General features: G+C 63.2%; 52 protein-coding genes and 2 tRNA genes (1 of these 54 cut by a window edge). 32 read left to right on the forward strand and 22 right to left on the reverse strand.

Features of this window, described 5'->3' with window-relative positions:
- Positions 1-17 precede the first annotated feature (17 nt).
- Positions 18-93, reverse strand: a tRNA-Ala gene (locus tag AT959_RS07820).
- A 64-nt stretch (positions 94-157) separates the two neighbouring features.
- Positions 158-1,552 (reverse strand): glutamate--tRNA ligase, encoded by a 1,395-nt coding sequence (gene gltX, locus AT959_RS07825; RefSeq protein WP_066882379.1) that lies wholly within the window; start codon positions 1,550-1,552, stop codon positions 158-160.
- A gap of 97 nt (positions 1,553-1,649) precedes the next feature.
- Between gltX and AT959_RS07830 the strand changes: the two genes are divergently transcribed.
- Positions 1,650-1,724, forward strand: a tRNA-Val gene (locus tag AT959_RS07830).
- Between the two features lie 134 nt (positions 1,725-1,858).
- Here AT959_RS07830 and AT959_RS07835 read toward each other — a convergent pair.
- From AT959_RS07835 to AT959_RS07860, 6 genes are all read right to left on the reverse strand, one after another.
- On the reverse strand, positions 1,859-2,935 hold the full coding sequence (locus AT959_RS07835; RefSeq protein ID WP_066882381.1) for a lipocalin-like domain-containing protein: 1,077 nt from the start codon (positions 2,933-2,935) through the stop codon (positions 1,859-1,861).
- Positions 2,935-5,439, reverse strand: coding sequence for an ABC transporter permease (locus AT959_RS07840; protein WP_338032502.1), 2,505 nt, complete (start codon positions 5,437-5,439; stop codon positions 2,935-2,937). The genes AT959_RS07835 and AT959_RS07840 overlap by 1 nt, the downstream gene beginning before the upstream one ends.
- 5 nt (positions 5,440-5,444) lie before the next feature.
- Positions 5,445-6,098, reverse strand: coding sequence for an ABC transporter ATP-binding protein (locus AT959_RS07845; RefSeq protein WP_066882384.1), 654 nt, complete (start codon positions 6,096-6,098; stop codon positions 5,445-5,447).
- A 54-nt stretch (positions 6,099-6,152) separates the two neighbouring features.
- Positions 6,153-6,638, reverse strand: a complete 486-nt coding sequence (locus AT959_RS07850; protein ID WP_083518286.1) for a CBS domain-containing protein — start codon at positions 6,636-6,638, stop codon at positions 6,153-6,155.
- 55 nt (positions 6,639-6,693) lie between these two features.
- Positions 6,694-7,248: a hypothetical protein gene (locus AT959_RS07855; RefSeq protein ID WP_066882386.1), complete on the reverse strand. Its 555-nt coding sequence runs from the start codon at positions 7,246-7,248 to the stop codon at positions 6,694-6,696.
- A 239-nt stretch (positions 7,249-7,487) separates the two neighbouring features.
- The gene (locus AT959_RS07860) at positions 7,488-7,820 is read right to left on the reverse strand and encodes an ElaB/YgaM/YqjD family protein (RefSeq protein WP_066882388.1); all 333 of its coding nucleotides are present in this window, start codon (positions 7,818-7,820) and stop codon (positions 7,488-7,490) included.
- Positions 7,821-8,044: 224 nt separating this feature from the next.
- Here AT959_RS07860 and AT959_RS22125 point away from each other — a divergent pair, with 224 nt between their 5' ends.
- Together AT959_RS22125 and AT959_RS07865 are read left to right on the forward strand one after the other, a co-directional pair.
- Positions 8,045-8,317 (forward strand): DUF1328 domain-containing protein, encoded by a 273-nt coding sequence (locus AT959_RS22125; RefSeq protein ID WP_476695850.1) that lies wholly within the window; start codon positions 8,045-8,047, stop codon positions 8,315-8,317.
- Positions 8,318-8,432: 115 nt separating this feature from the next.
- Positions 8,433-8,765: an EF-hand domain-containing protein gene (locus tag AT959_RS07865; protein ID WP_157651249.1), complete on the forward strand. Its 333-nt coding sequence runs from the start codon at positions 8,433-8,435 to the stop codon at positions 8,763-8,765.
- Positions 8,766-8,784: 19 nt separating this feature from the next.
- On the opposite strand, the gene AT959_RS07870 is transcribed toward AT959_RS07865, so the two are convergent.
- On the reverse strand, positions 8,785-10,131 hold the full coding sequence (locus tag AT959_RS07870) for a cation:proton antiporter (RefSeq protein WP_066882392.1): 1,347 nt from the start codon (positions 10,129-10,131) through the stop codon (positions 8,785-8,787).
- Between the two features lie 243 nt (positions 10,132-10,374).
- Here AT959_RS07870 and AT959_RS07875 point away from each other — a divergent pair, with 243 nt between their 5' ends.
- From AT959_RS07875 to AT959_RS07925, 11 genes are all read left to right on the forward strand, one after another.
- Positions 10,375-10,584: a hypothetical protein gene (locus AT959_RS07875; protein ID WP_066882394.1), complete on the forward strand. Its 210-nt coding sequence runs from the start codon at positions 10,375-10,377 to the stop codon at positions 10,582-10,584.
- A gap of 85 nt (positions 10,585-10,669) precedes the next feature.
- Positions 10,670-11,029 (forward strand): hypothetical protein, encoded by a 360-nt coding sequence (locus AT959_RS07880; RefSeq protein WP_157651250.1) that lies wholly within the window; start codon positions 10,670-10,672, stop codon positions 11,027-11,029.
- 133 nt (positions 11,030-11,162) lie between these two features.
- Positions 11,163-11,546 carry a dihydroneopterin aldolase gene (locus AT959_RS20470; RefSeq protein WP_157651251.1) on the forward strand — a complete coding sequence of 128 codons (384 nt, stop codon included), beginning with the start codon at positions 11,163-11,165 and terminating at the stop codon, positions 11,544-11,546.
- Positions 11,525-12,055 carry a dihydrofolate reductase gene (locus AT959_RS07890; protein WP_083518290.1) on the forward strand — a complete coding sequence of 177 codons (531 nt, stop codon included), beginning with the start codon at positions 11,525-11,527 and terminating at the stop codon, positions 12,053-12,055. Before AT959_RS20470 ends, AT959_RS07890 begins: the two co-directional genes overlap by 22 nt.
- Before the next feature lie 149 nt (positions 12,056-12,204).
- Positions 12,205-14,463 carry a putative bifunctional diguanylate cyclase/phosphodiesterase gene (locus AT959_RS07895; protein ID WP_240481779.1) on the forward strand — a complete coding sequence of 753 codons (2,259 nt, stop codon included), beginning with the start codon at positions 12,205-12,207 and terminating at the stop codon, positions 14,461-14,463.
- Between the two features lie 72 nt (positions 14,464-14,535).
- Positions 14,536-15,219, forward strand: a complete 684-nt coding sequence (locus tag AT959_RS07900; RefSeq protein ID WP_066882402.1) for a TetR/AcrR family transcriptional regulator — start codon at positions 14,536-14,538, stop codon at positions 15,217-15,219.
- A 41-nt stretch (positions 15,220-15,260) separates the two neighbouring features.
- Positions 15,261-17,615, forward strand: a complete 2,355-nt coding sequence (locus tag AT959_RS07905; protein WP_066882404.1) for an acyl-CoA dehydrogenase — start codon at positions 15,261-15,263, stop codon at positions 17,613-17,615.
- The gene (locus AT959_RS07910; RefSeq protein ID WP_088178955.1) at positions 17,597-18,907 is read left to right on the forward strand and encodes an acetyl-CoA C-acetyltransferase; all 1,311 of its coding nucleotides are present in this window, start codon (positions 17,597-17,599) and stop codon (positions 18,905-18,907) included. Before AT959_RS07905 ends, AT959_RS07910 begins: the two co-directional genes overlap by 19 nt.
- A 2-nt stretch (positions 18,908-18,909) precedes the next feature.
- Positions 18,910-19,854, forward strand: a complete 945-nt coding sequence (locus AT959_RS07915; RefSeq protein WP_066882406.1) for a DegV family protein — start codon at positions 18,910-18,912, stop codon at positions 19,852-19,854.
- 12 nt (positions 19,855-19,866) lie between these two features.
- Positions 19,867-21,777 (forward strand): 3-hydroxyacyl-CoA dehydrogenase NAD-binding domain-containing protein, encoded by a 1,911-nt coding sequence (locus AT959_RS07920; RefSeq protein WP_066883016.1) that lies wholly within the window; start codon positions 19,867-19,869, stop codon positions 21,775-21,777.
- Between the two features lie 138 nt (positions 21,778-21,915).
- The gene (locus AT959_RS07925) at positions 21,916-23,196 is read left to right on the forward strand and encodes an OmpP1/FadL family transporter (RefSeq protein ID WP_066882408.1); all 1,281 of its coding nucleotides are present in this window, start codon (positions 21,916-21,918) and stop codon (positions 23,194-23,196) included.
- Between the two features lie 50 nt (positions 23,197-23,246).
- On the opposite strand, the gene AT959_RS07930 is transcribed toward AT959_RS07925, so the two are convergent.
- The 5 genes from AT959_RS07930 to AT959_RS07950 are packed head-to-tail and all read right to left on the reverse strand — an operon-like array spanning position 23,247 to position 26,733.
- Positions 23,247-24,587: an ATP-binding protein gene (locus tag AT959_RS07930; RefSeq protein WP_066882411.1), complete on the reverse strand. Its 1,341-nt coding sequence runs from the start codon at positions 24,585-24,587 to the stop codon at positions 23,247-23,249.
- On the reverse strand, positions 24,584-25,240 hold the full coding sequence (locus AT959_RS07935) for a response regulator (RefSeq protein ID WP_066882413.1): 657 nt from the start codon (positions 25,238-25,240) through the stop codon (positions 24,584-24,586). The genes AT959_RS07930 and AT959_RS07935 overlap by 4 nt, the downstream gene beginning before the upstream one ends.
- Positions 25,241-25,253: 13 nt before the next feature.
- Positions 25,254-25,859, reverse strand: a complete 606-nt coding sequence (locus AT959_RS07940) for a cytochrome b/b6 domain-containing protein (protein ID WP_066882414.1) — start codon at positions 25,857-25,859, stop codon at positions 25,254-25,256.
- 3 nt (positions 25,860-25,862) lie between these two features.
- Complete coding sequence (locus AT959_RS07945) at positions 25,863-26,324, reverse strand: diheme cytochrome c (RefSeq protein ID WP_066882416.1); 462 nt, start codon at positions 26,322-26,324, stop codon at positions 25,863-25,865.
- Between the two features lies 1 nt (position 26,325).
- Positions 26,326-26,733: a DUF1924 domain-containing protein gene (locus tag AT959_RS07950; RefSeq protein ID WP_240481780.1), complete on the reverse strand. Its 408-nt coding sequence runs from the start codon at positions 26,731-26,733 to the stop codon at positions 26,326-26,328.
- 160 nt (positions 26,734-26,893) lie between these two features.
- On the opposite strand from AT959_RS07950, the gene AT959_RS07955 reads away from it, so the two are divergent.
- The gene (locus AT959_RS07955; protein WP_066882418.1) at positions 26,894-27,301 is read left to right on the forward strand and encodes an FKBP-type peptidyl-prolyl cis-trans isomerase; all 408 of its coding nucleotides are present in this window, start codon (positions 26,894-26,896) and stop codon (positions 27,299-27,301) included.
- Positions 27,302-27,366: 65 nt separating this feature from the next.
- On the opposite strand, the gene AT959_RS07960 is transcribed toward AT959_RS07955, so the two are convergent.
- The 6 genes from AT959_RS07960 to AT959_RS07985 all read right to left on the reverse strand — a co-directional run bounded on the left by AT959_RS07960 (position 27,367) and on the right by AT959_RS07985 (position 38,529).
- Positions 27,367-30,453 carry a response regulator gene (locus tag AT959_RS07960; RefSeq protein WP_066882420.1) on the reverse strand — a complete coding sequence of 1,029 codons (3,087 nt, stop codon included), beginning with the start codon at positions 30,451-30,453 and terminating at the stop codon, positions 27,367-27,369.
- 6 nt (positions 30,454-30,459) lie between these two features.
- Complete coding sequence (locus AT959_RS07965; protein ID WP_083518292.1) at positions 30,460-32,634, reverse strand: DctP family TRAP transporter solute-binding subunit; 2,175 nt, start codon at positions 32,632-32,634, stop codon at positions 30,460-30,462.
- A 163-nt stretch (positions 32,635-32,797) separates the two neighbouring features.
- Entirely contained in the window at positions 32,798-34,075 is a 1,278-nt protein-coding gene (locus AT959_RS07970) for a TolC family protein (RefSeq protein ID WP_066882424.1), read from the reverse strand.
- 5 nt (positions 34,076-34,080) lie between these two features.
- On the reverse strand, positions 34,081-34,383 hold the full coding sequence (locus tag AT959_RS07975; protein WP_066882426.1) for a DUF3240 family protein: 303 nt from the start codon (positions 34,381-34,383) through the stop codon (positions 34,081-34,083).
- Complete coding sequence (locus AT959_RS07980; RefSeq protein WP_066882428.1) at positions 34,376-37,462, reverse strand: efflux RND transporter permease subunit; 3,087 nt, start codon at positions 37,460-37,462, stop codon at positions 34,376-34,378. The genes AT959_RS07975 and AT959_RS07980 overlap by 8 nt, the downstream gene beginning before the upstream one ends.
- Complete coding sequence (locus AT959_RS07985; RefSeq protein ID WP_066882430.1) at positions 37,462-38,529, reverse strand: efflux RND transporter periplasmic adaptor subunit; 1,068 nt, start codon at positions 38,527-38,529, stop codon at positions 37,462-37,464. The genes AT959_RS07980 and AT959_RS07985 overlap by 1 nt, the downstream gene beginning before the upstream one ends.
- A 341-nt stretch (positions 38,530-38,870) precedes the next feature.
- On the opposite strand from AT959_RS07985, the gene zorA reads away from it, so the two are divergent.
- The 10 genes from zorA (at position 38,871) to AT959_RS08035 (ending at position 51,072) form a co-directional block, all read left to right on the forward strand.
- A complete protein-coding gene (zorA, locus tag AT959_RS07990; protein WP_157651253.1) occupies positions 38,871-40,445 on the forward strand; it encodes an anti-phage ZorAB system protein ZorA in 1,575 nt (524 codons plus the stop codon).
- Positions 40,442-41,164, forward strand: a complete 723-nt coding sequence (locus AT959_RS07995) for a flagellar motor protein MotB (protein WP_205629866.1) — start codon at positions 40,442-40,444, stop codon at positions 41,162-41,164. Before zorA ends, AT959_RS07995 begins: the two co-directional genes overlap by 4 nt.
- Positions 41,161-41,667: a hypothetical protein gene (locus tag AT959_RS08000; RefSeq protein WP_066882434.1), complete on the forward strand. Its 507-nt coding sequence runs from the start codon at positions 41,161-41,163 to the stop codon at positions 41,665-41,667. Before AT959_RS07995 ends, AT959_RS08000 begins: the two co-directional genes overlap by 4 nt.
- Before the next feature lie 219 nt (positions 41,668-41,886).
- The gene (locus tag AT959_RS08005) at positions 41,887-44,286 is read left to right on the forward strand and encodes a 3-hydroxyacyl-CoA dehydrogenase/enoyl-CoA hydratase family protein (RefSeq protein WP_066882436.1); all 2,400 of its coding nucleotides are present in this window, start codon (positions 41,887-41,889) and stop codon (positions 44,284-44,286) included.
- 22 nt (positions 44,287-44,308) lie between these two features.
- Entirely contained in the window at positions 44,309-45,508 is a 1,200-nt protein-coding gene (locus AT959_RS08010) for an acetyl-CoA C-acyltransferase (protein WP_066882438.1), read from the forward strand.
- A gap of 22 nt (positions 45,509-45,530) precedes the next feature.
- Positions 45,531-46,043 (forward strand): DUF4442 domain-containing protein, encoded by a 513-nt coding sequence (locus AT959_RS08015; RefSeq protein WP_066882440.1) that lies wholly within the window; start codon positions 45,531-45,533, stop codon positions 46,041-46,043.
- Positions 46,040-46,615, forward strand: coding sequence for a chalcone isomerase family protein (locus AT959_RS08020; RefSeq protein WP_066882442.1), 576 nt, complete (start codon positions 46,040-46,042; stop codon positions 46,613-46,615). The genes AT959_RS08015 and AT959_RS08020 overlap by 4 nt, the downstream gene beginning before the upstream one ends.
- Positions 46,616-46,634: 19 nt before the next feature.
- Positions 46,635-48,296 (forward strand): long-chain-fatty-acid--CoA ligase, encoded by a 1,662-nt coding sequence (locus tag AT959_RS08025; RefSeq protein WP_066882444.1) that lies wholly within the window; start codon positions 46,635-46,637, stop codon positions 48,294-48,296.
- Positions 48,297-49,244, forward strand: a complete 948-nt coding sequence (locus AT959_RS08030) for an NAD(P)H-dependent flavin oxidoreductase (RefSeq protein WP_066882446.1) — start codon at positions 48,297-48,299, stop codon at positions 49,242-49,244. It begins immediately after the preceding gene.
- A gap of 34 nt (positions 49,245-49,278) precedes the next feature.
- Complete coding sequence (locus AT959_RS08035) at positions 49,279-51,072, forward strand: acyl-CoA dehydrogenase C-terminal domain-containing protein (RefSeq protein WP_066882448.1); 1,794 nt, start codon at positions 49,279-49,281, stop codon at positions 51,070-51,072.
- Positions 51,073-51,315: 243 nt separating this feature from the next.
- Here the strand turns inward: AT959_RS08035 and AT959_RS08040 are convergent, their stop codons facing one another.
- Positions 51,316-51,651 carry a hypothetical protein gene (locus AT959_RS08040; protein WP_066882450.1) on the reverse strand — a complete coding sequence of 112 codons (336 nt, stop codon included), beginning with the start codon at positions 51,649-51,651 and terminating at the stop codon, positions 51,316-51,318.
- Between the two features lie 265 nt (positions 51,652-51,916).
- Positions 51,917-52,315, reverse strand: coding sequence for an acetyl-CoA sensor PanZ family protein (locus tag AT959_RS08045; RefSeq protein ID WP_066882451.1), 399 nt, complete (start codon positions 52,313-52,315; stop codon positions 51,917-51,919).
- A 49-nt stretch (positions 52,316-52,364) separates the two neighbouring features.
- Between AT959_RS08045 and AT959_RS21790 the strand changes: the two genes are divergently transcribed.
- The 7 genes from AT959_RS21790 to AT959_RS08080 form a co-directional block, all read left to right on the forward strand.
- Positions 52,365-52,718, forward strand: a complete 354-nt coding sequence (locus AT959_RS21790; RefSeq protein ID WP_240481782.1) for a heavy-metal-associated domain-containing protein — start codon at positions 52,365-52,367, stop codon at positions 52,716-52,718.
- 134 nt (positions 52,719-52,852) lie between these two features.
- Entirely contained in the window at positions 52,853-53,335 is a 483-nt protein-coding gene (locus AT959_RS08055; protein ID WP_240481783.1) for a hypothetical protein, read from the forward strand.
- 86 nt (positions 53,336-53,421) lie between these two features.
- Positions 53,422-53,772, forward strand: coding sequence for a hypothetical protein (locus AT959_RS08060; protein WP_066882455.1), 351 nt, complete (start codon positions 53,422-53,424; stop codon positions 53,770-53,772).
- 6 nt (positions 53,773-53,778) lie between these two features.
- A complete protein-coding gene (locus tag AT959_RS08065; RefSeq protein WP_066882457.1) occupies positions 53,779-54,423 on the forward strand; it encodes an SOS response-associated peptidase in 645 nt (214 codons plus the stop codon).
- Between the two features lie 69 nt (positions 54,424-54,492).
- Positions 54,493-55,173, forward strand: a complete 681-nt coding sequence (locus tag AT959_RS08070) for a lipid-binding SYLF domain-containing protein (protein WP_205629867.1) — start codon at positions 54,493-54,495, stop codon at positions 55,171-55,173.
- 76 nt (positions 55,174-55,249) lie between these two features.
- Positions 55,250-56,020: a DUF2092 domain-containing protein gene (locus AT959_RS08075; protein WP_083518293.1), complete on the forward strand. Its 771-nt coding sequence runs from the start codon at positions 55,250-55,252 to the stop codon at positions 56,018-56,020.
- On the forward strand, positions 56,017-56,226 hold the 5' portion of the coding sequence (locus AT959_RS08080) for a hypothetical protein (RefSeq protein WP_066882461.1). 339 nt of this gene lie beyond the right edge of the window; 210 of the gene's 549 nt are visible here — the first part of the coding sequence; its start codon is at positions 56,017-56,019; the stop codon falls past the right edge of the window. The genes AT959_RS08075 and AT959_RS08080 overlap by 4 nt, the downstream gene beginning before the upstream one ends.

Consider the following 56,226-nt stretch of genomic DNA (forward strand, 5'->3'; position numbering starts at 1 on the left):
GTTTTCTTTCGCGCTTTTGGTGGAGGTACGCGGGATCGAACCGCGGACCTCTTGCATGCCATGCAAGCGCTCTCCCAGCTGAGCTATACCCCCGCCGCGAAAGAAGGCCGCATTATAGGGACCGTCCCGGTCCCTGTAAAGTAACTTGCGGGGTTTTTTAGATATTTTGTTGCAGCGTAGCCAGGACCTTGTCGCGGCCAATCAGGGCAATCACCGCATCGACAGATGGCGTCTGCGCCTGCCCGGTCAGGATGACGCGCAAGGGCATCGCCAGTTTGGGCATCTTCAGGCCATGCTTGGTCACGCTTTCCTTGATCAGCGCATTGATGGCGGGCGCTTCCCAGGCAACGCTGGCGATCCCGGCCGCAAAATCGGCCAGCGCCGGGCGGGCATCGTCGCTCAGGTGCTGGGCGAGGAGTTCCGGGTTGGGCGTGACGTGGGCGTAGAACACTTCGACAGCATCGGCCAGCACGTTCAGCGTATTGCTGCGGTCAACATACAGGGTGACGGCTTTTTCAAGATCGGGGCCAGCATCCGTGTCGATGCCGCGGGCGGCCAGGCGAGCCTTGATCTTGGCCGCCAGTTCGGCCGGCGGTAGTTGCTTCATGTAATGCTGGTTCAGCCACAGCAGCTTTTCGGTATTGAACTGGGCGGCCGATGCCGTGATGTGATCAAGGTCGAACCATTCGACAAACTGTTCACGCGAAAAGACTTCGTCATCACCATGCGACCAGCCGAGGCGGGCCAGATAGTTGATGACGGCTTCAGTCAGGAAGCCATCTTCGTCGTATTGCATGACCGAAACGGCGCCGTGGCGCTTCGAGAGCTTGGCACCATCGTCACCGAGGATCATCGAGAGGTGGGCGTAGGTCGGAATCTCGGCGCCCAGCGCCTGCAAGATGTTGATCTGGCGCGGCGTGTTATTGACATGGTCGTCGCCGCGAATGACGTGGGTGATGCCCATGTCCCAGTCGTCCACGCAAACGCAGAAGTTGTAGGTCGGCGTGCCGTCGGCGCGAGCGATGATCAGGTCGTCCAGCTCCGTGTTGGCGAATTCGATGCGGCCCTTGACCTGGTCGTCCCAGGCGACGACGCCGTCCTTCGGATTCTTGAAACGGACAACCGGCGGTACGTCAGCCGGCGGGGGCGGCAGGGTTTTGCCCGCCTCCGGGCGCCAGCGGCCGTCATAACGCGGCTTTTCCTTGCGGGCTTCCTGTTCGGCGCGCAGGGCATCCAGCTCCTCGCGGCTGGTGTAGCAGTAATAAGCTGTGCCATTGGCCAGCATCTGCTGGATCATTTCCTTGTAACGATCCATGCGCTGCATCTGATAGAAGGGGCCTTCGTCATGCTCCAGGCCCAGCCACTGCATACCGTCAAGAATGGCCTGTACGGCTTCCGGTGTCGAGCGTGCGACATCGGTATCCTCAATGCGCAAAATGAAGGTGCCGCCATGGCGGCGGGCAAATGCCCAGGAGAACAGCGCGGTACGGGCGCCACCAATGTGAAGATAACCGGTGGGGCTCGGGGCGAAGCGGGTGCGAACAGGTTTCATGGGCACGGAATCTATACGGAAACAAAGTCCGCTATTCTATCCGACCCGCGTTTGACTCGTCGCCCGAGTTGTGGTCAAATGCGCCCCTCTTGAATTTGGGCGGTTAGCTCAGTGGTAGAGCACTGCCTTCACACGGCAGGGGTCACTGGTTCGAACCCAGTACCGCCCACCAAATCAGGAAAACAGAAACCCGTTCAGCTAAAGGCTCAGCGGGTTTTTTGTTGTCTATAGCAGTGATGGTCAAGGATATATCTAGCAACTTTTTCACGCCTACCAAGCGAGCCCCCTGGCTTTGCCGGGGGGTACTTACCCGAGACGCATTTTCTCCCCATAACCGGTCATTTCCAGGTAGCCGCGCCCGACCTCCCGGTCATCTTCCAGCAGGCGCACCGCGCCCTCCCAGTAAATCGCTCCGGTCGACCGCCGACTGTCCAGTTCCTGGTCGTCCATCAACACCTGCAGCCGGAAAAGCCGTTGCTCAAGGCGGACACGCCATTCCACAGGGTAAGCAATGCCGGTGCGCGGCGAGCGCCACTGGCGCAAGGCTTCAAAAGCCACGGCTTCGGGCGGGAAGCTGCGGGTGCTGCCGTCGGCCTGGCGGAAAGTGGCAGCCGACCACAAGGCCGTATCGGCCGCGCCGCGCAGACGAAAAGCCATCAGCGCGCTGCCGTCGGCCAGATTGATGCCGATCCAGTCCCAGCCCTGAGCGCCTGGCGCCAGCGCTTCACTCGACCATTCGTGATCGAGCCAGGCCTGCCCGCTGACCGGCCGGGTTTTGCCGGCCAGCATCACCATCCCATCCACCTTCAGTTGCGGCCGGCTGTAGTAATAGCTGGTGTGGCGTAGATCGGCTGCCTTGGTGCTGAAGCCGGCCCGACCGTTGAGCATGGGCGGGCCGCTAGTCACTAGGTCCAGGGCATAGGCGAATTCGGCGCTGCGCACCTCGGCCCGGTAGTTGTCGCCCTGCTGCTCGAAACGCCAGTCGTTCACCCAGACCTTAGTCTGGTCAGTGGCGAAACCGGCCCGGCCAAAGCCCAGCCGGGCCGAACGTTCGTCATGGCGCAGGTGGCCGAGCGCCGGGTCGGCGAGGGCGGCGTGAGCGAGGATCAACTGGCGCGGCGCAAAGGCGCTGGCATTTTCTTCGCCGATCCCCGTCCGGACGCGGAAAAAGGTGATTTGAAAACCCAGCGGGCTGCCCTCAGGCAGATTCAGCCAGCCCGTCGCATACCACCATTCGGTGCGGAAATCCGGGTGCGCGCCGTGGTCGGCCGGGAACGCCAATCGGTAGCCCGGCAGGACCGGGGCAAACTCGACCGCAGCTGCCGCGTCAAGACCGAAGGCGCCCAGGCCGGCCAGCGCGACGAGAAAGTCGCGACGCTGCATCACCAGTCCTCGCGCACGGCCAGTACCGCATCCTGGCGCATCGCCTGACGACCGGCGAGCACCGCCGCCAGCGCGGCGAGGGCGACCAGGCCGAGCGCGAACAGCGCCAGCGAGGCCCAGGGTACATGCAGGTCCATGCTCCAGTGGAAGCTCTGCCGATTGACCACTTCGATCAGCACGAGGCCGATGGCGCCGCCCGCCAGCAAGCCGGTGGCGACGCCGACGCCGGCCGCCAATGCGCCTTCCTGGGCCAGCATCCAGCCGATCTGGCGGCGGCTCAGGCCAAGGTGGCGGAGCATGCCGAACTCGCGGCGGCGGGCTGCGGCCAGCGCGGCGAAACTGGCCGCGACGCCGGCCAGACCGATGGCGATGGCAACCGCTTCGAGCAGATACGTCACCGCGAACGTCCGGTCGAAAATTTTCAGGGTGAGCGCCCGGATCTCGCCCGGCCGGGAGATTTCCAGCACGCCGGGGCCGGCCATCGCGGTCAGCGCCGCGGCCACCTGCTCGGTATTGGCATCCGCAGCGAGATAGATGCCAGCATCGTTGGCCAGACGATCCCCAGTCAGGCGGCGGTAGTCGGCCAGATCGATCATGATGGCGCCGGTCTGCCGGGCATAGTCGCGCCAGATCCCGGCGACGTGCAGCTCGACCAGCTGGCCGGCGAGCGGCAAGGCCACAGTCTGGCCGACGCGCCAGCCATAGAGGTCGAGCATCGCTTCGGAAATCCAGATTGCCGGTTGTTCACCCAGCCGCACCGGACCGACCAGCGGCAGGTTGCTGCCGTCGGCGAGGATCGTCCGGGCAATCAGGGCGACCGGTGCTTTTCCCGCCGCCAGCCGCAGATTCGCGTGGCGCGTGAAGTTGCTGCGGTCAACGCCGTTTACAGTCGAAATTTGTACCTGCAGGGCTTCATCGAGATAAGCACTGCTCTGCGTTTGGCCGGCCCGCAGATAGATATCGGCCGGCAAAAGCTGGTGCAGCCATTGATCGACCGAGTCGCGGAAGGAGGCGACCATGATCGCCATCGCCGCTGCCAGCGCGACACTGGTTAGCACCCCCGCCGCCGCGACCACGGCATGCCCCGGCGCCGCAACGAGCCGGGCCGCCGCCAGCCGGGCCGGCACCGGGCCGCGCTCCGGCAACAGCCGGGCGATGCCGGCCGCGACTAGCGGCAGCAGCAAAACGCTGCCGGCCAGCAGACAGGCTACGGCCAGATAACCGCCCAGCGGCAGCCCGTCAATCGGGGGGATGGCGCAGGCGGCCAGACTGGCGGCGAGCAGGCCCAAGCCGAGCATGGGATGGCCGCGGCCGCCGAGCAGGGTCGTCTCGCCGCCGGCCTTCAAGGCCTGCGCCGGCGAGACCGTCGCTGCCTCACGGGCCGGCAGCCAGGCGCCGGCCACCCCGGCCAGCAGGCCGAGCGCGACATAGACGGCGCTGGCCAGCGGCTGAAATTGCAGGGTCGGCTGCAGGCCGGAAAAATAGCCGGCCCCGAGGTCGCCGCCGAGCATGGTCAGCGCCCCCCAGGCCAAAGCTTGCCCGAGGATGACCCCGACGATGCCCCCGGCCAGCCCGACTATGGCACCCTCGGCGAGCAGCCAGGTAAACAGCGTGCGGCGCGCCAGACCGAGGGCGCGGAGAAAGGCGAACTCGGTGCGCCGGCGGACGACCGACAGCGCCTGCGCCGAAAAAACCAGGAAGCCGCCGGTCAGCAGCGCAATCGCGGCGAGCAGGGTCAGATTGACCCGATAGGCCCGCGACAGATTGCCGGCCTGCTCGGCGCTGGCTTCCGGCACCTCGATCAGCACGCCGGCCGGCAGCATGGCCTGCAGGGCCGGGCGCGCCGCGGCGGGTGCCACATCGTCGGCCAGCTTCAGATCGATCCGGCTGAGCCGGCCGAGCTTGCCGAAATGCGCCTGCGCGGCGGCGATGTCCATCACGGCCAGGCGCCGGTTGTCGGCCGCACCGGGGATGTCGCCGGCAATCCTGAAACGCCGGCGCTGCGTCCCGGCCTGCAGCTCGATCTCGTCGCCGGGCTGGCGGCCGAGGGCGGTTTGCGCCGCACGACTGAGAAATACGTTGTCTTCGGCCAGGCTCGCCAGGCGGTCTGCGGTCGACGCCGGTTTGGGCAATAAAACCGGCGTCACCCGGGCCAGCGCGAAGATGTCGATGCCGAGCACTTGCAGCGTTTCTTCCGACTCTGACCCTGCCCACTTGACCTGGAGTTCGAGGACCGGGCTCGCCTCGGCTACCTCGGGACGGCCGGCGAGCTGGGCGTAGATATTTTCGTCAAAGCCGCCGCGTGGCCCGACCACCTGCAAATCGGCTGCGCCGGCCATGGTGCGAAGACCGCGCTCGAACTCGCGCAAGGCCGCTTCATGCACTGCCTGCACCGCCATTCCCAAAGCCACGCCGAGAACAATCGCAGTAAAGGAAAAAAGCGTCGCCAGCCGGCGCCGGGCCAAGGAGCCGAGAAAAACCGGCGCGAGTTTCACACGTATCACGCGTGTCACGCCTGCAACCCGCTGCTCGTCAGGTGCAAAACTCGATCCGCCGTCGCCGCCGCTGCTGGCGAATGGGTGACCAGAATGCCGATGGCGCCGACCTGGCGCACCCGCTCGGCGAGCAAGGCCAGCACCTTGGCGCCATTGGCCGGGTCGAGATTGCCCGTCGGTTCGTCGGCCAGCACCAGGCTGGGCTGGTGCACCAGGGCGCGGGCGATTGCGACCCGTTGCATTTCGCCGCCCGACAGCTCGCGCGGCCAACTCGCCGCCCGCTCGCCCAGACCGACCGCTTCCAGCAACTGCTGCGCCGGCCGATCGGCAGCGGCGCCGTGCAAGCCTTGCAACCAGAGCGGCAACGCGACATTCTGGCGGACGGTCAGATGCGGCAGCACATGAAAAGCCTGAAAGACGAAACCCAGCTTGTCGCGCCGCAAGCGGGTCAGCGCATCTTCATCCAGTTGTGCGTAGGCGACGCCATCCAGTGCCAGTCGACCGCAGTCGGGCCGGTCCAGTCCAGCGATCAGGTTGAGCAGGGTGGATTTGCCGACGCCCGACTCGCCGACGATGGCGACGTATTCGCCGGCCTGCAAACGCAGCGAGACATCCCGCAGCACGCTGCGGCGATTGAACTGGCGAGAAAGGCCTTCGATTTCAAGCATGGACCATTTTGCCAGATCCGTTCGGCATGAGCGGGCAGGCGGTCCAGGCTTTGCTCAATAAGCAGCATTGAAAACGGTCATTCGCTCACGTTCGAGTTCACCGATGACCTTCTCGTGATGGGCCACCGCCTCGCGCAGCACATCCATGATGGAGATCACGCGGACCAGGCGATCGCCGTCCAGTACCGGCAAATGCCGGATATGGTGCTGGTTCATCAGGCGCATGCAGTCGCCGAATTTGGCGCCAAGGTAGGTGGTGACGACTTCACGACTCATGATCTCGCCGACGGTGGTGTTCTCCGAGCGGCGTCCGGCAAGAATCACCTTGCGCGCGTAGTCGCGTTCCGACATCACGCCGACCAGGCGTTCTCCATCGAGCACGACGACCACCCCGAGGTCGTTTTCAGCCAGAACCCTGAGCGCCGACAGCACAGTGTCGCCGGGCTGGACGGACTTGATTTCGGCGGGGCTGGATTCGACGAACTGTCGAATGGGGTGGTGGGCGAACAAGTGCTCGGTATTCGTATCTGTCTCAAACATCATCATTCTCCTCTCAAATCCGGCCGTCGACCGTAGCGGTCACTGCCGTCGTCGATCAACGCTTCACTGACCGTTCTCCGAGCGGGGCGACCGGGCGCGACTGGCGGCGGTGCGCGATGGCAACGGCAGCGTACAGCCCGGCGGCAATCCAGCAGACCGTCTTGATTGGCGTGAAGGCGGCGAATACCGCAGCCACCTCGGCCATGCCGGTGCCCAGGGCGAGTTGGTGAGCCAGCCAGAGGAAAAAACCCAGCAAGGCGGCAAACACCGCCCACTGGCCGAAGAAACGTCCGGTGGACTCCCTGTCGCTGTGCGGTTCCTGCCACGGCAGCGTCGCCGCCAGCGCCATGCCGAGGCGCTGGCTGCCCCCCCAGAGCAGGCCGGCGAACATGCCGAGCCAGAAGGCGACCTCAACCAGGTAGGGCCAGAAGTTCCTGGCGAATTCGCCGCCGGGATACTCGATGCCCTTGGGCAGGGCAGCGATCAGAAGGCCGAATGCGAGGGCGCAGATGGCGCCGAGTCCGACGGAATTCTGCAAGCCTCTAGCCCAGAAACGGAATTCACTCTCGATGTCTTCGTTGATCGGCCAATTGGCAGGATTGATATTCATGGTGACCTCCTCGGGAAGCCGGGGCACGGGATGTTCCACGCTTCCCATACAAACGCCGTGCCGCACAGCCCGCCCACATTCTGGTGGCAGGCGGTACGGCCGACCCGGTAGCAATCAGCAACGGTCGGTCAGCATTTTCACCGCCCGAGCAGCCAGGCCATGAGCGTTGGCTTGTCCTGTCTGGCGAGATCCGGCGATGGTTGTCCTGCGGTCAACCGTCAGAAATTGCGAAAATTCAATCACAGCTTTTCGTGGCTGCCCGGCGATTTGCGCGAGCTGACCAGCTGGCTCATCAGGAAGCCGGCGGCCAGCGCGATGCCGGCTGACTTGAGCGGATGTTCGCGGACATAGTTGCTGCTGGCGCCAACCAGGCGCTGTTCAGTGTCTTTCAGCCGGTTGGCGGTTCTTTCCAGACTTTGTGCTACCCGGCTGGAGGTGTCGCTGATGCTGTCCACCAGGTGATGGGCACCGGATGCGGCGCGCGAGACTACCGGCTGTACCGCTTCAGAAATCCGGTCGATGGCCTGATGCGCACCGTTGCTTTTGGGGGTGTCAATTCCGAGGCTTTTCATGATTTTTCCTTCCAAAAGAAAGTCAAGCATGGGGTCGCGCCGGAGGTGTCGTGCGCGAGTGGGCGAATTGAACTGACCACAGGTTTGAGAGTCTCATTTCATGTTCCCGGTTCCCCGGTTTCGGCGGCGCGGTCAGCCCGACTATCGGTTAGCGAAGCGGCTTGCATGCTTTATCGCCGGGCAAAGCCTCGTTGCCTGTAATGCCTACCGGAAGAACGGTATTTTTGACCGATGCCGGCGCCTTGGCGGTGTGCACGCTCGCCGACCGGGGTGTCGCCGCGTGGAGCGTTGGTCGGCAAACGCTCGGTCTTCTCAGGCTGGAAGGAGAACCATCCATGCTGCATTACGCTGTCGTCTTTTTCGTCATCGCGCTGATTGCCGCTTTCTTCGGTTTCGGCGGTATCGCCGCAAGCGCCGTCGGGATCGCCACGATCCTCTTCTACGTCTTCCTGGGCCTGGCGGTGGTTACGCTCATCAGCGGACTGTTACGAAAGTAGCGATGCGGTCATCAAGGCTCCCTTCCGCCTATGCTGGATGCAGCGGGTGCCGGCGATTCCGGCTTTCCGTGCTCCGCCGGAATTCTGGAAAAAGCAGGGATGGATGGAGATGATCATGAAAAACACGACCTTGATTTTGTGCCGAAATATGGCGTTGACCGCAGGCGTCGTGCTCACTGCGCTCGTCTCGAATGGCGTCCACGGCCAGTTGTCGGCGACGACTCCACCGGAAATCGTCAAGCCAGTCCCGCTCAGCGAGTTGAAAAATGCCGATGCGGTATTCAATGAGCTTGATCTTGCCGGCCGAGGTTATGTGACGCGAGAGGACACCAAGGAACTGATCGGCTTTGGCGAGGCTTTCCTGGCCGTCGATGCCAAGGGCAGCGGTAAGCTGACCCGGGAGCAGTTTCGTAAGGCGTGGGCGCTCTACAAGTCGGCCAATAATTGAAGCCGTACCCGCTGTCGTCTCATTCGCGTGGTTCCTGACGCCGGTTGACGGTAGCGGGAAGTTGGCTTTTTCGAAGTTGCCGCCGGGTGTAGAGGTTCATCAGCGGCGTGACCGATATCCCATGCACGACAATGGAAACGGCTACGGTAGCCAGGGTGAGGCTGATGGCCTGCTCGGCAATCGGGCCGGAAAGTCCATGATGCAGGGCGAACATCAGGTAGTAGATCGAGCCGATACCGCGGATGCCGAACCAGGAGATCAGCAGGCGTTGATCCCGCGATACCGTGGCGCCGAGCAAGCCGAGCCATACCGAGACCGGGCGCAAGACTAGGAACAGCAGAAACAGGAAGCCGACGGTCGTCCAATCGAAACGAATGAAGGGCAGCATGGCGCCGACGACGAGAACGATGACCAGTTCGGCGATACGCTCCATTTGCTCGTTGAAGCCGCGCACAGCCTGCATCATGTAGGCGCCGGCCAGTTCCGGGTCGGTCGCGATGGCAAGACTGGCTTCCTTGCCCTGCAAGACGACTGGAGCCGGAACCTGGACGCCCCGCGACTTCCCTTTGCTACGCTGCAGGGCGAGGCCGGCGGCAAATACCGCGAGAAAGCCGGAAGCGTAGGCAAGCTGCGCCGCACCGTAGGCGAGTGCGACGAGGCCCATGGCGAGGAATTCGTCGAGCCCGACCGCTTCCTGGTGATGCGTGCGCAAATACACCACCAGTTTGCCGATAATCGCCCCGAGCAGGCTGCCAATGGCGAGGCCGCCGGCCAGCGCCCACAGCAGATCGAGCGTCAGCCAGCGCCAGCCACCCGGCCCGAGATCGTGCAGGCCGAGCAGGCCGAGGCCGAGAAAGACAAAGGGGAAGGCAGCGCCGTCGTTGAGGCCGCCTTCGCCGGAGAGACTGAAGCGCAGGCGGTCGCGGTCGCCGGGATCGTCCACCTGGACATCCGAAGCCAGCACCGGGTCGGTCGGCGCCAGAATGCCGCCGAGCAGGATGGCGGCACCGAGCGGCAAAGCGAGGAAGAAAACGCCGCTCGCCGCAATCAGCGCGACCGTCAGCGCCATCGAGACGAAAGCCAGACGCAGCGGCAAATACCATTGGCGGTTCGATAAAGGCAGGCCGAGCTTCAGGCCGACCGAGAAAAGCGAGATGAGCAGGGCCACTTCGCTGACTCTTTCAAGAATCGCGGCATAGCTCTGCGGGTCGGGTGGCGTCGGTCCCCAATCGGCGGAGCCGAGGCCATAGCCGACGGCCAGATAGAACATCGAAGCACTCGCCGGCAGGCGCTTGAGCATGGAGCCTGCCAGGGCCATGGTGACCAGCAACGCACCGATAACGAGTGCCCACAGCGCAAAAGACATTGCAGCCTGCTCCGGACGAATGAAGGGGTGGAAGTGCTACTGCCGCCGCTTCTGCCGGCGCTGTGACGTATCGGGTTGGCAGCGGGCAGAATTTTGGCGATGTGTGTTTGAGCCTCAACCGGCCAAATCTTTCAACTTTTAAATTCGAAGGGAAAAAACATGCTAAACGTGGCAAATTCCACTGGAAGATCTGCTGTGATGGTGTAAAGTCAAATCAGAAGTCATTTCTTGAGGGCGGGGATTATGGACGTTAAATCAGTAACTTCCAGTGCAAGTGCCTACGCCGGCAGCAGTGCCCAGGCGACTCAGGCACAGCAAAGCCAGCAAACACAACAAATCGAGAAACGCGAGTCCCGTGCGGAAGAGCGCACCGAAGGCAAGGAGGCGGCGCCGCGTCCGGTGGTGAATAGCGACGGGCAAAAAACGGGAACCGTGATCAACGTAACGGCCTGAGCAATCCAATTGGCCATCGGGTGGTGAAATGGCAACGGGTTCAATTTCCGGTTCGCAAGGCCTGAGTAGCGGAGTCTGGGCGCAGTTGCAGCAGCAACAGGCGCAGCGGACTGCCGATCAGGCCGAACAAAAAGCACGGGCCTTGCGCGCGCAGGCCAGTGATGCGCAATCCACAGCCGATCGTGCCCAGGAAAATGCCCGTACGCTGCGGGTGCAATCGGAACAGGCGCAAGGCGAGGCGAGTGGTGCCAGGATGGATTTGGCGGCAATGCGCTCAATGGATACGGTACAGAGCCAGTTCAATCAATGGCGTGCGGAGTTGGCGTCGGCGCTGGGTACTGCGGAAACGTCTTCACCGAGTGTGTCTACCGCAGCGACCGGCAGCCAACCGGTGCTTAACGCCGATGGGCAAACGACAGGAACGCTGCTTAGCGTGACCGCCTGAGTTCTCTGGCCTGAACCGGCTTGTGCGGATCGCGGGAGATGTTGCCCCGCGATTTTTTTTCGCCGGTTTGCCGTGGTGGCTCTGGTATCGTTGCGCCCTGTCATTTCACGAGAGGCGGGAAGGGAGAGTGTTTGTGTTAGCCAATCATTGGTGCGCGTCGGTCGATGCGACCATCCAGTTGCGAACAGGTTGTAATCCGCTGGAAAAACACGGTCCGCAGGCGGTGATAGTGCATGCCGATGCCTGGGCGCCGATGGATGCAGTGGCTGATCCGCATGACATTCGCCAGGTGGTCGATTACGAGGTGATCTTTCTGGCGATTCGCAAGCTGGAAGGCAATGCGCATTGTGAATGTCTGGAATCGAGCATTCTGGAAGTCATGGACGCGATTTTCGGCATGTCGGTGGTAACGTCTGCCTTCATTTCGATGCACAAGCCGCATGTTTATAACGGTCAGGGCACGCCGGTGATTTCGTTGTCGATGACGCGCGAGCAATGGCAAAAAACGAAGCGGTGATTTCGGCGATTGGTGCCGTGGCCAGTAACAATATGCTTGGTCTGGCCGGTTGGCTGCCGTGGGATATTCCCGAGGAACTGGCTTATTTCGAGGCGACGGTATCCGGTGCGGCCCTAGTGATCGGGCGCCTGACCTACGAGTCGATGGAGGTGGTGCCGGAGGACTCGTTCATCGTCAGTCGCCATTCCGATTTGCAGCTGAAACCGGGTTGCCATCGTGTCACTTCGGTCGAAGCGGGGCTGGCAGCGGCAATTGCCACCGGTAAACCGGTTTTCGTGATTGGTGGCGCATCGATTTATGAAGCGGCCTGGCCGTATTGCAAATACTTTTACTTGACGCGTATCGACAGGGCATTCGAGGGCGATACCCTGTTCCCCGAAAGTATTCCGCTGGCAGACTGGAAAGTCGTCAGCGAGGAGCGCAAAATCTATCGGGAACGCAAGACGGATAGCGATGTGTTGTGTCGTTTCTTGCGCTATGAGCAATCCGTGCCGCAGGTGATCGGGTAGCGCGATTGTAATTGCCGACGAATAGTCAAAATCGTCGGGGCTGCGTCAAAACGAAAATGGCAGAGCCGATGGCACAGGCGTCAGAAAATTACGCCCGACGTGGGCAACGGTTGTGGGGCGGACTTATCGCCTTGACGCTAGGCGGCTTCTTGCTGCTTGCCTACGTGCTCTGGTCGGTTTTCGAGGGGGCGTGGTCCGAGGCGGAGAGTGCAACTGCCAACTACGCCGAGTTGCTGGCGACTTGGCAACAGCGCGTGACCAGTATTGCCGTCGTCAGTCTGCTGTTGTTCGCCGGGCTGGCGCTCGTGCTGTTCCGCCTTTTCCGTGCCCAGCGGCGGGAGCGGCAGGCGGCCGAGCGCTTGCGTCAGCAGCAGGAGCAGCTGGAAACAGCGCAGCGTATTGCCCAGCTGGGTAGTTGGGAAATGGATGTCAGGACGAGGAAGGTCGTTTGCTCTGAAGAGCAACGCCGTATTTTCGAGATCGATCCGGCCAAGGTCGATCTGGTTTATGAAGACTTCCTTGCCATGGTTCATCCGGACGAGCGGGAGCGAGCCGACAGCACCTTCCAGAGCGCTATTGCCGGGGATCACCTGTTGCAGTTGAAACATCGCCTGCTGATGCCCGACGGTCGGATCAAATATGTGATGGAAACCGGCGAGACCAGTTTTGCCGAGGACGGTAAGCCGCTGACGGTATTTGGTACCTCGCAGGATGTGACCGGACAGTACCAGATGGAATCGCAAATGCAGTTGCTGGCCAGTGCTTTTCAGTACAGCGGCGAAGCGATCCTGATTACCGACCACGAGAACAGGATTGTCACGGTCAACCCGGCTTTTTCACGCCTGACCGGGTATCTGCCGGCTGAGGCGATCGGCCGGAATCCTCGCTTTCTGTCGGCAGGACGGACAACGCGCGAGGAGTACCAGGAGATGTGGCAGACAATCCAGGCGCGCGGTTTCTGGCAGGGGGAAATCTGGGATCGGCGCAAGGATGGCGGAATTTATCCAAAATGGATGTCCGTCTCGGTGATTCGCGATGACGACGACGGGATTCGCTACTACGTTGCCCATTTCACCGATGTGTCGGCGGAGCGGGAAGCCGAAGCCCAGTTGCAGCATATTGCTCACCACGACATGCTGACCGGTCTGCTCAATCGCCTGAGCCTGGCCGGTCGGCTGGAGCAGGCGCTCGCCGCAGCGCGTCGGGAGGGGGGCCGGGTTGCCTTGCTGTTCATCGATCTCGACCGCTTCAAGGTGATCAACGATACGCTGGGTCATCATGTGGGCGATGAATTGCTGATTGCGGTTGCCGGGCGCCTGCGCGAAGCTGTCCGCGACAGCGACGTGGTGGCACGCCTGGGCGGCGACGAATTTGTCGTCATGCTGACCGGGATGGAACACTCCGGCTCGGCTGCGATGATTGCCGAGAAGCTGATACTCAGCGTCGGCGACCCCTATGTGATTGAAGGCCACGATCTGTATACGACGCCCAGTATCGGCATAGCCATTTTTCCGATCGATGGTGACGATGGCCAGACCCTGATGAAAAATGCCGATGCCGCCATGTACCACGCCAAGGCGGCCGGGCGAAACAATTTCCAGTTCTTCGATTCGCGGATGAACGATGCGGCACTGGAGCGTTTGAAGATCGAACACAGCCTGCGCCATGCGCTGTCCCGCAACGAGTTCCTGCTCCATTTCCAGCCGGTGATCGATGTGGCGAGTGGTCGGGTGGATGGTGTCGAAGCGCTGATCCGCTGGTTGCATCCGGAGCAGGGCATCATTCCGCCTGGGCGTTTCATTGGCATTGCCGAAGAAACCGGCCTGATTCAGCCGTTGGGGGATTGGGTGTTCTGGACGGCCTGCCGGCAACTGGCCGAGTTCAAGGCTGTCGGTTTATCCGGCTTGAAGATGAGCATCAACATCTCGGCGATGCAGTTGCGAAACGGCAATTTACCGGTTCTGGCCAAGGGGGCGATCGAGGCATTCGGGCTCGACCCGGCGACGCTGATCTTCGAGGTCACCGAATCGGTGGCCATGCACCAGCCCGAGGAAACGGTGCGCATTCTCGATCAGTTGCACGCCATGGGCATCGGTCTGGCGATCGATGATTTCGGGACCGGCTATTCCTCGCTCAGCTATCTGCGCATGTTCCCGATTCATCATCTCAAGCTGGATCGTTCGTTTGTCCAGGAAATCGGCCAGGGGCCGGACAGCTGGGTGATCTGCGATGCGACCATCGGCCTGGCGCATAACCTTGGTCTGAAATTGGTGGCGGAGGGGGTGGAAACGCAGGAGCAGTTCGATTACTTGCGTCTTCAGGGCTGCGATCTGGTGCAGGGTTTTCTGCATAGTCGGCCATTGCCGGCCGACGAAGTCATCGCTTTCATCCGCCAGCGTAACGGCTGAGAAAAAATCGCTTGCATCGGCTCGGTGTTTTTCCTATGATTCAAACGAACGTATGAATTATAAGGTGATGCCATGGCTGAAGCACGATCCGTTGATACCCGCGAACGCATTCTCGATGCGGCTGAACATCTTTTTATGGCGCATGGCTATGAAGGCACCTCGATGCGCCAGATTACCAGCGGCGCTGGCGTCAATCTGGCGGCGGTAAATTATCACTTCGGCTCCAAGGAGTCGTTGATGCAGGAAGTCTTCCGCCGTCGCCTGGATTGGCTGAACGACGAACGGATGCGCGTGCTCAACGCGCTGGAAAGCGAAGCGGCGGGCAAGCCGCTGAAGCCGTCGCAGATCGTCGACGGTTTCTTCGGCACCTTGTTGCGCATGGCCGACGACGAGGAGCGCGGCGGCGTCACTTTCCTGCGCCTGCTCGGCCGCACGCTGACCGACCCCTCCGAATTTATCCGCACCTTTCTGGCCCACGAGTACGCCGAAGTCGTCGATCGTTACAAGGAAGCCCTGTTCAAGGCGCTGCCCGATGTGCCGAAGGCGGAAATCGTCTGGCGCTTCCACTTCATGCTTGGTGCCACCTCCTACGCCATTGCCGGGACCGATGCCTTGCGCCTGGTTACCGACTGGCAGATCGAGGAGGAAGACTCCACCGACCGCCTGGATCGCCTGGTGCCGCGCCTGATGTCCTTTCTGCTCGGTGGCCTGCGCTCGCCGTTGCCGCAATTTTCGAGTCCTACGGTCGACCTCTGAAAACCGCAAAAACCAAAAAACCATAATTGGAGACAAACAGCATGTTCAACAGCACCATCCCTCTGCTCGGGTTAGTCACCCTGGTGGCTTTGGCCGGGTTGCTCTTCGTCCGGCCGCTGCGCCGGGCGCTGATTACCCGGCCCATTTTTTCCACCTATCGCAAGGTGCTGCCGCAGATGTCGGATACCGAGCGCGATGCCCTGGAAGCCGGCACCGTCTGGTGGGAAGGCGAACTGTTCCGCGGCAAGCCGGACTGGCAGAAGCTGCATGGCTACCCGCAGCCGAAACTGACGCCGGCCGAGCAGTCCTTCCTCGACAACGAATGCGAGGAAGCCTGCCGCTTGGTCGATGACTGGAAAGTCACGCACGAACTGTACGACCTGCCGAACGAGGCCTGGCGCTACATCAAGGACAAGGGCTTCCTCGGCATGATCATTCCGAAGAAGTACGGCGGCCTCGAATTTTCGGCCTACGCCCATTCGCAGGTGGTGACCAAGCTGTCGACCCGCTCGTCGGCGCTGTCGGTGTCGGTCATGGTGCCCAATTCGCTCGGCCCGGCCGAGTTGCTGCTGCACTACGGCACCGAAGCGCAGAAGAACCATTATTTGCCGCGCCTGGCCAAGGGTATCGAGGTGCCGGCCTTCGCGCTGACCAGCCCGTGGGCCGGTTCCGATGCGGCGTCGATCCCTGATGCCGGCGTGATTTGCAAGGGCTTGTGGCAAGGCAAGGAAGTGATCGGCATGCGCGTCTCGTGGGACAAGCGCTACATCACGCTGGCCCCGGTGTGTACCGTGTTTGGTCTGGCCTTCCATCTCTATGACCCGGAAGGCCTGCTCGGCGACAAGAAGCACATCGGTATCACCTGCGCCCTGGTCCCTTACGATCATCCGGGCGTCGATACCGGCCGTCGCCACTTCCCGCTCAACGCCATGTTCATGAATGGCCCGACGCGCGGCAAGGAAGTCTTCATGCCGCTCGATTTCATCATCGGCGGGCCGAAGATGGCCGGGCAGGGTTGGCGCATGTTGATGGAGTGCCTGGCGGCCGGCCGTTCGATCTCGCTGCCTTCGTCGAATACCGGCATGGCCCAGATGACGGCACGGGCCGTCGGCGGTTATGCCCGGGTGCGCAGCCAGTTCAAGATGGCGGTCGGCAAGTTCGAAGGCGTCGAGGAGGCGCTGACCCGGATCGGCGCCTACACCTACATGATGGACGCCGTGCGCAAAATGACGGCCGGCGCCGTCGATCTCGGCGAGAAGCCGTCGGTGGTTTCGGCCATCGCCAAATACCACGTCACCGAACGGGCCCGCCAGGTGGTCAATGACGGCATGGACGTCATCGGCGGCAAGGGCATCTGCCTTGGCCCGTCCAACTTCCTCGGTCGCGCCTACCAGCAGGTGCCGATCGGCATCACCGTCGAAGGCGCCAACATCCTGACCCGTTCGCTGATCATCTTCGGCCAGGGCGCCATCCGCTGCCATCCGTATCTGTTGCCGGAAATGCAGGCGGCGCAGAATCCGGATCAGAAGCAAGGCCTGGTCGATTTCGACAAGGCGCTGTTCGGCCATATCGGCTTCACCATCAAGAACGGTTTGCGTGCCCTGTGGCTGGGGATGACCGGTTCGCACTTTGCTGCGGTCAACGTCGCTACGGCACCGGAAATGAAGCGCTACTACCAGCAACTGACGCGCTTCTCGGCGGCCTTTGCCTTCATGTCGGACATTTCCCTGCTGGTGCTCGGCGGCAGCGTCAAGCGCCGGGAAAAGCTGTCGGCCCGTCTCGGCGACATCCTCGCCCAGATGTACCTGATTTCCTGCACCTTGAAGCGTTACGAGGAAGAAGGTCGCAAGGCCGAGGATGCACCGCTCGCCCACTGGGCGATCTGGGATGCGATGTATAAGGCGCAACAGGCGTTCGATGGTGTCATCGCCAACTTCCCGGTGCGCTTCATCGCCGCCTTCCTGCACCGGGCTATCTTCCCGTGGGGTCACCCGTATGTCGTGCCATCCGACGAGGTCGGCCATCAGGTCGCCAAGTCGCTGATCTCGCCGTCGGCCACCCGCGACCGGCTGACTGCCGAATGCTACCTGCCGCTGACCGAGAACGAACCGGTCGGGGCCATCGAGCTGGCGCTGAAGGCGACGCTGGAAGCCGAAGCCATCGAGGCGAAGATCCGTGCCGCCGAAAAGGATGGTCGTTTCGACAACAACCCGCTGGCCAATGTCCGCGATATTGCTTTCGTCGCCTTCGAGGCGGGTGTCATTTCGTCGGCCGAATTCGAGGTCATGAAGCGGCGCAATCATCTGCGCGACATCGTTGTCCAGGTCGATGATTTCCCCTTCGACTACAACGTGGCGACCGCCAACAAGCCGGCCGAATGCCGGATGGCGGCCTGAACATGGGCGGCAGGACGATCTATGTGGTCGACGGCGCCCGGACGCCGTTTTTGAAGGCGCAGAAAGGGCCGGGGCCGTTCGCGGCGTCCGACCTGGCGACGCAGGCCGGGCGGGCGCTGCTGTTGCGCCAGCCTTTCCTGCCGAGCGATCTCGACGAGGTCATTCTCGGTTGCGCCGCGCCGTCGCCGGACGAAACCAATATCGGCCGCATGGTGGCGCTGCGTCTCGGTTGCGGCGAGAAGGTGCCGGGCTGGACGGTGATGCGCAACTGCGCTTCCGGCATGCAGGCGCTCGATTCGGCGATTGCCAACATCCAGTGCGGCCGGGCCGAACTGGTGCTGGCCGGCGGCGTCGATGCGCTGTCGCGGGCACCGCTGTTGTACTCCGATACCATGGTGCGCTGGTTTGCCGGCATGATGTCGATGCGGACAGCCGGCCAGAAGCTCGGGCATTTCCTGAAGCTGAAGCCGGGGGCCTTGCTGTCGCCGGTAATCGGCCTGATGAAGGGCCTGACCGATCCGGTGGTCGGCCTGCTGATGGGGCAGACCGCCGAAAACCTCGCCTGGAAGTTCGGCATCACGCGCCAGCAGATGGACGAATTCGCCGTGCGCAGCCACCAGCGGGCACTGGCCGGTCGGCAAGCGGGTCATCTGGGTGAAATCGTGCCGCTGGTCGATGGCAACGGCAAGGTGTATGCCGAAGACGACGGGGTGCGGGCCGATGCCAGCATGGCCGGCATGGCCAAGCTGAAACCCTTCTTCGACAAGAAATACGGCAACATCACCGCCGCCAACAGTTCGCAGATTACCGATGGCGCCGCCTGGCTGATTCTCGCTTCGGAAGAGGCGGTCAAGAAGTGGAATCTCAAGCCGCTCGGCAAAATCGTCGACAGCCAGTGGGCCGGCCTCGATCCGGCGCAGATGGGCCTCGGCCCGGTGCATGCCTCGACGCCCATCCTGCAGCGCCACGGCCTGGGGCTGAATGATATCGATGCCTGGGAGCTGAACGAGGCGTTCGCGGCCCAGGTCATGGGCTGCCAGGCCGCCTGGCAATCCGACGAGTACTGTCGCGAGCAGCTTGGCCTGCCGGCAGCACTCGGCGCCATCGACGAGAACAAGCTGAATGTCGATGGCGGGGCGGTGGCCATCGGCCATCCGGTCGGCGCTTCCGGGGCGCGCATCGTGCTGCATCTGTTGCATGTGCTGCGCCGGCAAAAGGCCAGGCGCGGCATTGCGACCATCTGTATCGGTGGCGGCCTGGGCGGCGCCATGCTGGTCGAAGCCGAAAGCTGAGCATGCGGATCGGTATTGTGGTTGATTCGGCCTGCGATTTGCCGAGGGATTTTCTCGCCGCCAACGGCGTGCTGGTCATGCCGATCACGCTGCGCATCGGCGACCTGCTGATCGAGGACCGGCGCGATCCCGAGGAAACCCAGGCCTTCTACGCCCGGCATCTGGACCGGAAAGGCGAGGATTTCGCCGAGTCGATTCCGTATTCGGTGCAGCAGATCGAACAGCTTTTCCTCGAACGGCTGGTCCTCGATTTCGACTACGTCTTCTGTCTGACCATCACCAGCACGCGCAGCCCGATCTTCAATCATGCGATGCAGGCCTCGCGCGCCATCCTCACCCAGTACAAGGCGATCCGCCGGGCGGCCGGCGTGCCGGAGCGCTTCGGGCTGGCCGTACTGTCGACGCGCAACCTGTTTACCGGCCAGGCCGTGCCGGTGGCCGAAGCGGTGCGCCTGATCCGGGCCGGTGGTTCGCCGAGCGAAATCGGCGCCCGCCTGCGCCATCTGGTCGATCAGACCCATACCTACCTGGTGCCGGCCGACCTCTTTCACATCTACAAGCGGGCCTCCAAGAAAGGCGATACCAGCCTCAGCTGGGGTTCCTACACGCTCGGTTCATGGCTCGATGTCAAACCGATCCTGCATTGTCATTGCGACCAGACGACCACGGTCGACAAGGTGCGTGGCTTTGAAACCGGCGTCGAGCAACTGTTCGCCAAGGCGGCCAAGCGCATCCGCGACGGACTCGATGCACCGCATCTCTGCATCAGCTACGGCGGGGCACCGGGCGCGGTGGTCAATCTGCCCGGTTATGCCCGGCTGACCCAGGCCGCGGCGGAGCAGGGCGTTCAAATTCTCGTTTCGCCGATGAGCAAAACGGCTGCGGTCAACGTCGGGCCGGGCGCCTTGTCGCTGGCCTTCGCGGCAAGCGGTCATCGTCCGCATTAAAGAAAGCACATGATGAATCTCAATCTTCAACACTGGCGGGTCGAGCGCGATGCCGAAGGTGTCGCCACCGCCATCCTGGACAAGGCCGGCGAGTCGGCCAATTCGCTGTCGGTCGCCGTGATGGCGGAACTGGCGCAGATCCTCGATGCCTTCGACCAGCAGCCGCCGAAAGGGCTGATCTTCCGCTCCGGCAAGGCGGCTGGCTTCATCGCCGGGGCCGACATCGAGGAATTCACCCAGCTCGATACACCGGAAAAGGGGCGGGCATTGGTCGAGCGGGGCTGGCAGCTGTTCAACCGTTTGGCTGCGGTCGACTACCCAACATTGGCCATAATCCGCGGCCATTGCCTGGGCGGCGGTCTCGAACTGGCGCTGGCCTGCCGCTACCTGCTGGCGGTTGACGAGCCGGCGACCAAAATGGGCCTGCCGGAAGTCATGCTCGGCATCTTCCCGGGCTGGGGCGGCATGCTGCGCCTGCCGCAACGGGTCGGCCCGGCGGCAGCGCTCGACATGATGCTGACCGGCAGGAGCCTCGACGCCAAACGGGCCAAGCGCATGGGCTTGGCCGATGAATGCGTGCCCCCTCGGGTCATGGAGCCGGCGGCGCGGCAACTGCTGTTCTCCGGCCAGCCCCGGCGCCCCTTACCGGCGCTGCAGCGCCTGCTGAACGGGCCGCTCAAGGCCGTCGTCGCCAATGGCGCCCGTAAACAAGTGGCGAAGAAGGCGCGGCCGGAACATTACCCGGCGCCCTACGCCATCATCGACATCTGGCAGAAACATAACGGCAATGCGCTGGCCGCGCCGGCCATCATCGACCGCATCATCAGTTCGCCGACGGCACGCAATCTGGTCCGCGTCTTCTTCCTGCAGGAGCGCCTGAAAGGCTTTGGCAAGGCTGCGGAATTCTCGGCCCGGCGTGTGCATGTGATCGGGGCCGGCGTCATGGGCGGTGATATCGCTGCCTGGTGCGCCCTGCGCGGCATGACCGTGACACTGCAGGATCAGAGCCTGGAACGCATGGGGCCGGCCTTGCAGCGGGCCAACAAGCTATTCACGCGCCGCCTGCGCGACCCGCTCAAGGCACGGGCCGCTTTCGACCGCCTGATTCCCGACGTCAACGGCGATGGCGTCGCCCATGCCGATGTGGTGATCGAGGCGATTTTCGAGAACGTCGAGGCCAAGCATGCGCTGTTCAAGGCGCTGGAGCCGCGGCTGAAGCCGGGGGCGGTGCTCGCCACCAATACCTCCAGCCTGAAGCTGGAAGACTTGCGGACGGTACTGCAACAGCCGGAACGCCTGGTCGGCATCCACTTCTTCAACCCGGTGGCAATGATGCCGCTGGTTGAAGTAGTCCAGGCCGAGGGGGCGGACCCCGATGCCGTGCAGGCCGCCTGCGCCTTTGTGAGGCAGATCGACAAGCTGCCGCTGCCGGTCAAGAGCGCGCCGGGCTTCCTGGTCAATGCGGTGCTCGCCCCCTACATGCTGGCCGCGATGCGTGCGGTCGACGAGGGAATTTCGCCGGAAACCGTCGATGAAGCGATGCTTGCCTTCGGTATGCCGATGGGGCCGATCGAACTGGTCGATACCGTCGGCCTCGATATCGCGCTGGCGGCCGGCCAGCAACTGGCCGGCGGGGCCGCTGCGCCGCGCTGCCTGTTGGCGCGGGTCGAGAAGAACCAGCTCGGCAAGAAGTCCGGCCAGGGTTTCTATGCCTGGGCGGACGGCAAGGCGAAAAAGGGCAGTGCCGGCGCTGTGCCGGCCGGCCTGGCCGAGCGTCTGGTCACGCCACTGATCGACCGGGTCGACCAACTGGTGGCCGATGGCATCGTCGCCGATGCAGATCTGGCCGACGCCGGCGTGATTTTCGGCACTGGTTTTGCCCCCTTTACCGGCGGGCCGCTCAACTTTCGCAAAAATAAATAACCGGGCTGTTGTTTCTTTGCAACAAGCCGGTCAAATTGTGTAAATAAAACGGTATTTCAAACGTTTGTTTGAGATTTAATGGCGGCAGCAGCAACAGGGAATTCTTTCCCAAACATAAACAAAACAGGAGACAAACCAATGCAAAAAATCATCACCCCGCGCCTGATTCCAGCGCTCATCGCAGTTGCTTTTTCCGGTACTGCCAGCGCGGCCGGTTTCCAGCTGCTGGAGCAGAATGCGAGTGGTCTTGGTAACGCCTATGCCGGTTCAGCAGCAGTAGCTGATAACGCCAGCACGATCTACTACAACCCGGCCGGCATGACGCAATTGCAGAACATCGAGGTGTCCGGCGGCCTGACGGCAGTCAATACCAGCTTCAAATACAACAACGAAGGGTCTACCGGCCTCGGTGCCCTGGCCAATAGCGGCAATGGTGGCGATGGCGGCGATCTCGGCCTGATCCCGAACGGCTACGTCTCCTGGGCAGTGAGCAAGGATCTCTATCTCGGCCTGGGCATCGGCGCACCGTTCGGAATGCGGACCAAGTACGACGATCGCTGGGTCGGTGCCGCCCAATCGACGCATTTCGACATCAAGACGGTCAATATCAACCCTTCGATCGCCTATCGGGTCAATGATGTCGTCTCCATCGGCGGCGGCCTGAACTGGCAGCACCTGGAAGCTGATTACCGCCGGCTGACCGCAGTGACTGCATCCGGTGTGAACTCGCCGCTCAAGCTGACGCTGGAAGATGATTCCTGGGGCTGGAACATCGGTGCCCTGTTCAAGCTGGCACCGACTACCAAGCTGGGCGTTTCCTATCGCTCCAAGATGAAGTACGAAACAACCGGCAAGATCGAGATCAGTGGCACGCTGGCGTCAAACAGTTCCGATGCCAAGGCCGACATCACGCTGCCCGATACTTTCGTCATGAGCTTGACGCATGCCCTCTCCGACAAGTGGGAGTTGCTGGGCGACGTGTCGTGGACGGGCTGGAGCAGCATTCCCAAGGTTGACGTGATCCGCGCTTCGGCGACCAGAAACGGCCTGTTTGCCTCGGGCACCAATGCCCAGGTGCTGGACACCGAGTTCCGCGATACCTGGCGCGTGGCGCTGGGCGCCAACTACAAGCTGAGCAGTGACTGGGCCTTGAAGGGCGGTATCGCCTACGACCAGACGCCGGTTCGGGATGCGGCGACCCGCCTGGTTTCGCTGCCGGACAACAACCGCACCTGGTTCTCGGCCGGTGCGCAGTGGAAGGCCACCAAGTCGACGACCCTCGATGTCGGTGCTACCTATCTTTACCTGAAGGACGCCAAGATCGACAACAACCAGGTCGCCCAGGGCCGTGGTCGTGTCACCGGCACCTACGAAGACAGCGCCTGGATCTTCGGCGGCCAGTTGTCGATGGCTTTCTGAACGAACAAGCTTCCTTGCGTCATTTCAACCCCGGCCAGTCCGGGGTTTTTTTATGCCGTGGCTGTCCAGCTGGCCTTGACCAGCAAGCCGGGGGGCGGCAGGGCTTCCGCCAGTTCCAGGCGGGCGCCATGCAGTTCGGCAATGCGGGCGACGATGGCCAGCCCGAGGCCACTGCCCGGCTGGTCGGTTTGGTTGAGGCGGTGGAAGCGACGCAGCACGGCGGCTCTTTCTTCCGGTGGAATGCCCGGGCCGCTGTCGCTGACGCTGAGTACGCAGCGGCCGTTGTGGCGACTGATGCCGACGCGGACCCGGCCGTCGTTCGGCGTGTAGCGGATGGCGTTGTCGATCAGGTTGCGGATCAGCACACGCAGCCATTCGGCCTGACCGGTGACCGTGCAGTTGTGGTCGGCCGTGAAGTCGAAATCGATGTTCTTGTCGAGAATCAGCGTGCCCAGCTCGGCGCAGACGGATTCGGTCAGCCGGCCGAGGTCGACCGGTTGCGGGTCGGGCAGGCCGGATTCCGGATCGAGGCGGGCCAGTTGCAGCATCTGGTCGACCAGGTGCGAGGCGCGGCTGAGGCCGCTTTGCAACTGTTGCAGCGAGCGGTCGCGTTCGTCGCTGTCGCGGGCCCGCAGCGCGACCTGCAATTGCGCCTGCAGCGCGGCGAGCGGCGTGCGCAGTTCGTGGGCGGCATCGGCGGTGAACCGGCGCTCGGTTTCGAGTGCCGTTTCGACACGCTGGAAGAGGCCGTTCAGCGCTTCCAGCATCGGCCGGATTTCTTCGGGGGCGGAGGGCGGCGACACAGCCTGCAACTGTTGCGGGTCGCGGCTGGCGATCTGGGCGGCGACGCCACCCAGCGAAGCCAGGCCCTGGCGGGTGGCGAGCCAGACCCAGAGGCCGATCAGCGGCAGGCCGAAGAGGGCGGGGAACAGCAGGCGCCAGGCGATGTGGCCGATCAGGTCGTCGCGGATGTGGTGGTTTTCGCTGACCTGGACCTGCAGGCTGCGTTCGCTGTTCCACTGGCTGTAGTGCCGCCAGTGGCCGTCGTCGCCGCGTGTTTCGGAAAAGCCGTCGGCTGCGGTCAACGCCGTTTCCGGGGCATTATTCGAGCGCATCAGCAGCTTGCCGTCGGCTCGCCAGATCTGGCAGCGTAGGCGGCGCTGGTATTTGTGGGCGACGTCGCCGAGGTCTTCGATATCCTCGCCTTCGTCGTGGCTGGCCAGCGCCAGCAAAGTTTGCGCGGCCTGGGCGAGTTGGGCATCGAACAGTTCATCGACCTCGTGGTGGGCGTCGATGTAGCTGAAGATCATGGTCACCAGCCAGGCTGCGGCGACCCCGCCGAGCAGCAGGCTGAGCAGGCGGCGGCGCAGCGAGAACCAGACGGTATTCACTTGGCGATCGTGTAGCCGACGCCGCGCAGCGTGCGGATCAGGTCGCTGCCCAGCTTCTTGCGTAGGTGGTGGATATGGACTTCGAGCGCGTTGCTGTCCGGCTCGTCGCGCCAGCCATAGAGCGACTGTTCGAGCTGGGTCCGGCTCAGCACGCGGCCGGTGTTTTCAAGCAGCATCTGGAGCAGCGAAAATTCCCGGCTCGACAGTTCGACCGGCTGGCCGGCCAGCGTCACGACATGGGCGGCCGGGTCGAGGGCCAGTTCGCCGTGGATCAGCAAGGGCGCGGCACGGCCGGCGCTGCGCCGGGCCAGGGCGCGGATGCGGGCGGTCAGTTCGTCGAGGTCGATCGGCTTGACCAGGTAATCGTCGGCCCCGGCATCGAGGCCGGAGACCTTGTCGCCGGTTGCATCGCGGGCGGTCAGGATGAGGATGGGCATCGCCTGGCCGCGTTGGCGGGCACGGCTCAGCACGTCCATGCCGGACAGGCGGGGCAGGCCGAGGTCGAGGACGACCAGGTCGAAGCTTTCGGCATGCAGGGCGTGGTCGGCGGCATGGCCGTCCTTGACCCAGTCGACCGCAAAGCCGGCCTGGCGGAGGCCGACGGTCAGGCCATCGCCGAGTTGGGGATCATCTTCGACAAGCAGGATGCGCATGGCTTGGATTCTATCAGCTTGCAATCCACCAGCCGGCGGCGGCAACCCAGGCCAGTAGCAGGATGGCGGCGAGCGGGCGGGCCGAGGCAATGGCCTCGCCGGGCTGCCCGTTCTTGCGGCCGGTAATCATGGCGCGCACCAGGTTTTCGCCGTGCAGCAGGCTGCCGGAGGCGACGCCGGCGAGATGGATGACGACGACGGTCAGCATCGTCGCGGCTAGGCCTTCATGCAGTTCTTCCAGCAGATGGCCGCCGAAGTCGTTGTAGATTGCCCAGCCGGCCAGCCCGGTGACGATGCCGAGGCCGAGCAGAAGGACGATGGCCCAGCCGCCGGCCGGGTTATGGCCGACATGGTGAGACGGTTCGAGGCGGAGCAGGCTGAGCAGATAGGCTTTGACGCTGCTCGGGCCGCGTACGAAATCGACGAAGCGGGCGTAGCGGCTGCCGATGAAGCCCCAGGGCAGCCGGAATACGGCGACGGCAAGCACGGTGCCGCCGCTGATGACATGGAGCAGCCGCAGGCTTTCGCTTTCAGAGGTCAACCAGGCCAGGCAGAAACCGCCAACCATCAGCCAGTGGCCGAGGCGAACCGGCCAGTCCCAGACGAGTATTTTTTGCATGGCTTATCTCCGCAGTTCGGGCAGGGCGATGTCGTGTTCGCTGTAGCGGCCGTCGGCGGCGCCGCGATGGCAGGCTTCGCAATTGGCCGCCGATTTGACGCGCGGGTCGCGCCAGTATTTGGCCGGTACTTCACGGTGGTGCCGGACAAAGCGCGGCGTCTGCGTGATGCGTGGCGGCTCGCCGGCGCTTCCCAGCTTGCTGGTGTCGCCGGCGTGGCGCTGGAGAAAGGCGCTGATTTCCTGCCTTTTTGGGCTGTCGACCGCAGCATCGCTACCGAAATGCTGTTCCAGGCTGCCCAGGGTGCGTTGCCAGTCCTTGGCCGAGAGCAAGGCCGGTGGATAGGCGAGGTGGCAACTGCCGCATTCGGCCCGGTAGCTGGCCGGTGTGTCGCCGGGCAAGGGCAGGCGGTCGGCCATTGCCGGTAGCGCAAGGCCAAGCAGGGCAAGGGTGATGAGTGCTTTCATCTCAGCGCACCTCGCTCATGAAGGCGATGAAGTCGGCCTTTTCAATCGGCGTGCAGGCGCGGCCGACGACTTCCTTGCAGTTGCGGCCAAACCACTTTTCGACCTTGGCCGGGTCGCTGAAACGTTCGCCATTGGCGGCCACGGCCAGCGGCCGGATGCTTTTGCCGGTCACGGCATGCTGGCCGCTGTTGGCCGGGCTGTCGGTGTGGCAACTGGTGCAGGCCGGCATCTTGTCGTTGAGTGCAAAGCGCTGGCGGAACAGGCTTTCGCCGCGTTTGGCAGAGGGTGCGAAGCCCGGTTGCTGGGCGGCTGCTTCGTTGGTGTAAATCTGCCGGATCTGCTGGGGCGTTTCGGCGTGGCAGGCGAGGCTGGCTAGCAGCAGGCCGAGAGCGGGGAGGGCTCGCATCATCATCGTTCTCCTTGTTGTGTTGATGGAGACGAGTGTAGAGAGCAAGTCTTAAGCAGGAATTAGGCGAAACTTAAGGAAGGATTAAGGCTTGCCCACCAGCTCGCTTCCCGGTAGTTTTCCGGCCTCGATCAATATATTCGCGCAAGCGATGGAGTGAGCAATGGCATTGTGGAAGAAAATCGTACTGACCGGACTGGTCGCTTTTGCCTCGGCCGGTGTCCAGGCCGCTGGGCCGGAGAAGACCCCGTCGGGCCTGGTCTATGAATCCCTGAAGGACGGCACCGGCCAACAGGCGTCGCCGCAAGCCAGCGTGCAGGTGCACTACCGTGGCACGCTGGCCAATGGCAGCGAGTTCGACAGTTCCTACAAGCGCGGCGAGCCGGCCACTTTCCCGCTTAATCGCGTCATTCCCTGCTGGACCGAAGGTGTCGCCAAAATGCGCGAAGGCGGCAAGGCCAAGCTGACCTGTCCGCCCGAGATCGCCTATGGTTCGCGTGGGGCCGGCTCCGCCGTGCCGCCGAATGCGACGCTGACCTTCGAGGTCGAACTGCTCAAGGTCATGCGCTGACCTGCGACATGATTTGAGAGGCAGACCGCCGCCAATTCTGGTCGTCGGTCTGCAATTGCAGCAACTCAGCTAAGGCTGGCCTCATCCGGCACCATGGCTGCCGCAGCCTGCGGCGGCTGCGCGGTCCGTAGCAACAGGTGCAGATGCCCGGTCAGCTTGGGCAATTCGACCGCCAGTTCGTCGAGCGCCCCCTGGACCAGGGTAGTTGCCTCAGGGGCATTCTGTTTCAGCGGCAATTCAATGGCGGCAGCAATTCGCTGGATGCGTTGTAAACCGAGACTGCCGGCGCTCCCCTTGAGCGAGTGGGCGTAGCGCTGCGCTTCGTCGAGTTGCCCACGGGCCAGTGCGGCTTTGATGACCTCGGCTTCGCCATCGTGGTTGTCGGCAAACATGCCGAGCAGGCGCAGATAGACCGGCAAATTCCCCCGCATGGCATGCAGGCCGATGCTCAGATCGAGACCATCGACCTGCGCCAATTGCTGGCGCAACTGTTCATCGTTGCCGCTCTCCTGAACCTTGCCCGGCGCCTCCGGCAATGCGGCCGGCTGGGCCAGGGGCGGCATCCACTGCAGCAAGGCGCGGAACAGATGGTCCGGGTCGACCGGTTTCGGGACATGGTCATTCATGCCGGCTTCCAGGCAGGCCCGCTTGTCTTCGTCAAAGGCATTGGCGGTCATTGCCAGAATCGGGACGGCGCGTCGTTCGGGCAGCGCCCGTAGTTTGCGGGTCGCGGCCAGGCCATCGAGATTGGGCATCTGCACATCCATCAGGATCAGGTCGTAAGCGGTTTTGGCTGCTTTCTCGAAAGCCTCCTGGCCGTCGACGGCGACATCGACCCGGAGCCCGGTTTCCTCGAGCAGTTCGAGCGCCACTTCGCGGTTGATCGGATTGTCCTCCGCCAGCAGAATTTTTCTTCCCCGCAGCGGCGAAAGGTCAAGCACGCTAGATGAATCTGTCGCCGGCGCGGCGGCTAATGGCATTTGCCCGGACAGCACGCCGACCATGACGTCGTGCAGTACCGAGGGCGTGACCGGTTTGTTCAACTGGGCGGCAATGCCAATCGCCGCCAGTTGTTCGGCCGACCATTCGCCGCCATAGGCGGTGGCGAGAATGATTTTCGGGGCGGGCTGGGTGTCGAGGCCGAGGATGCGGCGGCTGGTTTCGATGCCATCCATGCCCGGCATGGCCCAATCCATCATCACCAGGTCGAAGGGCTGACCCGCGGCCGCTGCCTCGTGCATGGCTACCAGAGCCTGTTCTCCGGATTCGGCCGTCCTGACCCGGGCGGAAAAGGAAAGCAGCATGTCTTCCAGCGCAACACGCGCATCGAGCACATCGTCCACGACCAGCACACGGAGGCCGCGTGGGATGGTCAGGCTGCGCGCCAGCGTTGCAGTTGCCTCCGCTCTTTGCAGCGGCAGCTCGAACCAGAATGTGCTGCCTTGGCCAAGGGCGCTGTCGACGCCGATCCGGCCGCCCATCAATTCAACCAGGCGCTTGCTGATGGCGAGGCCAAGACCGGTTCCGCCAAAGCGCCGTGTCGTCGACGCATCGGCCTGTTCAAAGGCCTGAAACAGGCGCCCCTGTTGCTCCTCGCTGAGTCCGATCCCGCTGTCACTGACCTCGAAGCGCAGCGTCAGCGTCGTCTCGTCCTGCGCCAGAAGGCGGGCGCGGAAAATGATGCTCCCGGTTTCGGTGAACTTGATTGCATTGCTGGCGAAATTGACCAGCACCTGGCCAAGATGCAGGCGGTCGCCACGGAGCAGGGCCGGAATGGCCGGATCGATGCGGTTGACGACCTCCAGCCGTTTTTCCGCTGCGCGATCGCCGATCAGGTCGTTGAGGTTCTGGAAGACACGGTCTAGTTCGAAATCGGCATGTTCGATGTTCAGCTTGCCTTCCTCGATCTTGGAAAAGTCGAGAATGTCATTGATGATGCCAAGCAGATGCTGGGCGGCCTGCGTTACCCGGTTGAGCTGGTCGATCTGGCGGCGATCGACCGCCGCCCGGCGAATCAGGTGGGTCAGGCCGATGATGGCGTTCATCGGCGTGCGAATTTCGTGGCTCATGTTGGCCAGGAAACTGCTCTTGAAGCGGCTGGCATCCTCGGCCGCCTCCTTCGCCAATTCCAGTTCCCGGGTTCTTTGGGCGACCAGATACTCGAGATGGAGCTGGATATTGCGCAACTCCTGCGTGCGTTGGTCGAAATTTTCGGCGAGGTCTTCCAGCTCGTCATGGGTGCCGAGCGGAGCGCAGCGTTTTTCCGGGCTGCCATCGGCTTCGGCGACGCGCCGGCGCAGGGTCAGGATCGGACGTGAAATCGAGAACCCTATCCAGTGCGCAATGGCGATCGCCGCCAGGGTAAGCAAAAGGCCGAGCAGCGCGACGTCGCGAATGGCGCTGTGGGCCGGTTCGAGATAGTGCTGGCGCGGCGCCGAAACTTCGAGTTGCAGGTCCAGACCAGTGAGGAAACCCTGGGCGCCGCTGTTCAACGGGCGCTGGGCGGTGACCATGTCGGCCAGGTTGCCGGCCTGGTGCTCGTACAGGGATTTCTCCCCGGCCTTCAGGCGATAGCCGATCATCGAATCGGACGGCAGAACCCGCCGGGCCACTGCGCCAAGGTCGTAAACCACGACCAGGGCGCCCTGCGTCGTGCTGTAGTAGCTGACTGGGACAAAGACGACCCATTGGCCATGCGCGACATCGACGATGTAGCTGACCACGCCGTTGGCCAGGGCGCTGCGCAGTTCGGCCGAGTCGGCGTAGGTCGGCAAGGTGTCGAGCGTCGAGTAAACCGGCTTGCCGTCATAGCCGACCAGGGCGACGGCATGCACGTCACGGCCTTCGCGGAAGTTCCGGATGATGTCCGGCAGGTAGGTCTGCCGCCCCTGGGCGTCGTTCAGGCCATTGACGACGAGCGGATTCTTGACGAGGACGGTGGCGCTCTCGAGCAGATAGTCGATCCGCTGCAACAGCAACCGGGCATCCTGCCGCGCCCGCTCCTCCAGTTCGTGGGTCAGGTTGGTGCTGATCGTCGCGTAGAGGCGAAAGCCGACCGTGACCGCGACCGTCGCCATCGACAGGGCAACGAACAGGCCGAAGGCCCAGGTGATGCGACGGCGAACGCTACGCGTGAAGTAATCGAGTTTCAAAATGGCTTATTCGGCAAGGACAATATGGCCGCGATCGTTGAAGCGGGCCAGGTGCAGGAGGTTACGCTCGAGCGCATCGTGCTGCTCGGCGCTGAACGGCGGGTTGTAGTCGCGCAGGATGCCGCCATAGCTGGACAGGCTTTCCAGCGCATTGCGAATGGCCTGTCGGTCAGCGGATTTGGCCTGGCTGACGGCACGGGCAAACAGTTGCGTCAGATCGTAGGCGTGGACGCTGCCGATGGGCGAAGGGATGACGGCATCCGGGGCCAGACTGTAGCGTTCGCGATAGCGCGTCAAAAATTTTCCGAGTTTCGGGTGGGCCCGTCCGTCGCTGATCAGGATGGACTGGACAAAGCGCAGGTCTACTTTCTGCAGGGCGCTGCGCATCGGGGTGAAGAAATCGCCACCGCTCAGTCCCCAGTGCGAAAGAATGGGCACCGGCTTGCTCTGCCGGGCCATGGCCTGAACAATGGCGCGCGCTTCCAGCGGATTGGCGACCATGACCAGGGCGCCCAGGCCGTTGCTGACCAGGGCGTCGATCTTGTTGTTGATGTTGGGGTCGCCGGCATCGAGCCAGACGATTTCCACTTTGCCCGCCGGCAGTTTGGCAATCAGCGGTTTCAGCACCGCCTCGTTGCTGCGTCCCCAGGCTGAGCGTTCGAGCAGGACGGCAACACGTCCCTCCATTTTTATGGCTCGTTCGAGCAGAAATGGTGCAACTTGTCCGTCATTGATCGAAACGCGGAAAGTGTAGCTTGGTTGATATTGATGATTGATCAAGCCTTGTCCCGCCGCCCAGGGAATCAGGAAAGGCAGCTTCAGGCGATGAATTTCGCTCAGTTCGTCGGAAATGACTGCGGTATGCATGCCGCCCATGACGGCGAGCAGCGATGGCATTTGCGCCAGCCGTTCGAGGTTTTGCCGGCCGATCTGCGGATTGGCGCCGTGATCGAGGGCGATGATCCGCAGCGGTTTGCCGAGCAGGCCGCCTTTCTGGTTGATTTCATCGACCGCCAGTTGCATGCCGCGGTAGATGGCGCCGCCGGCCTGGGCTCCGCCGGCCGACAGGTCGGCGTCGAGGCCGATCACGTATGAATCATCGTTACGCGGCGCCTGCTGGGCGAAGCGCAACTCCTCTGTCTTGGCCAGCAGGTCATAGCCGACGGCGAAGGCGAACTTGTCGGCAATCGGCGCCATGGCGGCGCGGAAACGCTGACGCTCCTCGGGCGACAGCGTGTAGATATCGACGCCGGCGGCGCGGATCTTTGCAATGAAGTCGACCTCGCGACGGGCGGTTTCCTGGCGCTCCCAGAGGGTCAGTTCGCGGGCCGTGCGCTGGATGATTTCCCGCAGCTCGGGCGACAGCGTTTCGAAGACGCGCTTGCTGGCGGAAAAGACATAGCCGAGGTAGGCGTGGTTGGAAATCGTCAGGTGTTTCTGGACTTCATGCAGACGCATGCCGTGGATGGCGACCAGCGGATTCTCCTGGCCATCGACGGCACCGTCGGCCAGCGCCTTGTAGGTGGCATGAAAGTCGATCGGAATTGGCTGGGCGCCGAGCGAGGAGAATTGATCCGCGATCAGCGGACTTTTCATGGTGCGGATGCGCAAGCGGGCGAAGTCCTGCGGTTTGCGAATCGGCGTGTTGGCGGTGAATTGCTTGAAGCCGTTTTCCCAGAAGGTCAGGCCGATCAGGTCGATGGCCTTGAGTTTCGAGAGCAGTATCTGTCCCGGCTCGCCATCGAGCATGGCATACAGCTCTTCGCGACTGGTGAAGTAGAACGGCAAGTCGGCGTACTGCATGGCCGGAATCGCCGAACTGAGCTTGGCGGTCGGCGTCAGCAGCAGATCGAGCGTGCCGTTGCGCGTCATCTCCAGCATCTGGTCATCGCTGCCGAGCTGCTGATCGGGAAATACTGCAATCTTTAGTTTGCCCTTGCTGCGCGTTTCAACTGCTTCAGCAAACTTCAGCGCCGCGGCGTGCAGGGCGCTGTCCGCGGCGATATTCAGACCCAGCCGTAGTTCACGGGCCGGTCCATCCTGAGGGTCCGACTTGGCGGCGGAGAGGGCCGCGGCGGATTTCGGTTGCGTGCTGCCACGACCCAGCCACCAGATTGACAGCAGAATGCTTGCCAACAGCAGGCAAACAATCACGATCGTTCGGGAGGGGAGTCTATTCATGGCAAATCAGTCGATGGAAAATGTAATCATTTTCAAGCGTCTCGCAAGTGTTACAAATTTGGAACACTTGTCTGATGATAGCCTACGTATTCACCTCATTGATCAATCGCTTACGCCAAGATAAATATATTTTTGTCATTGTCAGGTGAGTCCGGCTTGCCGCTTACAGCGCTGCCGACCCGGCGCCGGGCTTGTCGCCCGGATGTTTTTCCTCATCCAGCACCCACAACCGGTGGGCGTCGAGCAGCAGGCGGTAGCGCGATTCGAGGGCGTCGAGCTGCATCAGCCGGGCCGCCAGTTCGGCTTCGTTGGCCAGCCGGCGGGCGGTCAGCAGGTCATTCAGGCTGCCTTCGCCGAGCTGGTAGGCGCGGGCCGTCATTTCGGCGGCGTGGTTCAGGCTGTCGGCGGCCTGGCGGCCGGCTTGCCAGGTGGCGACGGCGGCATTGGCCAGATGGTAGGTGGCGGCCGCCTCGGCCGTGATCTTGCGGAGCGCGGCGGCTTCGCGGTTGCCGGCGGCATCGGCCTGGGCCAGCGCTGCATCGGCAGCGGCCCGGCGGCCGCCGCCGGGGAGCGGAATGCTGATGTAGGCGCCGACGATCTGCTCTTCGCCGGCCCGTTCGCGCGATACCTGCAGGCCGACGGTCGGGTCGGGCAGACGGTCGCTGCCGATGCGGCCGGCGGCAAACTGGGCGCGCTGCGTCTCGCCGCGGGCCAGGCCGAGTTCGTGGCTGTGTTCGAGAATGGCCTCGATCCATTCGTTGGCGCTGCCGCTGAGCGGCTGCGGCTCGGCAATTGTCGCCGGCTCGTTGAGCGGCAGGCCGGGGTAGCGCCGGCGCAGTTCTTCGGCCGCTGTTTGCTGGCGGACCGTGGCCTGGGCGAGTTGAGCGGCGGCCTGGGCGAGCGCGGCCTGGCTCTGGATCGTTTCGAGCCGGGCCGCATCGCCCAGCTGCTGGCGGCGCTGGATAGCGCGGGCCTGTTTTTCCAACAGGGCGACCTGGGCGGTCCACTGCCCGGCCAGGGCATTTTCGCGCAGCCAGACGAACCAGGCTTTGAGCAGGGCACGACTGCTTTCGTGCAGGCTGTCGCCGAGGGCCGTTTCGGCCAGCGCGACGCCGGCCGCGCCCAGCTGGGCGTCGAGCGAGGCTTTGCCGGGCAGACGCAGCGGGCGTTCGAGTGCCGCATTCCATTCGTTGAAACGCTCGTCCGGGCCGGTGCTTGGGCTGGTTCGGCGCTGCTGGGCGCCGAAGCGGACGTTCCATTCGTAATGGCCGGCTTCGAGCCGATTGCGGTTGGCTTCCTCGGCCCGAACCTGGCTGCTGGCGGCCTGGATCTGCGGATTGGCGCGCAACACTTTTTCGACAATGGCGGCCGGCGGCAGGTTGGGGGTCGGTTCGGCGGCCAGGGCAGCCGAGCCGAGCGCGGCGAGCAGCAAGGGAATCATTTTTTTCACAGGCGCCCCTTGTCGATGACCGGGACCAGCCAGAAGAAAACATTGGCGTTTGGCAGTTTTTGCTTGATCAACGCCAGAACCTCGCGCTTGTCGGCTTCCGGGCCGACGGTGCGGATGACGGTGCGTGGGGCGTGGCCGGCGACGAGTTCGGCATCCTCGACGAGCGGGATAACCGAGCCGTGGCCTTCGGCGGTACTGACCGTGAAGCCGGGTACCAGATCGGGCCGGGAGAGCAGCAGGTCTTCGACGTGCTGGGCGACATCGTCGGGCATGATCAGGGAGAGCAGGACATCAGCCATGGCGTTCCTCGCTGAGGGCAACGGTACGGTGGACGCCGAAACGGCGGAACAGGATGGGCAGCAGCACCAGGGTCAGTGCCGTCGAGGTGAGCAGGCCGCCGATGACGACGATGGCCAGCGGGCGCTGCACCTCGGAGCCGGGGCCGGTCGCGAAGAGCATCGGGACCAGGCCGAAGGCGGCGATGCTGGCTGTCATCAGCACCGGCCGCAGCCGCCGGCGGGCGCCTTCGACGACGACTTCGGCGAGGCTCATGCCGCGTGCCAGCAACTGGTTGAAGTAGGTGACCATGACGACGCCGTTCAGCACGGCGATGCCGAGCAGCGCGATGAAGCCGACCGAGGCGGGGACCGACAGGTATTCGCCGGAAATCAGCAGGCCGAAGATGCCGCCGATCATCGCGAATGGAATGTTGGAAAGGACCAGCAGCGCCTGGCGTACCGAGCGGAAGGTCGAGAAGAGCAGGAAGAAGATCAGCAGCAGCGCCACCGGCACCACTACAGCCAGCCGGGCCGCCGCCCGTTGCTGGTTCTCGAACTGGCCGCCCCAGGCCAGCCGGTAGCCGGGCGGCAGCTTGACCTTGCTGGCGACGGCGGCCTTGGCTTCCTCGACAAAACCGACCAGGTCGCGGTCGCGAACATTGGACTGGATGACGACATAACGCTGGGCATTCTCGCGGTCGACCTTGACCGGACCGTCGATGCGCTCGATCTTGGCGACGCTGGCCAGCGGCACGCTGCCACCATCCGGCAGGCTCAGGCGCAGCGCCGCGAAATCGGCCGGCGAGGCACGCAGCGTCTGCGGGCCGCGCAGGACCACCGGGGTGCGGCGGCCCTGTTCGATCACGGTGCCGACATTGCGCCCTTCGAGCAGGGCTTTCAGGTCGTTCTGGATGTCATCGACGTTGAGGCCGAAACGGCCGGCGGCGAGCCGGTCGACCGCCAGCTTCAGGTATTGCACGCCGTCGTTCTTCAGCGTGAAGGTGTCTTCGGCGCCGCGCACGGTTTTCACTGTTTTTTCGATGTCGACCGCAAGACTGTTCAAAGTCGGCAGATCGGGGCCATAAACCTTGATCGCCAGGTCACCGCGAACACCGGTCAGCATTTCGGAGACGCGCATGTCGATCGGTTGCGTGAAGGAAAAGCCTATGCCGGGGAAGTCGGCCATCACGGCGCGCAACTGGTCGGCCAGCCAGGCCGGGTCGGGGTTGCGCCAAGTATCGCGCGGCTGCAGCACCATGAAAGTGTCGGTCTGGTTGAGGCCCATCGGGTCGAGGCCGAGTTCGTCTGAGCCGGCGCGGGCGACGATCGCCTTGATCTCCGGCACCTGCGCCAGAATGGCCTGCTGGACGCGGCTGTCGAGGGCGATGGTCTGGTCGATGCCGATCGACGGCAGTTTTTCCAGCTGCATGATCAGGTCGCCTTCGTCCATCGTCGGCATGAAGCTCTTGCCGAGCAGCAGGAAGGCGCCGGCCGCGGAGAGCAGCCCGAGCAGGGCGCCGATGATGAACTGGCGGCTGCGACTGAGCGCGGCAGCGAGAATGCGCTCGTAGAGCGCGGCCAGTTTTTTGACCAGCCACGGTTCGTGGTGCACGCCGCGCTTGATCAGGTAGGAGGCAAGTACCGGCACCACGGTCAGCGACAGCAGCAGCGAGGCGGCCAGTGCGAAAACGATGGTCAGCGCGACCGGGCCGAACATCTTGCCCTCCAGTCCCTGCAGCGTCAGCAACGGCAGGAAGACGATGATGATGATGATGATGCCCGAGGTGACCGGCGCGGCGACTTCGCGGGCGGCGCGGAAGATCAGGTGCAGTGTCGGCAGGTTGTCCGGCGCCTCGGCCAGTTGGCTTTCGACGTTCTCGACGACGACCACCGCCGCATCGACCAGCATGCCGATGGCGATGGCCAGGCCGCCGAGGCTCATCAGGTTGGCCGAGAGGCCGGCCAGGCGCATCAGGATGAAAGTGGCGAGCGCTGACAGCGGCAGCATCAGCGCGACGACGATGGCGGCCCGCAGGTTGCCGAGGAAGGCGAGGAGCAGCAGGACGACCAGCACGATGGCTTCGAGCAGCGCCTTTGATACCGTACCGACCGCCCGCTCGACCAGATTGCCGCGGTCGTAGAAGGCTTCGAGCGTGACGCCGGGCGGCAGTGCTGGCGCGATCTCGGCCAGCCGTGCCTTGACGCCGGCCACCACGCTTTGCGCATTGGCGCCGCGCAGGCCGAGAACCAGGCCTTCGACCGCCTCGCCCTGGCCGTTCTTGGTCACCGCACCGTAGCGGGTAAGGGCGCCGATGCGGACCTCGGCGACATCGGCAACGCGGACCACGCTACCGTCCCGGGTTTGCAAAACAACCGCTTTCAGGTCGTCGACCGTACGAATCGCCCCTTCGGCGCGAACCAGCAGCGATTCCTCGCCATCGTTCAGGCGGCCGGCGCCGTCGTTGCGGTTGTTGGCTTCCAGCACCGCCTGCAGATCCTTCAGGGCCAGGCCGCGGGCGGCCAGACTTTGCGGATTCGGCACCACTTCGAAGGTGCGGACCTCGCCGCCCAGGCTGTTGACGTCGGCGACGCCGGGAATGGTGCGCAGTTGCGGGCGGATCACCCAGTCGAGCAGGGCGCGTTTCTCGGCCAGCGGCAAGTCGCCTTCGATGGTGAACATGAACATTTCGCCGAGCGGCGTCGTGATCGGTGCCATGCCGCCGCTGACGCCGGGCGGCAGGTTGCCCATCGCCGCATTCAGGCGTTCGCCGACCTGCTGGCGGGCCCAGTAGATGTCGGTGCCGTCCTCGAAATCGATGGTGATATCGGTCAGCGCATACTTGGACGTCGAGCGCAGCAGGCGCTGGTGCGGAATGCCGAGCATTTCCTGCTCGACCGGCACGGCGAGCCGGGTTTCGACCTCTTCCGGCGTCATCCCCGGTGCTTTCAGGATGATCTTGACCTGGGTTGTCGACACGTCCGGGTAGGCATCGATCGGCAAGCCGAGAAAGGCCATGACGCCGGCGCCGATCAGCAGGGCGGTGAGCACCAGCAGCAACAGGCGCTGGGTCAGCGAGAAACGGATCAGGGCGGTCAGCATTATTCTTTGCCGACGCCCGTCAACATCGCCTTCAGGCCGGAAACACCCTTGACGGCCACCTTGTCGCCGGCCTTGAGGCCATCGACGACGACACTGTCGCCGCCCTGGCTGACCACGCGAACCGGCCGCGCCTCGAAGGCCAAGCCCTTGTCACTGGCCGAAACCTGGACGAAGGCCAGCGTCTTGCCCTGGTCGCGGATCAATGTGCTGGCCGGCAGGCTGATTTGCGGCCCGCTCGTGCCGGCGATCTCGACTTCGATCACCTGGCCCGGCGTCAGTTGTTCGGCCCCGTGGCTGACTTCGGCGCGCAGCAGGACCGTCTGGCTGGCGCTATCGACGGCGCGGCCGATGGCGATCAGCTTGCCGCCGATCTCGCTGCCGGCCAGTTTGACCGGCGCACCGGGCTTCAAACTGGCGGCGGTAGCCAGTGGCGCCTGGATCTCCAGCCACAGCGGCGACAGTTTGGCGATCCGGTAGATCGGTGCCGCAGCCTCGACCCGCTGGCCGAGTTGGGCATGCTGTTCGAGCACGATGCCGTCGATGCCGGCGGTCAACGCCAGTGGACCGCCCAATTTGCCCGGCGCGACGCCGGCCATGGCCAGCCCCTGGCGGCGTTCGCTGGCCAGGGCCGTGGCCTGGGCGGCGGCGCTACGCGTCGCCTGCAGACGGGCTTCGGCAATGATGCCTTCGGCAAATAGGATTTCATCGCGCTTCAGGTTCTGTTGCAGCAATGCTGCCTGGCTGCTCGATTGGAGCGCGTCGCGTTGCAGTTCCAGCGCCTGCGGGCTGGCCAGCTGGGCGACCACCTGGCCACGCTTGACCGTGGCGCCCGGCGCCACTGCCAGCATCTCGACCATGCCGCCGACCGGGGCGGCGACGATGCGCATCTGCTCGGTCGGCACGACGACCCGGCCCGGCAGCGTGCCGGCGCGCCCGGCCTGGGGGCTACCGGCCACCGTCGTTTCGATGCCCAGGGCCTTGATCTGGGCGGCTTGCAACAGCAGGGGTTCGGCGGTGGCGCTCAAGCTGGCCGCTAGCAGGCCGGCGAGAAGAAGGAGGTGGGGCATGGGGGATCGATTTCAATGACGACACCTGATCTTAGCGAGGCAAGCTTAAGTCACCCTTAAGCATGCCGTGGCCGGCCAGCCGTGGACTTTTAGGGCAATGGCTGCGGTCGACGGCCGGCCCGGGCAACAATTGCAGGAGGGGGGTAATACCGCCCGGATAAGCGTCATTCCCGCGCAGGCGGGAATCCAGGGGGGCACCTGGACAGGTTTCCCGCCTGCGCGGGAACGACAAACTCGAAAATCCGTGCCTTGACTTAAGCGCATTACGGGTGGCGGGGCGCCATCGTCGCCCGGCCCGGCTGCTACAATTCGCCGCCCTAAATCGTATTCAAGGCTGGTCAATGGAGAGTTTGCTGCAGTTCTGGCATGTCTGGAGCGGCTGGATCGTTACCGCCGTGCTGCTGGCCATCGCGCTCGGCTTCCTGCTGCGTTTCGTCGTGCCGGCCCTGCTGCTCGGCCGCGAACTGGGGCGGGCGATCAAGGGCCTGGCCGCGCAAGCGACGCCGGCCGATCCGGAGAAAATCGGCCGCGAAGTGATGGATTTGCCGCATCTGCGCCACCTGTGGCGGGAATATGCCCAGACCCTGCACGCCATTCCCGATCCGGCCAACCCCAAAGCCTTCGCTGCCTGGCGGGCGACAGCGATGGCCGAGGATTTCCTGACCGAACGGGCGCTGGTCGACACGCCGCTGAAGACCGATTTCTACAAGCACCTGCCGGGCATCCTGACCGGTATCGGCATCATCGGCACCTTTACCGGGCTGATCGCCGGCCTCAATCATTTCGAGGTGTCGAGCAATACCGAACTGGTGCGCAGCAGCCTGCGTTCGCTGATCCAGGGCGTCGGCCAGGCTTTCGAAGTGTCGGCGGCGGCGATCACGCTGGCCATGCTGATCACCTGGATCGAGAAATCCATCGTTACCCGGCGCTACCGCCAGGTGGAACAACTGGTCCAGCGCATCGACAGCCTGTTCGATGCCGGTGTCGGCGAGGAATACCTGGCCCGCCTGGTGCGCGCCTCCGAAGCCTCGGCGGTGCAGGCCGCCCGCCTGCAGCAGGCCATCGTCGGCGAATTGCGCCAGGGCATGGCGGCGATGCTCGCCCAGCAACAACAGGCAGTGGTCCAGCAGCAGGAAGCGCTGGCCGGCCGGGTGGCCGATGCCGTGGCGAAGACGGTGGCCGGCGCCTTGCAGGAGCCGCTGACCCGGATGACCACGGCCGTCGAACGGCTGGGCAGCGGGCAGGGCGCCGCAGTCGGCGGGGCGCTGGAAAAGGTGCTGCAGCAATTCAGCGGTCGCCTCGACGACACGTTCGGACAGCGCCAGGACGGGCTGGAAAGCCTGCTGCAACGTACCGCCAGCGCGCTGGAAAGCACCGTCGGCGAACTCGGCAAGGTGGCCGGCCGGCTCGAACTGGTCGGCCGGGGCGCCGTCGAGTCGGCGGCCGGGCGGCTGGATAATGCCGGCCGCGGGGTTGGCGAGGCCGCCGAGTTCTTCGTGCTGAGTAGCGGCGACATGGCGGCCTCGGCCGCCGCGATGGCGCAGGCGGCGAAGAGCGTCGGCCAGTCGCTGACCGGGCAGCAGCAGGCGACGCAGGCGATTGGCCAGATGGTGAGCGACCTGCGCGCCACGGTCGAACAGGCCCGCCGTGAAGCGGCGCTGACCGGCGAACTGGTCGGTCGCATGGAAGGCGCCGCGGCGACACTCGGCCGCGCCGGGCAGGAGGCCGATGCCTACCTGCAAGGCGTTTCCGAGGTGCTGGCCCAGGCCCACGCCGCCTTTGCCGAGAATGTCGAGCGCACGCTGGCCCGTGGCAACGGGCAGTTCCAGCAGCATGTGACCGGCGCCGTCGAGGCGCTGAAAGGTGCCATCGAGGAATTGTCCGACGCCCTGGCCCAGGAAGTGGTGCGCCGGTGAGCCTGGTCCGGCCCCGGGCCGCCAGCCGGCGCGGCAACCGCGAGGAGGGCGAAAAGCCGTTCTGGATCTCGTTTTCCGACTTGATGACGGCGCTGATGGTGCTCTTTCTGGTGGCGCTCACCGTCGCCTTGCTCGCCATCACCCATGACATTTCCGAGGCCGAGCGGCAGAAGGTGGAGCAGGCGCAGGAGATTTCGGCCTTTCTCGCCCGTCTGCAGGCCCAGGTCGAGCAGTTTCCCGGCGTCAGGCTGCGCGGCAATGTCATCGACTTTGGCGACCGGGCCCGTTTCGACAGCAACAGCCACAAGCTGAGTGACAGTCAGGCGGCGCTGCTGCGCAGCTTCGTGCCGGCCGTTCTTGAACTGGCGCGCGATCCGCTCGGCGAAAAATGGCTGAAGCGCATCGTCGTCGAAGGCTTTGCCGATGCCCGCGGCGGTTATCTGCACAACCTCGATCTCAGCCTGCGCCGCTCGGAGCGCGTCATGTGCGCGCTGCTGCTCCCGGCCAGCGGGCCGGAGGCGCTGGCCGAAGCGGATCGCCGGCAAGTGCGCGAACTTTTCCTGGTCAGCGGCGCTTCGTTCAATGCGCTGAAAAGCAGCGCGGAGGAGAGCCGGCGCATCGAACTGCGCCTCGAGTTCCGCGAGCCGGACGAAGTGCCCGTTCTGCGCGCCGACAGCGGCATCGAGGCCGACCTGCGCTGCCCGCTCGACCGGCCATGAGCGCGCTGGACGAACTTGGCCTGCAGTTGCGCCGGCGTTTCGTCGCCCCCAATTCATCGACCACGCTGGCCCAGACCGAGCCGGCGCTGCTTGCCCGCCTCAATGCGGTGCGCCAAGCCCTGGCGCCGCCGCGTGGCCGTTTTTCGGAAGCGCGCATTGCACAGGGCGTCATGGCGTTTCGCATCAGCGGCCGCAATGTCGCCTATCCGGCGCTCAAGTACGCCTGTTACGGCGTGGCGCGGCCGATGGACTGGGAGGGCCGCATCCTGCTCGCCGAGGCACCGCAACTGGCGCTGCTGCTTGCCTGCGTGCGCGCCCAGGGCAGCCGGCTGGGCCGCCTGGCCGCCTGCTGCCGGGCGCTGCGCCGGGCTTGGGCGCTTGATATCGAGGCCCAGCCGGAAGTCCTGAACGCCGCCCACCTGCGGCCGGGTATCGCGACCCTGCGTGCCTTCCTGCAGGAAATGGGCGAACAGTCGCGCCCCGAATCGCCTGCGACTAAATAGGGCTGTTCGCCTTCGCCCGATTCGGCCACTGCGCTGATCGGGCTGCCGGCTTTGCTGCCGGGCAATTCCACCTTCCTCTGGCCAGCCGCTTTCCGGCATCTCGTCCATCGTTTTTGAAAATCGATGCAAAAAAGCAGTTGACCGCCGGAGTGTCTTATCTATAATTCAAACGTTCGTTTTATTTAACGAAGCACAAAAAGAGACCTAAAGGAGAATCGCTTGAACAAGCTGATCGTGAAGAAAGCCGCCGTGCTCGGCGCGGGCGTGATGGGGGCGCAGATTGCGGCGCACCTCGCCAACGCCAACGTGCCGGTCGTGCTGTTTGACCTGCCGGCGAAGGATGGAGACAAGAACGGTATCGTCAAGAAGGCCCTCGACGGCCTCAAGAAGCTGGACCCGGCACCGCTCGCCAGCAAGGGCAAGCTCAAGTTCATCGACGCCGCCAATTACGACGAACACCTGCCGCTGCTTGCCGAGTGCGATCTGGTCATCGAAGCCATCGCCGAACGCATGGACTGGAAGAACGACCTCTACGCCAAGATCGCGCCGCACATCGGCGCCCAGGCGATTGTCGCGTCCAACACCTCGGGCCTGTCGATGAACGCGCTGGCCCAGGGCCTGCCGGAAAACATCCGGCCGCGCTTCTGCGGCATCCACTTCTTCAATCCGCCGCGCTACATGCACCTGGTCGAGATCATCGGCACGCAGAGCACCGATGGCGGTACGCTCGATGCGCTGGAAACCTGGCTGACCTCGCGTCTCGGCAAGGGCGTCATCCGTGCGCTGGATACGCCGAACTTCGTCGCCAACCGGATCGGCGTCTTCTCGATCCTTGCCGTCATGCACCACACCCAGGCTTTCAGCCTCGGTTTTGACGAAGTCGATGCGCTGACCGGTCCGAAGATCGGCCGCCCGAAGAGTGCCACCTACCGCACGGCCGATGTCGTCGGTCTCGATACGCTGGCCCACGTCGTCAAGACCATGCAGGACACGCTGCCCAACGATCCGTGGCATCAATATTTCACCAGCCCGGCCTGGCTGCAGGCGCTGATCGGCCAGGGCGCCCTCGGCCAGAAGACGCGCTGCGGCATCTTCCGCAAGCAGGGCAAGGAAATCCAGGTGCTCGATCTGGCCAACCAGGTTTACCGCAAGTCGGCCGGCGAAATCGCCGACGACGTCGCCGCCATCCTGAAAATCAAGAACCCGGCCGAGAAATTCGCCGCGCTGCGTGCCTCCAGCCACCCGCAGGCCCAGTTCCTGTGGGCCATCTTCCGCGACATCTTCCATTACGCCGCCGTGCAGTTGGAAAGCGTCGCCGACAATGCCCGCGATCTTGATTTCGCGATGCGCTGGGGTTTCGGCTGGGCGCAGGGGCCGTTCGAAACCTGGCAGGCCGCCGGCTGGGGCGAGATCGCCCAGGCCATCGCCGCCGACATCGCCGCTGGCAAGAGCATGAGCAATGTCGCCTTGCCGGCCTGGGCGCTGGAAAGTGGTCGCACCGGCGTGCATGCCGCCGAAGGTTCCTATTCCGCCAGCAAGAATGCCTACGTCGCCCGCTCGACGCTGCCGGTCTATCAGCGCCAGCTGTTCCCGGAGCGCGTGCTCGGTGAAACCGCCGTGGCCCCGGAAAAGTCCGGCGAAACGCTGTACGAGAACGATGGCGTCCGCCTGTGGAAGATGCCGGCGGTCGACGCCGGAATTGGCATCATTTCCATCAAGTCGAAGATGCATACCATCGGTGACGAAGTGCTCGACGGCGTCATCGCCGCCGTGCGCCAGGCCGAAACGACGCTCGATGGCGTGGTGATCTGGCACGAAGCGCCGTTTGCCGTCGGCGCCAACCTGCAGCAAGTCGGCGAAGCCTGTGCCGCCGGCCAGTTCGATATCCTGGAAAAGACCGTCGAGAAATTCCAGCGCGCCTCGCAGACGCTGAAATATGCGCAGGTGCCGGTGGTGGCCGCGGTGCAGGGCATGGCCCTGGGCGGCGGTTGCGAGTTCGTCATGCATGCCGGCAAGCGGGTGATGGCGCTGGAAAGCTATGTCGGCCTGGTCGAAGCCGGTGTCGGCCTGATTCCGGCCGGTGGCGGTTGCAAGGAATTCGCCGTGCGCGCTGCCGAATGGGCCGCCCAGTCGGCGACACCGGGCGAGGTCTTCAACTACCTGCAGCCGGTGTTCCAGACCATCGCCATGGCCAAGGTCGCCAAGAGCGCCGTCGAGGTCGTCGAGATGGGCTTCGCCAAGCCGTCCGACACCATCCTGTTCAACGCCCACGAACTGCTCTTCGTCGCGATCCGGGAAGCCCGTGCCATGGCCGAGGCCGGCTACGCGCCGCCGCCGCTGGCGCGCGGCATTCCGGTCGCCGGCAAGAACGGCATTTCCACTTTCGAGATGATGCTGGTCAACATGAAGGAAGGCGGCATGATTTCCGCCCACGACTACAAGGTCGCCCGTTCGGCTGCCGTTGCGCTGTGCGGCGGCGAAGTCGAGACCGGTAGCCTGGTCGATGAGGAATGGCTGATCACCGTCGAGCGCCAGTTGTTCGTCGAATTGCTGAAGACCCCCGAAACCCAGGCCCGGATCAAGCACATGCTCGAAACCGGCAAGCCGCTGCGTAACTAATCGGGTCGAGGAGACATAGAAAATGAGCAAACAGATTCAAGACGCCTACATCGTCGCCGCCACCCGTCTGCCGGTCGCCAAGCGCAACGGCATGTTCAGGAACGTCCGCCCGGACGACATGCTGGCTGCCGTCATCAAGTCCGTCGTCGCCCAGGTGCCGGGCGTCGATCCGGCACTGATCGGCGACGTCATCGTCGGCTGCGCGATGCCGGAAGCCGAGCAGGGCATGAACGTCGCCCGCATCGGCGCGCTGCTGGCCGGCCTGCCGATCACCGTGCCGGGTATCACCATCAACCGTTTCTGCTCCTCCGGGGTGCAGGCGGTGTCCGATGCTGCCAACCTGATCCGCCTCGGCCTGGCCGACGTGATGATCGCTGCCGGCACCGAGTCGATGAGCGTGATGCCGCAGATCATGGGCAACAAGATGTCGATGAACCCGGCCATCTTCGCCAAGGAGGAAAACCTCGGCATCGCCTACGGCATGGGCCTGACCGCAGAGAAGGTGGCGCAGCAGTGGAAGATCAGCCGCGAAGCGCAGGATGCCTTCGCGCTGGCCTCCAACCAGAAGGCTTGCGCGGCGATTGCCGCCGGTCACTTCAATGCCGAAACGACGCCTTACACCATCCGCGAAAGCCTGCCCGACCTGAAGAGCGGCCAGATCAAGCTGCGCGAGCGTACCGTCGAATTCGACGAAGGCCCGCGCGCCGACGCCTCGCTGGAAAAGCTCGGCAAGCTGAAGCCGGTGTTCCATGCCCGTGGCTCGGTGACGGCCGGCAATTCTTCGCAGATGTCGGATGGTGCCGGCGCGGTGATGCTGGTGTCCGAGAAAATCCTGCGCGAGCACAACCTGACGCCGCTGGCCCGCTTTGCCGGCTACGCAGTCGGCGGGGTGGCGCCGGAAATCATGGGCATCGGCCCGATTGCCGCCATCCCCAAGGTACTGGCCCAGGTCGGCATCAAGCAGGACGACCTCGACTGGATCGAGCTGAACGAAGCCTTCGCCGCCCAGTCGCTGGCGGTGATGCAGGAACTCGGCATCAATCCGGCCAAGGTCAATCCGCTCGGCGGCGCCATCGCGCTCGGCCACCCGCTCGGCGCGACCGGCGCCATCCGCATCGCCACTGTCGCGCATGGTCTGCAGCGCACCGGCGGCAAGTACGGCATGGTGACGATGTGCATCGGCACCGGCATGGGCGCCGCCGGGATTATCGAGCGTTTGTGAGCGTCGACCGCAGGAGTCGCCGATGAAACCCGCCTGGCTGGCCAAACTGCCGCCGGCCTGGCGGGCGCGCATGGTGCGGATGGGGTTCAACTTCCATCCCGCCTTTCGCGGCACTGGCGGGCGGGTGACGCATGTCGCGAGGGATTTGCGCCACATCCGCATTCGCCTGCCGTTGAACTGGAAGACCAAGAACATCGTCGGTTCGCTGTACGGCGGCGCGTTGTTCGCGATCACCGACGGGGCACATCCGATGATGCTGATGGCGGCGCTGGGAGACGGCTACATCGTCTGGGACAAGGCGGCCAGCATCCGCTACCGCAAGCCGGGCTACTCGACGCTGTTTGCCGATTTCGTGCTCAGCGACGAGGAGGTGGCCAGTATCAGGACGGCGCTGGCCGAATGCCCGGAGCTGGAACGGACCTACACGGTGGAATTGAAGGATCGCCACGGCACGGTGCATACCGTCGTCGAGCGAACGGTTTATATCGCTGACAAAAACTACTACCGACAGAAAAACGGTGGAGGAGACAAATGATTACATCGCATAGCGTTCGGCGGGCGGCACTGGTCGCGGCATTGATTGCCGTGCCCGGGCTGCACGCGGCTGAAGTGGCCGGGGTCAGGGTCGACGAGAAGGTGCGCGTCGGCGGCAGCGAACTGCTGCTGAATGGTGCCGGCCTGCGCAGCAAGCTCTTCATCAACCTCTATGTCGGGGCGCTCTACGTCAGCCAGAAGTCGGCCCAGCCGGCGGCATTGCTCGATACCGCCACACCGCGCCGGATGACCCTGCGCCTGTTGCGTGACATCGGCGCCGATACCTTGCACGGCGCGCTGGAAGATGGCCTGCACAACAACAGCGGTCCGGCCGAGCTGGCCGAGATCAAGGTGCCGGCCGAGCAGTTCGGTGCCATGCTGAAGGGGTTCGGCAAGCTCAAGGAAGGTGATACCGTTGCCATTGATTTCTCCGCCGAGGGCGTCAGTGTCAGCCTGAACGGGGAAATGCGCGGCAAGGTGGCCGGCCCGGCATTCGCGAAAGCGCTGCTCAAGGTCTGGCTCGGCGACAAGCCGGCCGACGCCTCGTTGAAGAAGGCGCTGCTCGGCAACTAAGGCACAGGAGGAGACAAAAATGGAAAAAATCTGGCTACAAAGCTATCCCAAGGGTGTTCCGGCCGAGATCGACATCGAGCACATTCCGTCGCTGGTCGCGCTCTTCGAAACCGCCTGCACGACCTACGCCGACAAGGTCGCCTACATCAGCATGGACAAGGAGATGACCTACCGCCAGCTCGATGAGGAAAGCAAGGCCTTCGCCGGCTGGCTTCAATCGCTCGGCTTGCAGAAGGGCGAGCGCGTCGCGCTGATGATGCCCAACCTGCTGCAATACCCGGTCGCCCTGTTCGGCACGTTGCGCGCCGGTTGCGTCGTGGTCAATTGCAACCCGCTCTATACGCCACGTGAGTTGGAGCACCAGTTGAAGGATTCCGGCGCGACGGCCATCGTCATCGTCGAGAACTTCGCCCACACGCTGGAGCAGGTCATCCAGCACACGGCGATCAAGCATGTGCTCGTCACGCCGCTTGGCGAAATGCTTGGCGCGCTGAAGGGAACAATCGTCAATTTCGTCATCCGCCACGTCAAGAAGATGGTGCCGGCCTGGAAGTTGCCCGGTTCGCTCGGCTTTAACGCGGCGCTGGCGGCCGGCCGCCGGCACGGCTTCAAGCCGGTGGCGCTGGCCCGCGACGACGTCGCCTTCCTGCAATACACCGGCGGCACGACCGGCGTCTCCAAGGGCGCCATGCTGACTCACGCCAACATCGCCTCCAACGTGACCCAGGCCTACAACTGGATCAAGCCGGTGGTGAAGGAGGGGCAGGAATTCATCATCACGGCGCTGCCGCTCTATCACATCTTCGCGCTGACCGCGAACTGCCTGACCTTCCTGATGATCGGCGCCCGCAACCTGCTGATCGCCAATCCGCGCGACATCCCGAATTTCATCAAGGAGTGGGGCAAGTACCCGGTGACGGTGGTGACCGGCGTCAATACGCTGTTCAATGCGCTGCTCAATCATCCGGATTTCGAAAAGCTCGATTTCTCGACGATGAATGTCACGCTCGGCGGCGGCATGGCGGTGCAGGGGCCTGTCGCCGACAAGTGGCTGAAAGTGACCGGCACGCCGTTGCTACAGGCTTACGGCCTGACCGAAACCTCGCCGGCGGCGACGATCAATCCGCTCGACATGCACGAGTTCAACGGCGCCATCGGCCTGCCGATTTCCTCGACCGAAGTCTCGATCCGCGACGACTACGGCAACGAAGTGCCGCAGGGCCAGGTCGGCGAAATCTGCATCCGTGGGCCGCAGGTCATGAAGGGCTACTGGCAGCGGCCGGACGAAACGGCACTGGTCTTCTACCCGGACCGCTTCCTGCGCACCGGCGACATGGGCTACGTCGATCCAAAAGGCTTCGTTTTCCTGGTCGACCGCAAGAAAGACATGATTCTCGTCTCCGGCTTCAATGTTTACCCGAACGAAGTCGAGGAGGCCGTCGCCATGCATCCCGGGGTCATGGATGTGGCCGCCATCGGCGTGCCGGACGAGCACTCGGGCGAGGCGGTGAAGATTTTCGTCGTCCGCAAGGCGGGCAATGTCACCGAGAAAATGCTGATCGAGCACTGCCGCGGTCTGCTCACCGGCTACAAGATTCCGAAGCACGTCGAATTCCGCGACGACCTGCCGCGTACCAACGTCGGCAAGATCCTGCGTCGCGCACTGAAAGAGGGAGCATAAATGCCGATTCCTGCATCACTGAACAAGAACCTGCGCCTGCCGGTCATCTGCGCGCCGATGTTCATCATCTCCAACCCGGATCTGGTGATCGCCCAGTGCCAGAGCGGCGTCATCGGCTCCTTCCCGGCGCTGAACGCCCGCCCTAAGGAGTTGCTCGACGAGTGGCTGACGCGCATCCGCGCCACGCTGGCCGAAAGCCCGAACGCCGCACCGTTTGCCGTCAACCAGATCATCCACCCCTCCAACGAGCGGCTGGAGCACGACATGGCGCTCTGCGTGAAGCACGAAGTGCCGCTGATCATCACCAGCCTGTCGGCGCCGACCGCCATCGTGCCGCATGTGCATGCCTACGGCGGCAAGGTCTTCCATGACGTGATCAGCGTCCGCCATGCCGAAAAGGCGCTCGAAGCAGGGGTCGATGGCCTGATCCTGGTCTGCGCCGGGGCCGGCGGCCACGCCGGCACGCTTAGCCCGTTCGCGCTGGTCGGCGAAATCCGCAAGTTCTACGACGGCCCGATTGCGCTGTCCGGCGCCATCACCAACGGCAAGGCCATTCTCTCGGCTGAGGCGCTGGGCGCCGATTTCGCCTACATCGGCACCCGTTTCATCGCCACCCACGAAGCCCATGCCGTCGAAGCCTACAAGCAGGCGATCGTCGATTCCGCCGCCAAGGACGTGGTCTACACCCCGTACTTCACCGGGGTACATGGCAATTACCTGACCAAGAGCATCCTCGCCGCCGGCCTCGACCCGGCCAACCTGCCGGAAAAGGACAAGAGCGCGATGAGCTTCGGCAGCAGCCGCGATGCCAAGGCCTGGAAAGACATCTGGGGCGCCGGGCAGGGCGTCGGCACGATTGACGAGGTGATGTCGACCAGCGAACTGGTCGGCCGCCTGCAGCAGGAGTATCGCAGCGCCAAAGCGGCGTTGTGCAGCAGCCCGTTCTGAACGTTCTGAAAAATACTAAAAGGAGACAACAGCAATGAGTGATTACCGCGCCCCCGTCAAAGACATGCGCTTCGTGATGGACGAACTGGCCGGCTTCAAGGAACTGAGCCAGATCGCCGCCTATGAGGAAGCGACGCCGGACCTGGCCGATGCCATTCTCGACGAAGCCGCCAAATTCGCCGGCGAAGTGCTGGCCCCGCTCAACCGCGTCGGCGACAAGGAAGGCTGCAAGCTGACCGCCAGCGGCGTCAACACGCCGAACGGCTGGAAGGAAGCCTACGCCCAATACCGAGAAGCTGGCTGGAACGGCATCACCTCGCCGGCCGAATTCGGCGGCCAGGGCCTGCCCGACACCCTCGGTATCGTCGTCAAGGAAATGCTCTGCTCGGCCAACATGGCCTTCAGCCTCGGCCCCTTGCTGACCACCGGTGCCGTCGAAGCGCTGCTCACCTGCGCCAGCGACGAGCTGAAGGCGATCTATCTGGAAAAGATGGTCAGCGGCGAGTGGACCGGGACGATGAACCTGACCGAGCCGCAGGCCGGCTCCGACCTGGCTCTGATCCGCTCGCGCGCCGAGCCGCAGGCCGACGGTTCCTACCGCGTCTTCGGCCAGAAGATCTTCATCACCTATGGCGACCATGACATGACCGAGAATATCGTGCATCTCGTGCTTGCCCGCCTGCCGGACGCGCCGGCCGGGGTCAAGGGCATTTCGATGTTCCTGGTGCCGAAATTCCTGGTCAATGCCGATGGCTCGCTCGGCGCCCGCAACGACGCCTACTGCATCGCGCTCGAACACAAACTCGGCATCCACGCCAGCCCGACCTGCGTCATGGCCTACGGCGACAATGGCGGAGCCGTTGGCTACCTGCTCGGCGAAGCCAACCGCGGCCTCGAATACATGTTCATCATGATGAACGAAGCCCGTCTCGGCGTCGGCCTGCAAGGCATCGCCATCGGCGAGCGCGCCTACCAGCAGGCCCTGGCCTTCGCCCGCGAACGCAAGCAGGGCCGCGATGCGCTGACCGGCGAAGCGCTGGTCACCATCGACAAGCACCCGGACATCCGCCGCATGCTGATGCTGATGAAGTCGCGCGTCGAAGCCTGCCGCGCGCTGGCCTACTACACCTCGGGGCTGCTTGACCGCGCCCACGCGGCGACTGATGCCGACGAGAAGAGGCGCAATCTGTTCCTTGCCGAATTCATGATCCCCATCGTCAAGGGCGGCGGCACCGAAATGGGCATCGACGTCACTTCGCTCGGCATCCAGATCTACGGCGGCATGGGCTTCATCGAGGAAACCGGCGCCGCCCAGCATTGGCGCGATTCGCGCATCACCACCATCTACGAAGGGACGACCGGCATCCAGGCCAACGACCTGCTGTTCCGCAAACTGATGCGCGACCAGGGCGCTACCGCCAAAGTGGTTTTCGGCGAAATCTACGCCACCGCCAAGGCGCTCGGCGCCTCCGGCAAACCGGAACTGCAAGCCATCGCCCAACGCCTCGGCATCGCGCTCAAGGCCTGGACGGAAGCCACCGAATGGCTGGCCGGCAACGCAAAAACCGGCCTTTCCGGGGTGTTGACCGCAGCCGTGCCTTACCTGCACCTCGCCGTTACCGTCTGCGGTGGCTGGTTCATGGGCAAGGCCGCGCTGGCAGCTGCCGGCTATCTCGACAAGGGGAAGGGCGATCAGGCCTTCTACCGCGCCAAGATCGCCACCGCCCGTTTCTACGCCGACCAACTGCTGCCGCAAGCGATCGCTTTTGCCGAAACCGTCAAGGCGGGCGATGCCGCGCTGGCCGGGATCGGCGACGAAGTGTTCTAGGCGAGCAAAGATCTTCTCTGCGGGGGAGCCCGGTCACCCGCCCGGTGCTTCCCTTATTTATGGGGCCTTCGGGCCCCTTTTTTTCGTTTGGCGTCGGCGGGCTTGGCAAGCCCCTGAAATATGCGTCATCCCCGCGAAGGCGGGGATCCAGTTCATTGATTTTTCTGGATTCCCGCCTTCGCACCCCAAGGGTACTTCCTGCTGGGCGCGGGAATGACATATTTTCAATAACCCAACACTTCCTCAGGCTTTGGCCGCGTGGGCCGCACTCAGTTTTTCCGAAACAAATTCGGCCCGGGAGGTCGAATTGTTCGCCTGGTTATTGATCACGCACCAGGCGAAGAACTCCTGCGGCATGATCTGGCATTCTAGGGCGAGCACGCCGGAACGCTGAAAGTTTCTACGGGCAGCCACCGCGACGGCTTTCCATTTTTCAAAGGAATCCTCGAAACATTCCGGGTCGGTGGCCGTGGCCTTGACCTGCGCCCAGGTTTCCTCGGTGTACCAGGTGACCCCGATGACCAGCGACTGGCTGCGGCGTTTTGCTTTCAGGCTTTGATAAAGCGTCGGTTTTCTCATGGACTGAAGATGTGCTGGAAATTGATGAAAATGTTTCCAGCCGCACGCAAAACCCGAGCCAATTCATGTCCCTAATTAAATCAGGTGCTTGGAGTGATCTCCGGCGTCGTGTTTCCGACAAATGCTGTCACGACCTTCTTGCTCACCAGGGGGCAGAAAAGAGCCCAAAGCGGAAGTTGCGTAAAAGCTAAAGCTGCCGTTCAACGTTTGAGTTTCTGGGGCGCTAAGCTGGCTTACCGGCGTAGCGTCACTCTCGAACAAATTGTTAGCCACTCATTGCCGGTGCCGGCAACATACGCCAGCCGTGCCGATTCCGCATCTTTACCCAGAAGTGGTAAGCGGAATGATATTCGTACAGCGTTCCAACTCGGTAAGGGGTGTGGGCAATTATCCAGCCCACCAGATAGCTCGCAACCCCCTGTTTGCGAACATCTTCTTCAACTTTTATCTGATGGATGATGGCGCTTTGCTGCTCCTGGAAGTACTCCACCTCCGCAGTTCCGAGCCTTCTGCCCCTATCGAATACCGCATAGATAATCGTTCGGCACCTTCCAGGCGGGAGTTTATTGCTTATCGGAACAACCTCAAGCGCCATATGATGCTTGTTCTTAGGAATGGCAAATAGACGTTTCAACAAGATTTTTTGTTTCTTGAGTAGATTCATAAAACAACTCTCCAACTATTAAAGTGTCTCGGATAGGGCTGCGTTTGTCATGGGACATTCTGCAACTATCCGAATTGGAAGACAATTGGGAAAGGCGGCTCATGGCTGCGGATTCAACCGAGAGTTGCCTTTTGGCGAACTTTCCGCTGAATCTGTTGCCGGATACCATCAGAACCCAACAACTGGCAGATGCACGATGCAAAGTTTGATTTTCAAAATCACTGGCCTGAAAGACGAGACCTGTGTAAGCACCTTGGCCAATGCCATTCAAGACTTGCCGAGTATTGGTCACGTCGAGATATCGCTGGAAAAAGGGGAAGCGAGTGTCGAACACGGCCGGTTCGTTAGTCCGGATGACATTCTTCAGGCCATCATCGATGCCGGATTTGAAGCCGAATATTAGTTTTGAAAGCATTCACTTGATAGTTGCCGGAACCTGACGCACGACTCAACTGCCACAGGGCATTAGGCCCGCCTTAATGGACGAAGGGTGCCGGCCTCGGGCACAATCCCCGGATGATTACTGACGAAATGCAAATGGAATTTGAGGACGGCTTGCCCGCAGTGGTGAATGAAGACCGCCTCTGGTGCGACAACGGCTGGACGGCCCGGGTCATAAAAAACGAAGATGACGAAGGCTGGGCGGTGGCGATGACCAAAGACGGAGAGTCCGAGCCGGCACTGGTTGGGCCCTGGACGATGGGGCGGGATAAGAAGAATCCCAAACCGCTGGATGCTTCGGCCTTTCAGGTCCTGGTCAAGACGGCATCGGAAGTCATCCGGCGCCATGAACATCAATTGCACGCCATGCTCCACAAGAAAGTCACGGTGGATACGCCAAGCGGGCGGCTCAATGTGATGCTCGATATTGTTCCGGATGAATACGAACCCTATGCGCTGCTCAGCGCCCAAGATCCTTTCGGCGAGGTGCTGGCCGAGATTCGTGTCGAGCCGGGCTTCAAACTGACGACGAGCAGTGCGCAAGCCTGGATCGAGGACGAATTCCGCTCGCCTGGCTGAGCGATAGATTTCCTGTCGTTGAAGATTGTGAGCCGGGCAGGGAATGGATATATACTGTACAAATACACAGTATATTGAGGTGTCGCATGAACCAGCAGATCGAACAGATAAAGGATGTCGCCATGGGCGTCGTCAATGGCATTCTGGCCTCGGCGCGCAAGCCTAATGTGAGCTTCAAGCGGTTGTTTGAGCTGCAACCGGGGGAGCGCGAGGAAGTGCTGGTTGTTGGCAGCGTGCACCGGGACTACTGCGCCAGTTATTGCATCGCCGTCCTGAATCCGCGGCTGACGCTGCAAGAGCAGCTGCAACCGACGGTCGCCTATAGCCCGGCGAGCTTGAAGGAACTGGTGGCCGGGCATTGTGATGCCATGGTTCAGGTGCAGGTCATTGATAAATGTACGACTGTCGCCAGTAGCTATCACGCTGATCGGCGGTAAATCGCCATGTGCGAGTGCTATGAACTGAAGGCAAGCTCCAGGGAGTTGGTGCGGCACTTCAAGCAGCTTGATCTGGGCCAGCGGGAGGTTTTCCGGCGAGCGGAAATGCATCCAACTGATCCGGTGCTGATGGTCACCCGCAATAGCGCTGGCTATTTGGCCAGCCGTGCCCGCTGGGGGCTGGTCGGGAGCTTTCTCGACCTTGAGCCTCTTAATCCGCCGATCAACCTGCACAGCGAGGGTCTGGAGGCCAAGCCGTTTTACGGAAAGCTCCTGAAACGGAATCGCTGTCTGATTCCGGCGACCGCATTTTTTGAGTGGCAGGCAGGCAGCGGCGGCAAACGGAAGGTACGGATCAGCGATAGCCGGCAGAAAACGCTGATGTTGGCCGGCATTTACGATCAGCATCGGCGGGCCGGAACGACCTGCGCGATTTTGACAATGGCGGCCAACGATAGCGTCGCCCCCATCCACCCGCGAATGCCTGTCATCCTGACCCAGGAGGAGGGGGCCTTCTGGCTGGCTGAACATGATGAATTTCCGTCGGATGCCTATGCCGAGATGCTCCAGCCAGCATCCCGTGGTGCGCTGCTTACGGAAGTGCTGGCCGAGCCGGAAATATCGCCACAACTGGCATTTGCCTTTGCCTGAGTTGGTGGGCGGGAGAATTCCCGGGCCGAACCATGCGCAGCGTGAGCGCTTAATTACGAGCGATCGGGTATGGACAACATCGGTATGTTCGGCTATGAATTCAACATGGTCGTGGCTAGGCCGTACGTCGCTTATCAACAGCGTAAAGACTCTCTGAGAGAAAAGGAAATCACCATGATTCGGATCTCAAGAATGCTCGGGTTTTGCCTGCTATTACTCACAAGCGGAGCTGTGATGGCGGCCAGCAGCGCCAGCGAGAAGGAAAAATCCAGGGCCGAAATACGCAAGACTTCTGCCCAGGTTCTCTCCAAACTCTATAAAGCCCAGCCATCGGCAAGGAAGGCTGTCGAGTCGGCGGCCGGCTACGCAACCTTCAGCAACTTCGGTATGAAAATATTGGTTGCCGGTAGCGGGAGTGGCAAGGGGGTCGCAGTCAAGAAAGGTGAGTCGACCAGGGAGATTTTCATGAAAATGATCGAGGTTCAGGCGGGCCTCGGGTTCGGTGTCAAGAAATTCAACCTCGTTTTCGTCTTCCAGAATGCCGCGGCCTTCGATCGTTTCGTCAGTTCAGGCTGGGAGAGCAGTGCCCAGGCAACTGCAGCGGCCAGCGACGGCAAGCAGGGTGCGTCCTATGCCGGCGCCGTATCGATGGGGGATGGTGTCTGGCTCTATCAACTCACCGACAAGGGGGTTGCTGCCGAGGTGACGGTCAAGGGGACCAAGTATTACAAGGATGACGATCTGAATTGACAAGCAGATTGACGGTTGACCGTCGCTGTCAGATGAATGCGGCTACTTTTGAGAAGCTCGATCAGAGGAGATCAATGTGAAACTAAAGAAACTCACACCGGTGCTCGTGGCACTGGCGCTCGGCGCACCGGGGCTTCATGCGCAGACGTCGCCCAGCCGTTCGAATGCCGTCGACCCGGCATCGATTCAGGCGCTCAAGGACATGGGGGCATATTTGCGGTCAATGCAGCGCTACTCGGTATCGACCGAATTGACCGGGGAGCGTGTGCTGGCCGATGGCCAGAAGCTGCAGCATACGGCAGCGGCGGAACTCGAAGTTGCCTCGCCGAACCAGCTACGCGCCCGCATGTACAGTGCCCGGTCCCAGCGGGAGATCTACTACGACGGCAAGATGGCCACCCTCTATACGCCGCAGCAGAAATACTATTCGTCGGTCGAGTTCGATGGGCCGCTCAGCGTGCTGGTTACCAAACTCGAAGAACGCTACGGCGTCGAAATCCCGCTTTATGACCTCTTTACCTGGGGCACCCCGGCGGCGGCGCTCGACAAAATCGAGTCGGGGATGAATGCCGGCCAGGATTTCATCGGCCCTGATCTTTGCAACCATTACGCTTTCCGTCAGGGCAACGTCGACTGGCAGATCTGGATTAGCGTCGGCAACAAGCCCTTGCCACGCAAGCTGGTAATCACCAATCGAGGCGACGAGGCGCGTCCGCAATCGGTGACCTTGATGGACTGGAAACTGAAACCGGGCTTCAAGGATGCGGTCTTCAAGTTCACCCCACCCAAGGGCAGCACTGCGGTCGAGCTTCGCCCGCTGGATAAAAGTAAAGGAGGGGCATCATGAATAACCTGTTCAACAAGCGGTTGGCAGCTCCATTGGTGGCGCTCTTCCTCTGCAGCTTTGCCCTTGCCCCGATCGCCGAGGCGCGTGATGGTGGGCGTGCTGGCGGCGGTGGTGGTGCGGCTCGGGCCAGTTCGGGGGGGGGCGGCGGCGGTGCCCGTGCCAATGCGGGAGGCGGTGGCCGGCAGGTGGACAACAGCCAGCGTGAC

Source organism: Dechloromonas denitrificans, assembly GCF_001551835.1.
In the GTDB taxonomy this organism is placed as follows: Bacteria; Pseudomonadota; Gammaproteobacteria; order Burkholderiales; family Rhodocyclaceae; genus Azonexus; species Azonexus denitrificans.

What these genes read in the sequence shown, in the direction of transcription:
- gltX (WP_066882379.1), bottom strand. Translation starts at nt 1,552, where the DNA reads ATGAAACCTGTTCGCACCCGCTTCGCCCCGAGCCCCACCGGTTATCTT.
- AT959_RS07835 (WP_066882381.1), bottom strand. Translation starts at nt 2,935, where the DNA reads ATGCAGCGTCGCGACTTTCTCGTCGCGCTGGCCGGCCTGGGCGCCTTC.
- AT959_RS07845 (WP_066882384.1), bottom strand. Translation starts at nt 6,098, where the DNA reads ATGCTTGAAATCGAAGGCCTTTCTCGCCAGTTCAATCGCCGCAGCGTG.
- AT959_RS07850 (WP_083518286.1), bottom strand. Translation starts at nt 6,638, where the DNA reads ATGTTTGAGACAGATACGAATACCGAGCACTTGTTCGCCCACCACCCC.
- AT959_RS07855 (WP_066882386.1), bottom strand. Translation starts at nt 7,248, where the DNA reads ATGAATATCAATCCTGCCAATTGGCCGATCAACGAAGACATCGAGAGT.
- AT959_RS07860 (WP_066882388.1), bottom strand. Translation starts at nt 7,820, where the DNA reads ATGAAAAGCCTCGGAATTGACACCCCCAAAAGCAACGGTGCGCATCAG.
- AT959_RS07865 (WP_157651249.1), top strand. Translation starts at nt 8,433, where the DNA reads ATGAAAAACACGACCTTGATTTTGTGCCGAAATATGGCGTTGACCGCA.
- AT959_RS07870 (WP_066882392.1), bottom strand. Translation starts at nt 10,131, where the DNA reads ATGTCTTTTGCGCTGTGGGCACTCGTTATCGGTGCGTTGCTGGTCACC.
- AT959_RS07875 (WP_066882394.1), top strand. Translation starts at nt 10,375, where the DNA reads ATGGACGTTAAATCAGTAACTTCCAGTGCAAGTGCCTACGCCGGCAGC.
- AT959_RS07890 (WP_083518290.1), top strand. Translation starts at nt 11,525, where the DNA reads ATGGCAAAAAACGAAGCGGTGATTTCGGCGATTGGTGCCGTGGCCAGT.
- AT959_RS07900 (WP_066882402.1), top strand. Translation starts at nt 14,536, where the DNA reads ATGGCTGAAGCACGATCCGTTGATACCCGCGAACGCATTCTCGATGCG.
- AT959_RS07905 (WP_066882404.1), top strand. Translation starts at nt 15,261, where the DNA reads ATGTTCAACAGCACCATCCCTCTGCTCGGGTTAGTCACCCTGGTGGCT.
- AT959_RS07910 (WP_088178955.1), top strand. Translation starts at nt 17,597, where the DNA reads ATGCCGGATGGCGGCCTGAACATGGGCGGCAGGACGATCTATGTGGTC.
- AT959_RS07915 (WP_066882406.1), top strand. Translation starts at nt 18,910, where the DNA reads ATGCGGATCGGTATTGTGGTTGATTCGGCCTGCGATTTGCCGAGGGAT.
- AT959_RS07920 (WP_066883016.1), top strand. Translation starts at nt 19,867, where the DNA reads ATGAATCTCAATCTTCAACACTGGCGGGTCGAGCGCGATGCCGAAGGT.
- AT959_RS07925 (WP_066882408.1), top strand. Translation starts at nt 21,916, where the DNA reads ATGCAAAAAATCATCACCCCGCGCCTGATTCCAGCGCTCATCGCAGTT.
- AT959_RS07935 (WP_066882413.1), bottom strand. Translation starts at nt 25,240, where the DNA reads ATGCGCATCCTGCTTGTCGAAGATGATCCCCAACTCGGCGATGGCCTG.
- AT959_RS07940 (WP_066882414.1), bottom strand. Translation starts at nt 25,859, where the DNA reads ATGCAAAAAATACTCGTCTGGGACTGGCCGGTTCGCCTCGGCCACTGG.
- AT959_RS07945 (WP_066882416.1), bottom strand. Translation starts at nt 26,324, where the DNA reads ATGAAAGCACTCATCACCCTTGCCCTGCTTGGCCTTGCGCTACCGGCA.
- AT959_RS07950 (WP_240481780.1), bottom strand. Translation starts at nt 26,733, where the DNA reads ATGATGCGAGCCCTCCCCGCTCTCGGCCTGCTGCTAGCCAGCCTCGCC.
- AT959_RS07955 (WP_066882418.1), top strand. Translation starts at nt 26,894, where the DNA reads ATGGCATTGTGGAAGAAAATCGTACTGACCGGACTGGTCGCTTTTGCC.
- AT959_RS07965 (WP_083518292.1), bottom strand. Translation starts at nt 32,634, where the DNA reads ATGAATAGACTCCCCTCCCGAACGATCGTGATTGTTTGCCTGCTGTTG.
- AT959_RS07970 (WP_066882424.1), bottom strand. Translation starts at nt 34,075, where the DNA reads ATGATTCCCTTGCTGCTCGCCGCGCTCGGCTCGGCTGCCCTGGCCGCC.
- AT959_RS07975 (WP_066882426.1), bottom strand. Translation starts at nt 34,383, where the DNA reads ATGGCTGATGTCCTGCTCTCCCTGATCATGCCCGACGATGTCGCCCAG.
- AT959_RS07980 (WP_066882428.1), bottom strand. Translation starts at nt 37,462, where the DNA reads ATGCTGACCGCCCTGATCCGTTTCTCGCTGACCCAGCGCCTGTTGCTG.
- AT959_RS07985 (WP_066882430.1), bottom strand. Translation starts at nt 38,529, where the DNA reads ATGCCCCACCTCCTTCTTCTCGCCGGCCTGCTAGCGGCCAGCTTGAGC.
- zorA (WP_157651253.1), top strand. Translation starts at nt 38,871, where the DNA reads ATGGAGAGTTTGCTGCAGTTCTGGCATGTCTGGAGCGGCTGGATCGTT.
- AT959_RS08000 (WP_066882434.1), top strand. Translation starts at nt 41,161, where the DNA reads ATGAGCGCGCTGGACGAACTTGGCCTGCAGTTGCGCCGGCGTTTCGTC.
- AT959_RS08010 (WP_066882438.1), top strand. Translation starts at nt 44,309, where the DNA reads ATGAGCAAACAGATTCAAGACGCCTACATCGTCGCCGCCACCCGTCTG.
- AT959_RS08015 (WP_066882440.1), top strand. Translation starts at nt 45,531, where the DNA reads ATGAAACCCGCCTGGCTGGCCAAACTGCCGCCGGCCTGGCGGGCGCGC.
- AT959_RS08020 (WP_066882442.1), top strand. Translation starts at nt 46,040, where the DNA reads ATGATTACATCGCATAGCGTTCGGCGGGCGGCACTGGTCGCGGCATTG.
- AT959_RS08025 (WP_066882444.1), top strand. Translation starts at nt 46,635, where the DNA reads ATGGAAAAAATCTGGCTACAAAGCTATCCCAAGGGTGTTCCGGCCGAG.
- AT959_RS08030 (WP_066882446.1), top strand. Translation starts at nt 48,297, where the DNA reads ATGCCGATTCCTGCATCACTGAACAAGAACCTGCGCCTGCCGGTCATC.
- AT959_RS08035 (WP_066882448.1), top strand. Translation starts at nt 49,279, where the DNA reads ATGAGTGATTACCGCGCCCCCGTCAAAGACATGCGCTTCGTGATGGAC.
- AT959_RS08040 (WP_066882450.1), bottom strand. Translation starts at nt 51,651, where the DNA reads ATGAGAAAACCGACGCTTTATCAAAGCCTGAAAGCAAAACGCCGCAGC.
- AT959_RS08045 (WP_066882451.1), bottom strand. Translation starts at nt 52,315, where the DNA reads ATGAATCTACTCAAGAAACAAAAAATCTTGTTGAAACGTCTATTTGCC.
- AT959_RS21790 (WP_240481782.1), top strand. Translation starts at nt 52,365, where the DNA reads ATGGGACATTCTGCAACTATCCGAATTGGAAGACAATTGGGAAAGGCG.
- AT959_RS08055 (WP_240481783.1), top strand. Translation starts at nt 52,853, where the DNA reads ATGGAATTTGAGGACGGCTTGCCCGCAGTGGTGAATGAAGACCGCCTC.
- AT959_RS08060 (WP_066882455.1), top strand. Translation starts at nt 53,422, where the DNA reads ATGAACCAGCAGATCGAACAGATAAAGGATGTCGCCATGGGCGTCGTC.
- AT959_RS08065 (WP_066882457.1), top strand. Translation starts at nt 53,779, where the DNA reads ATGTGCGAGTGCTATGAACTGAAGGCAAGCTCCAGGGAGTTGGTGCGG.
- AT959_RS08070 (WP_205629867.1), top strand. Translation starts at nt 54,493, where the DNA reads ATGGACAACATCGGTATGTTCGGCTATGAATTCAACATGGTCGTGGCT.